At 68.8% G+C, this 57,671-nt stretch carries 51 protein-coding genes and 1 tRNA gene (2 of these 52 cut by a window edge); 33 read left to right on the top strand and 19 right to left on the bottom strand.

Features of this window, described 5'->3' with window-relative positions:
• Positions 1–687, top strand: partial view of a helix-turn-helix domain-containing protein gene (locus ABZ796_RS10625; protein ID WP_357336762.1) — the 3' portion only. It extends 126 nt beyond the left edge of the window; 687 of the gene's 813 nt are visible here — the last part of the coding sequence; its start codon lies beyond the left edge, outside the window; it ends in the stop codon at positions 685–687.
• A 14-nt stretch (positions 688–701) separates the two neighbouring features.
• On the opposite strand, the gene ABZ796_RS10630 is transcribed toward ABZ796_RS10625, so the two are convergent.
• On the bottom strand, positions 702–1,217 hold the full coding sequence (locus tag ABZ796_RS10630) for a hypothetical protein (protein ID WP_357336763.1): 516 nt from the start codon (positions 1,215–1,217) through the stop codon (positions 702–704).
• Here ABZ796_RS10630 and ABZ796_RS10635 point away from each other — a divergent pair.
• A complete protein-coding gene (locus ABZ796_RS10635) occupies positions 1,204–1,836 on the top strand; it encodes an SDR family NAD(P)-dependent oxidoreductase (RefSeq protein ID WP_357336765.1) in 633 nt (210 codons plus the stop codon). The genes ABZ796_RS10630 and ABZ796_RS10635 overlap by 14 nt on opposite strands.
• Here the strand turns inward: ABZ796_RS10635 and ABZ796_RS10640 are convergent.
• Positions 1,830–2,579: an HAD-IIA family hydrolase gene (locus tag ABZ796_RS10640; RefSeq protein ID WP_357336877.1), complete on the bottom strand. Its 750-nt coding sequence runs from the start codon at positions 2,577–2,579 to the stop codon at positions 1,830–1,832. The two genes, ABZ796_RS10635 and ABZ796_RS10640, sit on opposite strands and share 7 nt — an antisense overlap.
• 253 nt (positions 2,580–2,832) lie before the next feature.
• Here ABZ796_RS10640 and ABZ796_RS10645 point away from each other — a divergent pair, with 253 nt between their 5' ends.
• The 4 genes from ABZ796_RS10645 to ABZ796_RS10660 all read left to right on the top strand — a co-directional run bounded on the left by ABZ796_RS10645 (position 2,833) and on the right by ABZ796_RS10660 (position 11,195).
• Positions 2,833–4,341, top strand: a complete 1,509-nt coding sequence (locus ABZ796_RS10645; RefSeq protein WP_357336767.1) for an alpha/beta hydrolase — start codon at positions 2,833–2,835, stop codon at positions 4,339–4,341.
• Between the two features lie 48 nt (positions 4,342–4,389).
• Entirely contained in the window at positions 4,390–5,022 is a 633-nt protein-coding gene (locus ABZ796_RS10650; protein ID WP_357336768.1) for a hypothetical protein, read from the top strand.
• Positions 5,023–5,068: 46 nt separating this feature from the next.
• On the top strand, positions 5,069–5,527 hold the full coding sequence (locus ABZ796_RS10655) for an agglutinin cell wall attachment protein (protein WP_357336770.1): 459 nt from the start codon (positions 5,069–5,071) through the stop codon (positions 5,525–5,527).
• Positions 5,528–5,672: 145 nt separating this feature from the next.
• Positions 5,673–11,195, top strand: a complete 5,523-nt coding sequence (locus ABZ796_RS10660; RefSeq protein WP_357336771.1) for a carboxyl transferase domain-containing protein — start codon at positions 5,673–5,675, stop codon at positions 11,193–11,195.
• Between the two features lie 25 nt (positions 11,196–11,220).
• On the opposite strand, the gene ABZ796_RS10665 is transcribed toward ABZ796_RS10660, so the two are convergent.
• The 3 genes from ABZ796_RS10665 to ABZ796_RS10675 all read right to left on the bottom strand — a co-directional run bounded on the left by ABZ796_RS10665 (position 11,221) and on the right by ABZ796_RS10675 (position 13,528).
• The gene (locus tag ABZ796_RS10665) at positions 11,221–12,528 is read right to left on the bottom strand and encodes a hypothetical protein (RefSeq protein WP_357336773.1); all 1,308 of its coding nucleotides are present in this window, start codon (positions 12,526–12,528) and stop codon (positions 11,221–11,223) included.
• A gap of 37 nt (positions 12,529–12,565) precedes the next feature.
• Positions 12,566–12,904 (bottom strand): carboxymuconolactone decarboxylase family protein, encoded by a 339-nt coding sequence (locus ABZ796_RS10670; RefSeq protein WP_357336775.1) that lies wholly within the window; start codon positions 12,902–12,904, stop codon positions 12,566–12,568.
• A 186-nt stretch (positions 12,905–13,090) separates the two neighbouring features.
• Positions 13,091–13,528: a hypothetical protein gene (locus tag ABZ796_RS10675; RefSeq protein WP_357336776.1), complete on the bottom strand. Its 438-nt coding sequence runs from the start codon at positions 13,526–13,528 to the stop codon at positions 13,091–13,093.
• A 270-nt stretch (positions 13,529–13,798) separates the two neighbouring features.
• Here ABZ796_RS10675 and ABZ796_RS10680 point away from each other — a divergent pair, with 270 nt between their 5' ends.
• On the top strand, positions 13,799–16,036 hold the full coding sequence (locus ABZ796_RS10680) for a LuxR C-terminal-related transcriptional regulator (protein WP_357336778.1): 2,238 nt from the start codon (positions 13,799–13,801) through the stop codon (positions 16,034–16,036).
• Between the two features lie 45 nt (positions 16,037–16,081).
• Here the strand turns inward: ABZ796_RS10680 and ABZ796_RS10685 are convergent, their stop codons facing one another.
• A complete protein-coding gene (locus ABZ796_RS10685) occupies positions 16,082–16,897 on the bottom strand; it encodes an ABC transporter substrate-binding protein (RefSeq protein WP_357336780.1) in 816 nt (271 codons plus the stop codon).
• Between the two features lie 222 nt (positions 16,898–17,119).
• Here ABZ796_RS10685 and ABZ796_RS10690 point away from each other — a divergent pair, with 222 nt between their 5' ends.
• Together ABZ796_RS10690 and ABZ796_RS10695 are read left to right on the top strand one after the other, a co-directional pair.
• Entirely contained in the window at positions 17,120–19,171 is a 2,052-nt protein-coding gene (locus ABZ796_RS10690; RefSeq protein ID WP_357336782.1) for a thioredoxin domain-containing protein, read from the top strand.
• 98 nt (positions 19,172–19,269) lie between these two features.
• Positions 19,270–21,165: a GAF domain-containing protein gene (locus tag ABZ796_RS10695; protein ID WP_357336784.1), complete on the top strand. Its 1,896-nt coding sequence runs from the start codon at positions 19,270–19,272 to the stop codon at positions 21,163–21,165.
• Positions 21,166–21,306: 141 nt separating this feature from the next.
• Here the strand turns inward: ABZ796_RS10695 and ABZ796_RS10700 are convergent, their stop codons facing one another.
• The 4 genes from ABZ796_RS10700 to ABZ796_RS10715 form a co-directional block, all read right to left on the bottom strand.
• Complete coding sequence (locus ABZ796_RS10700; RefSeq protein ID WP_357336786.1) at positions 21,307–21,912, bottom strand: class F sortase; 606 nt, start codon at positions 21,910–21,912, stop codon at positions 21,307–21,309.
• Entirely contained in the window at positions 21,905–23,146 is a 1,242-nt protein-coding gene (locus tag ABZ796_RS10705; protein WP_357336787.1) for a hypothetical protein, read from the bottom strand. Before ABZ796_RS10705 ends, ABZ796_RS10700 begins: the two co-directional genes overlap by 8 nt.
• A gap of 100 nt (positions 23,147–23,246) precedes the next feature.
• Complete coding sequence (locus ABZ796_RS10710; RefSeq protein ID WP_357336789.1) at positions 23,247–24,110, bottom strand: DUF1524 domain-containing protein; 864 nt, start codon at positions 24,108–24,110, stop codon at positions 23,247–23,249.
• Positions 24,111–24,326: 216 nt separating this feature from the next.
• On the bottom strand, positions 24,327–25,640 hold the full coding sequence (locus ABZ796_RS10715) for a hypothetical protein (protein WP_357336791.1): 1,314 nt from the start codon (positions 25,638–25,640) through the stop codon (positions 24,327–24,329).
• 469 nt (positions 25,641–26,109) lie between these two features.
• Here ABZ796_RS10715 and ABZ796_RS10720 point away from each other — a divergent pair, with 469 nt between their 5' ends.
• On the top strand, positions 26,110–26,781 hold the full coding sequence (locus tag ABZ796_RS10720) for a biliverdin-producing heme oxygenase (protein ID WP_357336792.1): 672 nt from the start codon (positions 26,110–26,112) through the stop codon (positions 26,779–26,781).
• A gap of 177 nt (positions 26,782–26,958) precedes the next feature.
• Positions 26,959–27,522 carry a TetR/AcrR family transcriptional regulator gene (locus ABZ796_RS10725; protein ID WP_357336793.1) on the top strand — a complete coding sequence of 188 codons (564 nt, stop codon included), beginning with the start codon at positions 26,959–26,961 and terminating at the stop codon, positions 27,520–27,522.
• A gap of 1,018 nt (positions 27,523–28,540) precedes the next feature.
• Here ABZ796_RS10725 and ABZ796_RS10730 read toward each other — a convergent pair.
• A complete protein-coding gene (locus ABZ796_RS10730; RefSeq protein WP_357336794.1) occupies positions 28,541–29,551 on the bottom strand; it encodes a hypothetical protein in 1,011 nt (336 codons plus the stop codon).
• Positions 29,552–30,253: 702 nt separating this feature from the next.
• On the opposite strand from ABZ796_RS10730, the gene ABZ796_RS10735 reads away from it, so the two are divergent.
• From ABZ796_RS10735 to ABZ796_RS10750, 4 genes are all read left to right on the top strand, one after another.
• Positions 30,254–30,751 (top strand): DUF4365 domain-containing protein, encoded by a 498-nt coding sequence (locus tag ABZ796_RS10735; protein ID WP_357336795.1) that lies wholly within the window; start codon positions 30,254–30,256, stop codon positions 30,749–30,751.
• Positions 30,730–32,040, top strand: a complete 1,311-nt coding sequence (locus ABZ796_RS10740; RefSeq protein ID WP_357336796.1) for a hypothetical protein — start codon at positions 30,730–30,732, stop codon at positions 32,038–32,040. The genes ABZ796_RS10735 and ABZ796_RS10740 overlap by 22 nt, the downstream gene beginning before the upstream one ends.
• Before the next feature lie 76 nt (positions 32,041–32,116).
• Entirely contained in the window at positions 32,117–32,326 is a 210-nt protein-coding gene (locus ABZ796_RS10745; RefSeq protein WP_357336798.1) for a hypothetical protein, read from the top strand.
• A gap of 1,496 nt (positions 32,327–33,822) precedes the next feature.
• Positions 33,823–34,212 (top strand): hypothetical protein, encoded by a 390-nt coding sequence (locus ABZ796_RS10750; RefSeq protein WP_357336799.1) that lies wholly within the window; start codon positions 33,823–33,825, stop codon positions 34,210–34,212.
• Positions 34,213–34,288: 76 nt separating this feature from the next.
• On the opposite strand, the gene ABZ796_RS10755 is transcribed toward ABZ796_RS10750, so the two are convergent.
• Together ABZ796_RS10755 and ABZ796_RS10760 are read right to left on the bottom strand one after the other, a co-directional pair.
• On the bottom strand, positions 34,289–35,128 hold the full coding sequence (locus ABZ796_RS10755) for a protein phosphatase 2C domain-containing protein (protein WP_357336801.1): 840 nt from the start codon (positions 35,126–35,128) through the stop codon (positions 34,289–34,291).
• Entirely contained in the window at positions 35,125–35,892 is a 768-nt protein-coding gene (locus tag ABZ796_RS10760; RefSeq protein WP_357336803.1) for a GntR family transcriptional regulator, read from the bottom strand. The genes ABZ796_RS10755 and ABZ796_RS10760 overlap by 4 nt, the downstream gene beginning before the upstream one ends.
• Positions 35,893–35,988: 96 nt before the next feature.
• On the opposite strand from ABZ796_RS10760, the gene ABZ796_RS10765 reads away from it, so the two are divergent.
• From ABZ796_RS10765 to ABZ796_RS10820, 12 genes are all read left to right on the top strand, one after another.
• Entirely contained in the window at positions 35,989–36,285 is a 297-nt protein-coding gene (locus ABZ796_RS10765) for a DUF6284 family protein (RefSeq protein WP_357336804.1), read from the top strand.
• Between the two features lie 19 nt (positions 36,286–36,304).
• Entirely contained in the window at positions 36,305–36,517 is a 213-nt protein-coding gene (locus ABZ796_RS10770) for a hypothetical protein (protein ID WP_357336806.1), read from the top strand.
• The gene (locus tag ABZ796_RS10775; RefSeq protein ID WP_357336807.1) at positions 36,517–36,756 is read left to right on the top strand and encodes a hypothetical protein; all 240 of its coding nucleotides are present in this window, start codon (positions 36,517–36,519) and stop codon (positions 36,754–36,756) included. Before ABZ796_RS10770 ends, ABZ796_RS10775 begins: the two co-directional genes overlap by 1 nt.
• Positions 36,757–36,777: 21 nt before the next feature.
• Complete coding sequence (locus ABZ796_RS10780) at positions 36,778–36,981, top strand: hypothetical protein (RefSeq protein WP_357336809.1); 204 nt, start codon at positions 36,778–36,780, stop codon at positions 36,979–36,981.
• A gap of 26 nt (positions 36,982–37,007) precedes the next feature.
• Positions 37,008–39,212 carry a hypothetical protein gene (locus tag ABZ796_RS10785; RefSeq protein WP_357336810.1) on the top strand — a complete coding sequence of 735 codons (2,205 nt, stop codon included), beginning with the start codon at positions 37,008–37,010 and terminating at the stop codon, positions 39,210–39,212.
• A 148-nt stretch (positions 39,213–39,360) separates the two neighbouring features.
• Positions 39,361–39,669, top strand: coding sequence for a hypothetical protein (locus tag ABZ796_RS10790; protein WP_357336812.1), 309 nt, complete (start codon positions 39,361–39,363; stop codon positions 39,667–39,669).
• Positions 39,670–39,780: 111 nt separating this feature from the next.
• On the top strand, positions 39,781–40,800 hold the full coding sequence (locus ABZ796_RS10795; protein ID WP_357336814.1) for a helix-turn-helix domain-containing protein: 1,020 nt from the start codon (positions 39,781–39,783) through the stop codon (positions 40,798–40,800).
• Positions 40,800–41,087, top strand: a complete 288-nt coding sequence (locus ABZ796_RS10800) for a hypothetical protein (protein WP_357336815.1) — start codon at positions 40,800–40,802, stop codon at positions 41,085–41,087. The genes ABZ796_RS10795 and ABZ796_RS10800 overlap by 1 nt, the downstream gene beginning before the upstream one ends.
• The gene (locus ABZ796_RS10805; RefSeq protein ID WP_357336817.1) at positions 41,071–42,099 is read left to right on the top strand and encodes a bifunctional DNA primase/polymerase; all 1,029 of its coding nucleotides are present in this window, start codon (positions 41,071–41,073) and stop codon (positions 42,097–42,099) included. Before ABZ796_RS10800 ends, ABZ796_RS10805 begins: the two co-directional genes overlap by 17 nt.
• On the top strand, positions 42,096–43,364 hold the full coding sequence (locus ABZ796_RS10810; RefSeq protein ID WP_357336818.1) for a DUF3631 domain-containing protein: 1,269 nt from the start codon (positions 42,096–42,098) through the stop codon (positions 43,362–43,364). Before ABZ796_RS10805 ends, ABZ796_RS10810 begins: the two co-directional genes overlap by 4 nt.
• A gap of 337 nt (positions 43,365–43,701) precedes the next feature.
• On the top strand, positions 43,702–43,902 hold the full coding sequence (locus ABZ796_RS10815; protein ID WP_357336819.1) for a helix-turn-helix domain-containing protein: 201 nt from the start codon (positions 43,702–43,704) through the stop codon (positions 43,900–43,902).
• Entirely contained in the window at positions 43,899–45,095 is a 1,197-nt protein-coding gene (locus ABZ796_RS10820; RefSeq protein ID WP_357336821.1) for a site-specific integrase, read from the top strand. Before ABZ796_RS10815 ends, ABZ796_RS10820 begins: the two co-directional genes overlap by 4 nt.
• Positions 45,096–45,193: 98 nt before the next feature.
• Here the strand turns inward: ABZ796_RS10820 and ABZ796_RS10825 are convergent.
• The 4 genes from ABZ796_RS10825 to ABZ796_RS10840 form a co-directional block, all read right to left on the bottom strand.
• Positions 45,194–45,266 (bottom strand) — tRNA-Lys (locus tag ABZ796_RS10825).
• 97 nt (positions 45,267–45,363) lie between these two features.
• Entirely contained in the window at positions 45,364–46,941 is a 1,578-nt protein-coding gene (locus ABZ796_RS10830; protein ID WP_357336823.1) for an NAD(P)/FAD-dependent oxidoreductase, read from the bottom strand.
• 23 nt (positions 46,942–46,964) lie between these two features.
• On the bottom strand, positions 46,965–47,387 hold the full coding sequence (locus tag ABZ796_RS10835; RefSeq protein WP_357336824.1) for a hypothetical protein: 423 nt from the start codon (positions 47,385–47,387) through the stop codon (positions 46,965–46,967).
• Positions 47,384–47,848, bottom strand: a complete 465-nt coding sequence (locus tag ABZ796_RS10840; protein ID WP_357336826.1) for a MarR family transcriptional regulator — start codon at positions 47,846–47,848, stop codon at positions 47,384–47,386. Before ABZ796_RS10840 ends, ABZ796_RS10835 begins: the two co-directional genes overlap by 4 nt.
• A 75-nt stretch (positions 47,849–47,923) precedes the next feature.
• On the opposite strand from ABZ796_RS10840, the gene ABZ796_RS10845 reads away from it, so the two are divergent.
• The 3 genes from ABZ796_RS10845 (at position 47,924) to ABZ796_RS10855 (ending at position 52,022) form a co-directional block, all read left to right on the top strand.
• Positions 47,924–48,304, top strand: a complete 381-nt coding sequence (locus ABZ796_RS10845; protein WP_357336827.1) for an MmcQ/YjbR family DNA-binding protein — start codon at positions 47,924–47,926, stop codon at positions 48,302–48,304.
• Positions 48,305–48,565: 261 nt separating this feature from the next.
• Positions 48,566–49,150: a hypothetical protein gene (locus ABZ796_RS10850; protein ID WP_357336828.1), complete on the top strand. Its 585-nt coding sequence runs from the start codon at positions 48,566–48,568 to the stop codon at positions 49,148–49,150.
• Positions 49,151–49,283: 133 nt separating this feature from the next.
• The gene (locus ABZ796_RS10855; protein ID WP_357336829.1) at positions 49,284–52,022 is read left to right on the top strand and encodes a BTAD domain-containing putative transcriptional regulator; all 2,739 of its coding nucleotides are present in this window, start codon (positions 49,284–49,286) and stop codon (positions 52,020–52,022) included.
• A gap of 9 nt (positions 52,023–52,031) precedes the next feature.
• On the opposite strand, the gene ABZ796_RS10860 is transcribed toward ABZ796_RS10855, so the two are convergent.
• Positions 52,032–53,657, bottom strand: a complete 1,626-nt coding sequence (locus ABZ796_RS10860; RefSeq protein WP_357336831.1) for a long-chain fatty acid--CoA ligase — start codon at positions 53,655–53,657, stop codon at positions 52,032–52,034.
• 116 nt (positions 53,658–53,773) lie between these two features.
• On the opposite strand from ABZ796_RS10860, the gene ABZ796_RS10865 reads away from it, so the two are divergent.
• Positions 53,774–54,838: a DUF1152 domain-containing protein gene (locus tag ABZ796_RS10865; RefSeq protein WP_357336833.1), complete on the top strand. Its 1,065-nt coding sequence runs from the start codon at positions 53,774–53,776 to the stop codon at positions 54,836–54,838.
• 25 nt (positions 54,839–54,863) lie between these two features.
• Here the strand turns inward: ABZ796_RS10865 and ABZ796_RS10870 are convergent, their stop codons facing one another.
• Positions 54,864–56,294, bottom strand: a complete 1,431-nt coding sequence (locus tag ABZ796_RS10870; protein WP_357336834.1) for a PLP-dependent aminotransferase family protein — start codon at positions 56,292–56,294, stop codon at positions 54,864–54,866.
• Between the two features lie 63 nt (positions 56,295–56,357).
• Between ABZ796_RS10870 and ABZ796_RS10875 the strand changes: the two genes are divergently transcribed.
• Both ABZ796_RS10875 and ABZ796_RS10880 read left to right on the top strand, forming a co-directional pair.
• Positions 56,358–56,996, top strand: coding sequence for a hypothetical protein (locus ABZ796_RS10875; RefSeq protein ID WP_357336835.1), 639 nt, complete (start codon positions 56,358–56,360; stop codon positions 56,994–56,996).
• Between the two features lie 441 nt (positions 56,997–57,437).
• A protein-coding gene (locus ABZ796_RS10880) for a hypothetical protein (RefSeq protein ID WP_357336836.1) crosses the window boundary here: on the top strand, positions 57,438–57,671 show its 5' portion. 216 nt of this gene lie beyond the right edge of the window; 234 of the gene's 450 nt are visible here — the first part of the coding sequence; it begins with the start codon at positions 57,438–57,440; the stop codon falls past the right edge of the window.

The raw sequence follows: 57,671 nt of genomic DNA on the forward strand, positions 1-57,671 counted from the left end.
AGCGGCGCGTTCGTGCTGGCCGAGATCGGCGTGCTCGACGGCAGGCGCGCGACCACACACTGGAAGTTCGCCCCCGAGCTGGCGCGGCGATATCCGGACGTGCGGGTCGAGCCCGACGCGATCTTCGTACGTGACGGAGACATCTGGACCTCCGCCGGTGTAGCCGCCGGCATCGACGTCGCCCTCGCCCTGGTCGAGGACGACCACGGTGCCGACGTCTCGCGCCAGGTCGCCCAGCTGCTGCTCGTCTACCTCCAGCGCTCCGGCGGCCAGTCGCAGTACTCGGTCCCGTTGCGGGCGCGCGCGCAGGCCACCTCGATCGTCCGTCGGGCGACCGATCTCGTCGACGCCGATCCCACCCGTGCCTGGACCGTGACCGACCTCGCCGCTCTCGTCTCGGCCAGCCCGCGCCACCTGGCCCGGCGCTTCCGCGACGAGCTCGGCCAGTCGCCCTCCGAGTACATCACCGCGGTGCGCTTCGACCTCGCCCGGATACGCCTCGAAAGCGGCGCGAGCGTGACCGAGGCGGCGGCGCAGTCGCGGTACGGCAGCCCGGAGGCGCTGCGGCGTACGTTCGTCGCGCGGCTCGGCATCTCACCGTCGCATTACCAGCGCCGGTTCTGGTCGGCGCTCTCGATCGAACGCGGGCGGCACCAGGGACGGGCCGGGTTCGAGTTCGCGGACTGAGCCGCCCGCCGTCCTCAGCGCTCCTCGAGCGTCTGGTTGCCGACGACCGTCGCCAGCGCCAGACGCTCGGCGTCCTCGGTGCCGAGCTCGGCGGTGTAGACCATGATCCGCAGGTCCTCGACGGCGACGGTGAGCGTGTCGCAGTCGAGCGCGACGGGCCCGACAGCGGGATGATCGATGATCTTGTGGCGCTCCGGTTCATGGTGCTGGGAGGGGTCGGCGCTCTCCCACAGGTCCACGAAACGCGGGCTGGCGGCGCGCAGATCGTCGAGGAGCCGTCGCAGCCGCTGGTCGCCGGGATAGCGGGCGGCGGTGAGCCTCAGGTCGGCCACCAGCCCCGCCCGCAGCGCCTCGGTCTCCGCCGGAGTCGCGACCGCCCGGCTGCCCGGGCCGACGAAGTTGCGCCACACCGCGTTGCGCTCGCGGCCCTGCCAGGTCGTGGTCTGGCCCATCAGCGCGTCGTACGAGTCGTTGGCGATCAACAGGTTCCACGCGGCGTCGTAGACCACGACCGGGGTGTGCCTCGGCAAGGAGACCGCCCGCCGCCTTCTCGCCGCCGGGCACACCGTCTACATCGGCGCCCGGTTCGTGCGCATCGACGTCACCGACGACGCCTCCGTCGCAGCGGCGGCCGAGCAGATCGCCGCCGACGGCGGCCTCGACGTACTGGTCAACAACGTCGGCGTCGAGCCGCGGCTGGCCGACAACGCCATCCCCACCGCCGCGGACGAGAGCATCGAGGACGTACGCGCCACCTTCGAGACCAACCTGTTCGGCGGGCTCCGGGTGACCCGGGCCTTCGTCCCGCTGCTGCTGAAGTCGCCGGCGCCCGTCATCGTCAACGTCTCCAGCGGCCTGGCCTCGCTCGGCATGCTCAGCGACCCCGACGGCTTCACCTACTTCTACCGGGGCCTGAGCTACCCGGCCTCCAAGGCCGCCATCAACGCCGCCACCATCCAGCTCGCCAAGGCCTACCCGGCGATCCGGATCAACGCCGTCGAGCCCGGCTTCACCGACACCGACCTCAACGGCCACACCGGCACCCAGAGTGTCGAGGAAGGTGCCGAGATCATCGTCGAGATGGCACAGCTCGGCCCGGACGGGCTGACCGGGACGTACGTCTCGGGCCATGGCCCGCTTCCCTACTGAGTCTCGAGCAGGGGGAGCACGTCGGCGATGGAGGCGACCACGCGGGTCGGCCGGAACGGGAAGGTCTCGACCTGCTCGGGCCTGGTCGACCCGGTCTCGACGAGGATGGTGCGCATCCCGGCCTCGAGGCCGCTGATGATGTCGGTGTCCATCCGGTCGCCGATCATCACCGTCGTCTCGGAGTGGGCCTCGAGCTGGTTGAGGGCGCCGCGCATCATCAGCGGGTTCGGCTTGCCGATGAAGTAGGGCGCCCGGTTGGTCGCGGCGCTGATCAGCGCCGCGACGGAGCCGGTCGCCGGGAGGGTGCCCTTCGGGCTCGGCCCGCTCGGGTCGGGGTTGGTCGCGATGAACCGCGCGCCGCCCTCGATCAGCCGGATCGCCCGGGTGATCGCCTCGAACGAATAGGTGCGGGTCTCGCCGAGCACGACGTAGTCGGGCTCGGTCTCGGTCATCACGTAGCCGACCTCGTGCAGCGCGGTGGTCAGACCGGCCTCGCCGACGACGTACGCGGAGCCGTCGGGCCGCTGGTCGGCGAGGAACTGCGCGGTCGCGAGCGCCGAGGTCCAGATCGACTTCTCGGGCACGTCGAGCCCGGAACGGAGCAGCCGGACCCGGAGGTCCCGCGGGGTGTAGATCGAGTTGTTGGTCAGCACCATGAACGGCACCGACGCCTCGGTGAGCTTGGCCAGGAACTCGGCGGCGCCCGGGATCGGCTCCTCCTCCCGCACCAGGACACCGTCCATGTCGGTCAGCCATGTGTTGATGGGGCGCTCGTCGATCACAGGCCCATCCTCGCCGATCGCGGCCCAACCGCCAACCGTTGTCGCCGACTCACGCGGCACCGTCTTCAGCAGGGGTGGTGATCTGCGCCACTCCTACTTTCCCCGCCGGTCAATAGTGCTTTCGGCCACCTCGGGAATGGTCTTCGGCCGGATGTTCCAGCCCTCTGATCGGCGAAGACTGTCATCGTCCCCACATCATCCTCGGGAGGAAGACATGAAACGCATCTCGGTACCACTCGCCGCCGCCGTCGTCTCGCTGGCGGCCACACTGGCCCCAGGGGTCTCGCCGGCAGGTCCAGCCGCGGCCGAGGCCGCACCGCCGGACAGCATCACGTGGGATAAGTGCCCCGCCGAGATATCGCCGGTGCGGATCCCGAAAGGGATGCAGTGCGGGACCCTGAAGGTCCCCCTGGACTACGCCGACCCCGACGGCAAGACGATCGACATCGCGGTCTCGCGGCTGGCGAGCGCGAAGCCCGACAAGCGGCGCGGCGTCCTGGTGACCAATCCCGGCGGTCCCTCCGCGGGCGAGGGCTACCCGGCCATGCTCGTCGCGATGGGTCTGCCGCAGAGCGTCCGGGACAGCTACGACGTGATCGGCTTCGACCCGCGCGGGATCGGCCGCAGCACGCGGGCGACCTGCGACCTCACCGCGGATCAGCAGCTGACCGGGAACATCCCGCCGTACGCGCTCGACGCCGCCGATGTGACCGAGCAGGCAGCGGTGAGCAAGCAGATCGCCCAGCAGTGCCGGGCGTCCAAGACGTCCTGGATGCTTCCGCACATCAACCCCGCCAACACCGCACGTGACATGGACCGGATCCGGGCCGCGCTGGGTGAGTCGAAGCTGTCGTACGCCGGCGCCTCCTGGGGGACCCACCTGGGCGCGGTCTACACCACCCTGTTCCCGCAGCGCAGCGACCGGATCGTGCTCGACAGCACCCTGGCCCCGGGTGGCTGGGACTACGCGGGCAACCGGCTGTGGTCGCAGGGCGTCGAGGACACGTTCCCGGCCTTCGCGAATTTCGCTGCGGCGAACCACCGCGAGTACGGCCTGGGGAAGACACCGGCGCAGGTGCGAGCGAAGTACTTCGAGCTCGCCGAGCGGCTGGAGAAGAAGCCGATCCAGACGCCGGACGGCCCCTTTGACCGGGTCATGTTCCACCTGGCCAACTTCGGTCTGCTGTACGGCCCGACCCAGCTGCCGCTGCTGGCGGGCATCTGGCAGGCGGCCGACGCCAACCAGCCGCCGCCACCGCTGCCCGGCGGCGACGCCGTGACCGACGTGGACAACCTCATCTCCGGTCGCTACTACATGATCTGCAACGACGCCCGCTGGCCGTCGTCGGTGGCGACCTACCAGCGCAACGTCGCCGTCGACCGGATCAGGTACCCGCTGTTCGGCGCCGCCGGAGCCAACATCACACCGTGCGCGTACTGGCCGACCCCCACCGAACCGCCGGTCCGGATCACCGATCAGGGTCCGTCCAACGTACTGATGGTGCAGAACCTGCGCGACCCGGCGACACCGCTCGCCGGTGCGCGGGAGATGCGGGCGGCGCTGGGCAAGCGGGCGACCATGGTGACCGCCGACCAGAGTGGCCACGGCGTCTACCCGGCCGGCAAGAACCGCTGCGCGAACCACGCGGTGACGACCTATCTGGTCACCGGTGAGCGGCCGTCGCGCGACTACCACTGCTCGGCCGACGCCGCACCCCGCTGATCTGTGCCGGCTCCCTCGATGGTCTCCACCCGGCGCTAGATTGGCCGGGTGGGGGCCATCGACGGCGAGCCGGTGCTGGACCGGCCGACCGTGGCCGAGGTCGAGGCGTACTTCGAGACAGCCGCCCCCGAGACCCACGCCGTGTGGCTGCGCCTGACCCGCAAGGGCGTCGAGCCGGCCTCGCTGACCTCCGACGAGCTGGTCGACGTCGGCCTCTGCTTCGGCTGGATCTCGGCCGTACGCCGCCGGGGCGACGAGGAGACGTACCTGCAGCGCTACACCCGCCGGCGTCCGGGCTCGAAGTGGTCGCGGCTCAACATCTCCAAGGTCGAGCGCCTCACTGCCGAGGGCCGGATGCGGCCGTCGGTTGCGGCCGAGGTGTGGTGGAAGGTGTCCGGATTCGTGGGGTATCGGGCAGATACGGCGGGGCGGGACGGGCTGCCTGACGGCGAGGATCGAGGTGGTGTCGGGACCGCGACAGCTCCGGCGATGGGGGCGGCGGACCGACGCACGACCTCGCACCCGGGCACCCAGCCGCAGCACCGAGCGGTCCAGGGACTGTCGCGGGTTCCGAGTCACCTCCTCAACCTAGCCGTCGGCGGCGCTCCGCGTTCACCGCGTCACGAGGAACTCACGGACCCGTCGTGTGCCGGAAACAACTCCTCCGTTCCTGCTCCGTGAAACGGAGTTTCGAAATGGTGTCGACAGCGGTAGTAGGTTGATGGGCATGACCGTTCCTCCTGTGGTCAGACAGGAACAGCTCATCGATGAGATCGCCCTCCACCTCGCCGACGAGGTAGCGGGCGACTGGTCCACGTTGGTCTTCAACCACCGCAACCTCTCCATGTTCTTCACCGGCCGCATCGATGTGCACCGACCGGACGGCAGCCTCACCCACGCCCGACCGCCCGACACCATCCTCGCGCTGACCGATGAGCTCAGGCGGGTGATGTACGACCCCGATAAGGGAGCCTGGTTCTCGGCGCGCTGGACCATCGCGAGCAGTGAGGGCGAGGACGAGAGGAACTCGACGAAGGTCGTCTTCAACTACGACGATGAGCCGGTCTGGCGCTGGCCGGCCCACCCGGGCCTGTACGCGCTCGATCTCGAGACGTTCCCTCGCGCCGACGACCGGGTCCCTGCCTGGCTGCGCAAGAAGGTCAACGGCGCCCGCCGGACGTTGTAGGAAACAACCATCCCCCACCGACGACTCTCGCGTGATCCGGGGGTGTCAGTGGGTGGTGTCCACTAGGAACTCGACAAGGAATCCAGCTGAAGCCTGTCGAAGTCGAGCGGTCACAGGAGCGGCGCCAGATGAAAGTGTCTGCACCGTGCCACAGGTCTCCCGAATTGCCATCGTCAACCGCGGCGAAGCCGCCATGCGTCTGATCCATGCCGTCCGCGACCTCAACGCGCGGGACACATCCGTTGGAACGATCCGCACCATCGCGCTGCACACCGACGTCGACGCCGGGGCGGCGTTCGTCCGCGAGGCCGACGAGGCCCATCTCCTCGGTGCGGCCGCGGATCGCCCCTACCTCGATCTCGCCGTCCTCGAGCAGGCGCTGATCGCCTCCGGCGCCGACGCCGCCTGGGTCGGCTGGGGCTTCGTCGCCGAGGACCCCGCCTTCGCCGAGCTCTGCGACCGGCTGGGCGTCACCTTCATCGGTCCCAGCGCCGAGGCCATGCGGAAGCTGGGCGACAAGATCGGCTCGAAGCTGATCGCCGAGGAGGTCGGTGTCCCGGTCGCCCCCTGGAGCCGCGGCGGAGTGGACGACCTGGAGTCGGCACTGGCCAGCGCCGAGGAGATCGGCTACCCGCTCATGCTCAAGGCCACCGCCGGCGGTGGCGGACGCGGCATCCGGAAGGTCACCTCCGGCGCCGAGCTCGCCGAGGCCTACCAGCGCACCCGGGACGAGGCGGAGCGGGCGTTCGGCAGCGGTGTCGTGTTCCTCGAGAAGCTGGTCACCGACGCGCGCCACGTCGAGGTCCAGGTGATCGCCGACGGCCAGGGCACCGCCTGGGCGATCGGCGTACGTGACTGCTCGGTGCAGCGCCGGAACCAGAAGGTCATCGAGGAGTCGTCCTCCCCGCTGCTGACCGACGACCAGGCCGCCGAGCTCAAGTCGTCCGCCGAGCGCCTCGCCACGGCGGTGGGCTACGCCGGAGCCGGCACCGTCGAGTTCCTCTACCACCCGGGAGAGAAGACCTTCGCCTTCCTCGAGGTCAACACCCGCCTCCAGGTCGAGCACCCGATCACCGAGGTCGTGACCGGCACCGACCTGGTCGCGCTGCAGATCCAGGTCGCCTCCGGTGTGCCGCTGAGCGGGGACCGGCCGGCCGAGCGGGGCCACGCGGTCGAGGCCCGGCTCAACGCCGAGGACCCGGACCGCGACTTCGCACCCGCTCCGGGGCGGATCAGCCGCCTCGAGTTCCCCGCCGGCCCCGGCATCCGGGTCGACACCGGCGTGGCCGAGGGCGACACCATCCCGGCCGACTTCGACTCGATGATCGCCAAGGTGATCGCCTGGGGCGCCGACCGCGAGCAGGCCCTGGCCCGGCTGCGCCGGGCGATGGGCGAGACCACCGTCATCATCGACGGCGGCGCGACCAACAAGAGCTTCATCCTCGACCTCCTCGACCAGCCCGAGGTCACCACCGGCGACCCGGCCTGGGCCGACACGGGGTGGATCGACCGGGTGCGCGGCGAGGGCCGCCTGCAGGCCGCCCGGCACGCCGGCGTCGCGCTCGTCGCCGCCGCGATCGAGGGGTACGACGAGGCCGAGCGTGGCGAGATCGCCCGCATGCTCCAGACGGCCCAGGGCGGCCGCCCCCAGATCCAGCACGACCCGGCCCGCACGATCGAGCTCAAGCTGCGCGGGGCGACGTACGCCCTGACCGTGCGGCAGTCCGGACCCGCCCGCTACCAGGTCACCATCACGGCCGGCGGTGAGCGGCGCACCCTCACCGCCACCCTCGACCGGATCGACGAGGTGCACGGCCGGCTCACCGTCGACGGCCACCGCTACCGGCTGGTGACCGCCACCCACGGCCCCGTCCACCTGGTCGAGGTCGACGACGTGATGCACCGGGTCAGCCGCGACGAGGGTGGCATGTTGCGCTCGCCCGCGCCGGCGCTCGTCGTCGCCACCCCGCTCGCCGTCGGTGACGAGGTGGAAGCCGGTCACCCGGTGCTGGTGCTCGAGTCGATGAAGATGGAGACCGCGCTGACCGCGCCGTTCACCGGCCGGGTCAAGGAGCTCCTGGTCCGGGTCGGGAGCCAGGTCGAGACCGCGGCGCCGCTGCTGCGCCTGGAGCCGACCGGCGCTGCCGAGGGCGAGCAGGCGGGCAGTGCCAGCCTGGCCGACCTCGATCTGCCCGCACCCACCACCGAGCCCGGCCGCAGCAACGGCGCGATCGCCGACCTGAGCAGCCTGCTGCTCGGCTACGACGTCGAGGAGGATCAGCGTCCGGCGCTGCTCGCCGCCCACCTGGCTGCTCGCTCCAGCGGTGCGCCCGCGGACACCCTGCGCACCGAGATGGACCTGCTGGCGCTGTTCACCGACTTCGCCGAGCTCAGCCGCAACCGCCCGGCCGGTGACGAGCCGTCCACCGAGCTGCGCGTACACAGCTCGCGGGAGTACTTCCACACCTACCTGCGCAGCCTCGACCCCGACCGGGGTGCCCTCCCGGACCACTTCCGTGACAAGCTGCAGCGGGTCCTCGCGCACTACGGGGTCACCGACCTCGAACGTACGCCGGAGCTCGAGCGCGCGGTGTTCCGCATCTTCCTCGCCCAGCAGCATCCCTCCGACGTCGACGTCGCCATCGGGGTGCTGCAGCGCTGGCTCGGTGACCCGCCGCCGGCGTCCGAGGACGCCGCCGCGGTCCGCGCGCTGCTCGAGCGGATGGTGCGCGCCACGCAGCGCCGCTTCGCCGTGGTCGGCGACCTGGCCCGTTCGGTCCGGTTCGGCTGGTTCGACCAGCCGTTGGTCGATGACGAGCGTCGCGCGGTGCTGGAGGGCGTACCGGCCGAGGTCGCCGCCCTCACCGACCCGGACGCCCCCGACCGGGCTGCCCGCATCGACGCTCTGGCGGCTGTGCCCGAGCCACTGGTCGGCTTCCTCCGGGACCGGCTGGTCGACGGGCTTCCCGAGCGCGAGCCGCTGTTGGAGGTGCTGATCCGGCGGCACTACCGCGACCACCACCTGCACGATCTGACCGTCACCGGCAATGGTGAGGGCGACGGACGCCCGGTCGCGCACGCCGAGTACGCCACGGACGACAAGGGCGCGACCCGGGTGGTGTCCACCATCGGCGACGTGAGCGAGCTCGCCCACCCCGACGGCCAGCTCGGTGCCGCCATCACCTCGGCGCTGACCTCCGAGCACGACGACGTCGTCGAGATCTACCTGCGCTGGACCGACGCACCCACCGATCCGGACATCGCCTCGGCCGAGCTCGCCAAAATGCTCGCCGGCCACGAGTTCGCCCGCCGCGCCCGCCGCGTCTCGGTCGCGGTCTGCCATGCCGCGCCGCAGCCGATCGACTACTTCACCTACCGCCACCACGCAGACGGCGCCCCGCACACCCCGACCGCCGAGCTGGTCGAGGACACCCTGGTCCGGGGGATGCACCCGATGGTCGGTCGCAGGCTCAACCTGTGGCGCCTCAGCGAGTTCGACGTCACCAGGCTCGCCGCGCCCGACGACGTCCTGCTCTACGAGTGCGTCGCCCGGGCGAACCCGGCCGACCGCCGGCTCGTCGCGGCCGCTCAGGCCCGCCAGCTCGCCGTGGTCCGCGACGAGGAGGGCCGCGTGATCGCGCTGCCGCACGTCGAGCGTGCCGTGGAGAACTGCCTCGAGGCGATCCGCCGCGTACGCACCGCCCGCGGCCGCGAGGGCACCAAGCTCGACGTCAACCACGTCTGGGTGACGGTGTGGCCGGTCGTCGAGGCGGATCTCGACCAGATCACCGCGCTACAGAGCAAGATCACCCCGCTCAGCGAGGGCACGGGGATCGAGGAGGTGCTCGCCGAGGGTCGTGTGGCCTCGCCGGACGGCGGCGCCTCGAACCGGCTGGCGATCCGCTTCCACGCCAAGCCGGGTGCGGGCGTCGTGGCCGACGTCATCGAACCGCCCACCGAGCCGCTCGCCCCGCTGGACGAGTACGCCGCCAAGGTGCTGCGCGCCCGACGCCGCGGCCTCGTCTATCCCTATGAGCTCCAGCGCGCCCTGGCCGGGAGCGGCACGGTCGTCGAGCACGACCTCGACGCCGACGGTGTGCTCGCACCCGTCGACCGTGCTCCCGGGCTCAACAGCGCCGGCATCATCGTCGCCGTCGTGACCACCCCGAGCTCGCTCTACCCCGAGGGCATCACCCGGGTCGTGCTCTGCGGTGACCCGCTCAAGTCGCTCGGTGCGCTCTCGGAGCCCGAGTGTGCCCGGGTGATCGCGGCCATCGACCTCGCCGAGCGGATGGGGGTCCCGGTCGAGTGGTTCGCGGTGTCGGCCGGTGCCCGGATCTCGATGGCGAGCGGCACCGAGAACATGGACTGGGTGGCCGCCGCGCTGCGCCGGATCGTCCAGTTCACCCAGGCCGGCGGCGAGATCAACATCGTCGTCGCCGGGATCAACGTCGGCGCCCAGCCGTACTGGAACGCCGAAGCGACCATGCTGATGCACACCAAGGGCATCCTCGTGATGACCCCGGACAGCGCGATGGTGCTCACCGGGAAGCAGTCGCTCGACTTCTCCGGCGGGGTGTCGGCCGAGGACAACCACGGTATCGGCGGCTACGACCGGGTGATGGGCCCGAACGGGCAGGCGCAGTACTGGGTGCCCGACCTGGCCGGTGCCTTCCGGGTGCTCATGGCGCACTACGAGCACACCTACGTGGTCCCCGGCGAGACCGGGCCGCGCCGCGCGCCGACGGCCGACCCGATCGACCGCGACGTGTCGTCGTTCCCCCACGCGGGTGACTTCGCAAGCGTCGGCGAGATCTTCTCCGCCGAGCACAACCCCGACCGCAAGCGACCCTTCGACATCCGCACCGTGATGCGGGCGTTGGCCGACGCCGACCACGAGATGCTCGAGCGGTGGGCCGGCATGGCCGACGCCGACACCGCCGTGGTCGTCGACACCCGGATCGGCGGCTACCCGGTCAGCCTGGTCGGCATCGAGTCCAAGCCGGTGCCGCGCGCCGGCTTCCCTCCCACCGACGGTCCGGACACCTACACCGCGGGCACTCTGTTCCCGCGGTCGTCGAAGAAGGTCGCGCGCGCCATCAACGCGGCGTCGGGAAACCGGCCGCTGGTGGTGCTCGCCAACCTGTCCGGCTTCGACGGTTCCCCGGAGTCGATGCGCAACCTGCAGCTCGAGTACGGCGCCGAGATCGGCCGCGCGGTCGTCAACTTCGAGGGCCCGATCGTCTTCTGCGTCATCTCCCGCTACCACGGCGGTGCGTTCGTGGTGTTCTCCAAGCACCTGAACCCGTCGATGACGGTGCTCGCCATCGAAGGCTCGTACGCCTCGGTGCTCGGTGGCGCGCCCGCGGCGGCCGTGGTGTTCGCCGCGGAGGTCGCCAAGCGGGCGGCGGCCGACCCGCGGGTCGCGGAGCTCGAGGAGCGCATCGACCATGCCGAGGACGGCGAGCGCGGCGCGCTGGTCGTCGAGCTCGCCGAGCTCCGTGCTCAGCTGCGGGCGGACAAGATCGCCGAGGTCGCGGCCGAGTTCGACGGCGTACACGACATCCACCGCGCCGTGGAGGTCGGCTCGGTGGACGAGGTGATCGCGGCGAGCGACCTGCGGCCCAAGGTGGTCGACGTCATCGAACGGGCGTTGGGCGAGGGGTGACCGAGCGAGGTCACCACAGCTCGGGCTAGGGCGCCGTCGCCGAACCGGGGTCCAGGGAGGCGGTCGGCTCCCTGGACCGGCCGGCTCCGACCAGAACCTGGAGGACGACCAGCAGGCCGATCACCAGGGCCAAGGACCACCAGAACCGGCTCATCGTGACCTCGTTGCCCCAGAGCAGGACCACTCCGCCCAGCACCACCACGGCGACTCGCATCCAGGCCACGTTGGCGGCGACCCAGCGGCCCGCGCCGCCGACGGTGCCGTCCCCCACGCCGGCGGCCAGGCCGGCGCCGAGGTTCTCGAGACTCCGGCCGGTGGTCGTACGCGCGGCCGTGCCGTACCTGTTGGAGCTGGCGAACCATCCGGCGAGCACGATCACCAGACCGATCCACAGGACCACCTGCTGGCCGCGCTCGAGGTAGCTGAGCAGGGTGTCGAAGAAGATCCGGCTCGCGGGTCCGAAGTCGGTGCCGGCCAGTGCGTTGATGAACAGCTGTTCCCCGATGGACAGCACCAGCGCCAGCAGCAGGGCGTTGGCGGCCACGACCGCCCCGATCCACACCGCCATCCGCGGGCGGCGGCGGGCCAGCACCAAGGCGGCCAGGAACAGGACCCCGACGACGGGAAGGAGCCACTGGGCCACCGGGTTCGAGAACGCGTAGATCGTGCGTACCTGCCTGAGCTGGGGTGCCTCCATCAGCACGATCTGACGGTCGGTCTCGGGGATGGGTACGTTCTCGACGATGGTCAGGCCCCGGGCGACGAGTCGCTCCTTGACCCGTTCGATGACCTCGTCGACGTCGAGCACGACCTCGTCGCTCTGGAGCGACACGGCACCGGTGTCGTCGCCGTTCAGGAGCCGCTGAAGGGTCTGCTGGGCTCTGGTGTTGACCCGGACCCAGATGTCGGCGAACTCGTCGGAGGCGATGAACGCGCGGACCTCGCGCTCCACCAGACTGTTGATGGCCGCGGCGAGGGGCGCCACCAGCCGCTCCAGGCGCGGGGCGTCGTCGATCACGCCGGCGAAGACCGTGGTGAGGATCGCCTCGACGTCGACCTGTTGCTGGATCGCCGCGGTGACCCGGGTCGCGATCACGTCCTGCACCTCGGGGGACTCCACCAGGGGTCCGACGGTCTCGACGTACCGCTCGGCGTCGTTCAAGGTGCGCTGCCCCCAGTAGGCCACCGCGGCCGGCGTCATCAACACCCCCGCCAGCACCAGGCAGATCACCGCCGCGATGGAGCGGCCTCGTGAGGGTCGGTCCGCGGTGGTCACGGGGTCGTCCTCGGTGGGCTCTCGGAACTCGCGTGTGGCGGCCGCGTCGTTCGACATGGTGGTGGTCCTCTCGCCAGGTACCGTCGATCGCCCGTCAGTCGAGCTCGTCGTCGGCCAGTGCCGCGGATGCCTGCTCGATACCGACTCCGATCGCCACCACGATGCGGCTGGTCGCCGCTGCGACCCGCGACGTCCCGACGATGGGTGCGATCGCGGTGAGCACCCCGCGGACGTCGTCGACGTCGAGGCCGACCTCACCGGCGATCGCGAGGTTCAACGCGTAGGAGACGGCCGGAGCGTCGCTCGCCACGAGCGCAGCGAGTCGGACGAGGGCGATGGTCTGTACGTCGAGGCTCGACGCCTCCACGGAGTCGGTCGTCATGGTGGCGAGCAGGTCGAGGACAGGGGTGTCGGAAGCGGTCGTGTCTGACATGACACTCCTTCGGTGGTCGCGGAAGTGGCTTCGAACGAGGCCAGGTCCCAGGCTTTCCGGCGGGTGCGCCCCGGACATCACCCGGAACGGACGAACTGTGGGTGCGACGATGAGCCCGCTGCGGCGCCCGTGTCCGGTGGGCGCCGCGTACGTCGTGCTGCCCGAGCCGGTCGTTCGGTCGCCAGGTCAGCGGGTGATGTCGCGTCCGTGGGCCGTCAGCGCCCAGATGACGAAGACGTCGACCGCGATGATCAGCACCGACCAGAACGGGTAGTACGGGAGGAACGCGAAGTTGGCGAAGGCGCTCAGCCCGGCCAGGGCGACGCCGACGACGCGACCCCAGACCATGCCGTTGAGCACGGCGAAGCCCGCGAACGCCACGAGCAGTCCGAGCAGCAGGTGGATCCAGCCCCAGCTGGTGGCGTCGAGCTGGAGCAGGTACTCGGGGGTCTTGACGTAGAACTCGTTCTCGAAGAGCCCGACCAGGCCGGCAAAGGCCTGGAAGCTGCCGACCATGATCATCATCACGCCGGCGAACACGATGAAGCCGGTCGCCAAACCACTGGGCGGCGGTTCCTGCGCCTGCCAGGTGGTCCCATCCTCTTGTGGGGTCTGTTCGGTCATGACGGATCGCTCCTTGGATTGCCGCCGACCACGAGGGGTCGATATCGGGTCGGGAAGTGAACGGACGATCTCAATCTGGTCGCCGGGAGCCGTTGGCGAATCATCCTCATTGTGTGAAACCGGAGGGCCCCAGGGCTGCCACGGTGGTCGAGACTCCGTCGGTTCGAGACCCTGAGGGCGACGTCCGGGCGCGGGGTCGAGGCGGTTGTGCCTACAAGTCATCCATCAGGGGTGAGACGTCCGGCCGTTCGGATCCCTAGCGTGCACAAGGTGGACGGTGGCGAAGCGGCGCGTACGGCTGCTGGGCTCGACGACGTTCTGCTCGACGTCAAGCTCTCGGCTCCCGAACCGCCGCTGAGACTGGTGAGCAGGGCCCCTCTGATCGAGGCGGCCCGGGACCGCGGCGCACTGTCGGTCGGAATCACCGCGCCCGCCGGCTACGGCAAGACGACCCTGCTGGCGCAGTGGGCGCGGGCCGAGGACCGCCCGGTCGGCTGGGTGTCGCTGGACCGCCTCGACGACGACCCCGGCGCCCTCCTGGTGTTGCTCGCCTCGGCGTACGTGCGGGCGATACCGAGTCAGCAGAGCGTCGTCGCCGACGTGAGCGGTCTGGGCGTCTCGCCGCTGGGGCGGGCCGCACCGCGCCTGGCCGCCGCCCTGAGCCGAAGTCCGGAGCCCTTCGTGCTGATGGTGGACGACCTGCACGAGCTGCACTCGTCGGCCTGCCACGATGTGCTGAGCGTGGTCGTCTCGGGTGTCCCCGTCGGCTCGCAGCTGGTGTCGGCGAGCAGGATCGAGCAGCCGCACCTGGCTCGGCTGCGCGCCTGCGACGAGGTCCTGGACGTGCTGAGGTCCGACCTCGCGCTGGACGTGACGGGTGCCGAGCAGATCTTCGCCGCGGCGCAGGTGCCGCTCACCCGTGATCAGGCGATGGTGGTGACCGAGCGGACGGAGGGGTGGGCGGCCGGACTGCACCTGGTGGCGAAGATCGCTCGCGACACGAGGCAGGACGTGTCGACCATCTCCGGCGACGACCGGTACGTGGCCGACTACCTGTACCGAGAGTCGCTGCGTCAGCAGGACGAGGCGACGCAGCGGTTCCTGCGGCGTACCGCTGTGCTCGACCGGCTCAGCGGCCCGCTGTGCGACGCGCTCTCGGGGGACGCCGACGGTCAGGATCAGCTCCTCGCGCTCGAGGGCTCCAACTCGTTCGTGCTGCCGCTCGACCGACGGCGGGAGTGGTACCGCTATCACCCGTTGTACCGCGAGTTCCTGCTCGGGGAGCTGCGTCGGGTCGAGCCCGAGGTCGTCGCGAAGCTGCACCTGCGGGCCGCCGACTGGTTCGAGGCCAACGAGTCCGCGGCGATGGCCCTCGAGCACCTGCTGAACACGCCCGAGCGGGACCGGTGCGTCCAGATCGCGACGCAGCTGGTGCTGCCCACCTACAGCGCCGGACAGATGTCGACCGTGGAGCGTTGGCTGTCCGCGCTCGGTGACTCGGCCATCGAGCAACACCCGCCCCTGGCCGTTCTGGCCGCCTGGATGGGTGTCTTGGGCGGCGACCCGCTGGGGGCCCAACGTTGGGCCGCGGTGGCCGAGACCGCGGAGTACGACTGGGTGCCGATGGACGGCACCGCCTCGTTCGAGTCCGCGCGCGCCATGCTGCGGGCCGCCATGTGCCCGGCTGGACCCGCGGCGATGATGCGCGACGCCGACTTCGCGATGGCCCAGGAACCGCCGTGGAGCCCCTGGCGCGACACGGCCCTGGCCGGTGCCGCCGAGGCGCGGCTGCTGATGGGGGACGTCGACCGGGCCGCCGCCCTGTTCGCGGAGAGCTCCACCGTCGGAGCCGAGCTCGGCAAGACCGACACCGTCGTCAACGCCCAGGCCGAGCTCGCGGTGCTGGCGATGGAACGCGGAAGCTGGGACGAGGCGGCGGAGCGGGTGGCGCACGCCCTCGCCGTCGTCGAGGAGCACCGGATGCACGACTATGCGGTGAGCGTCCTCGCGTTCGCCGCCGCTGCCCGTCTCGGGTTGCACGACGGGAATCTCGCTGAGACGGACCGGCAGCTGACTCGGGCCATGCGTGGGCGTCTCTCCTGCACGTACGTCCTGCCGTTCCTGGCCGTGCGCAGCCGCCTCCAGCTGGCCCGGGTGTTCTGGGCACGCGGCGACCAGATGTCCGCCCGGCCCCTGTTGCGCGAGATCGACGACGTGCTGCAGCGCCGGCCGGACCTCGGAGTGCTGGTCGACCAGGTCGCGGGGCTGCGCGCCAGGATCGACTCGACAGCACGCGTCACCGCGGGAAGCTCGCCCCTGAGCCCCGCCGAGCTGCGCCTGCTGCCCTACCTCCAGACCCACCTCACGATCGGCGAGATCGGCGAGCGGCTGTTCGTCTCCCGCAACACCGTCAGCACCCAGGTCGCCTCGATCTACCGGAAGCTGGGCGTCTCCTCGCGCAGCGATGCGATCCGCCAGGTGATCTCGATCGGGCTCCTCGGCCCCTAGGGGTGCGCCCCTGGAGTCCTGCAACGTGTGCCCGGCGGGCAGGGGTCAGAAGCCCTTGTCACGGAATACGTCGGAGAGCGGGTCGGCCTCGAAGTAGGCGGTCTTGATCTTCAGCCACTCGCCGCTGAGAACCATTTCCTTCAGCACTTCGTCGATCTGTTCCTTGCGCTGGTCGCCAGAGCGGATCACGAACCCGATCGGGGCGTCGTCGACCTGGTAGACGATCGGCTCTTCCAGGGCTATGGGTGCGCTCTTGATGATCGACTGAGCGTACGGTGCGCCATGAAACATCGCGTCTGCTTCGCCTCGCTCGATCAGCTCGACGGCAGCGCCCACGGTCGGGGCCCTGACGATCTCCACGTCGTGGTACTTCTCTTCGAGGTAGGCCGCTTGGATGGCGCCGTCGACGACCGCGATCCTCTTCCCGTCGACGTCACGGCGGGTCCGGATGGTCGATCCCTCGGGCGTGAGGAAGGCAACGTACGTCGAGAAGTACGGCGCGCTGAAGTCGAACTCCCGCTCGAGCTCTGACGTCTGCGTGACCTCGGCCCCGATCATGTCGATCTTGCCCGCGCGCAGGGCTGGGAAGAGCTCGTTGAAGTCCATCGGCACGAACTCAGCCTTGACGCCCATGCCGTCGGCGACGCTGCGCGCCATCTCGTAGTCGAAGCCCCTGGTCGCGCCGTCGCTCTGGTAGTAGACGGGTTCGGTGCTCTCGACGCCGACCCGAAGGGTGCTGCTGCCGACCGCGGCGCTCGCCTTGTCGGTGGCGGATGGTGCGGGGTGCGAGAAGTGTCCGCTGAAGGCGATTGCTCCCAGGAGGACCACTGCGCCGGCGACGACCAACTTGATCTGATTCATGTGGGGTCCTGTTGCTGGGGGCGGTGGCACCTGGCTTGGCTGGCATACGGGCCCGAGCGGTGAGGCATGAGTCAGCAAACAGGACTCGACCGTCATGTGGAGCATGGCTGGACGAACACGGTGCCAACGAGTGATGAACCCCCGCTGCCGCAGCGGCCGGCTCTGTGTATTCGCCTCACGTGCTCGTGTGCGTGCAAGGCTGGGGGAGTGGCCAACCGACTCGTGTCTGCAACCTCGCCGTACCTGCTCCAGCACGCTCAGAACCCGGTCGACTGGTGGGAGTGGGCGAGCGACGCGTTCGAGGAGGCGCGGCGGCGGGACGTACCTGTCCTGCTCTCGGTCGGCTATGCCGCGTGCCACTGGTGCCACGTGATGGCGCACGAGTCGTTCGAGGACACGGCGACCGCGGCGTACATGAACGAGCACTTCGTCAACATCAAGGTCGACCGGGAGGAGCGGCCGGATGTGGATGCGGTCTACATGGCGGCGACGACGGCGATGACGGGGTCGGGCGGGTGGCCGATGACGGTGGTGCTCGACCACGACGGCAACCCGTTCTTCGCCGGCACCTACTTCCCGGACATGCCGCGCCACGGGCAGCCGGCGTTCACGCAGGTGCTGCAGGCGCTCTCGGAGGCGTGGACGCAGCGGCGCTCGGAGATCGGGGCGGTCGCTGAGAACGTACGTCAGCACCTGGCCAGCATCTCCGGGGCAGCCGGGGCAGCCGGGGCCGCGGGCAACTGGCAGGTGGACGTCGATGCCGCGGTCGAGACGCTGGCGGGGGAGTTCGACCCGATGGCGGGCGGGTTCGGGGGTGCCCCGAAGTTCCCGCCGTCGATGGTGCTGGAGTTCCTGCGACGGGCGGCCGGGGCGCTCGGGGCGGACTCCCGGGTCTCACACATGCTCTCGCGGACCGTGGCCTCGATGGCCGGCGGTGGCATCTACGACCAGATCGGCGGCGGGTTCGCGCGCTACGCCGTCGACCGCGGCTGGGTCGTCCCGCACTTCGAGAAGATGCTCTACGACAACGCGCAGCTGATCGGCCTCTACGCCCGCCTCGGCACCGAGCTCGGCGACCGGATCGCGCGGGAGAGCGCCGACTGGATGATCCGCGAGCTCGGCACCGCCGAGGGCGGGTTCGCCTCGGCGCTCGACGCCGACAGCGAGGGCGTCGAGGGGAAGTTCTACGTCTGGACCCCGGCGGAGCTCGTCGACGTCCTCGGCGCCGAGGACGGGGCCTGGGCCGCGGAGGTCTTCGAGGTGACCGAGGCCGGCACCTTCGAGGAAGGTGCCTCGACCCTGCAGCTGCGGCACCGGCCCGAGGACACCGAACGGCTGGAGTCGGTCAAGGCGCGGCTCCTGGCGGCGCGTGCGGACCGGGTGCGCCCGGCGCGCGACGACAAGGTCGTCGCGGCATGGAACGGGCTGGCGATCAGCGGGCTGGTCGATGCCGGGCTGCTGCTGGGCGAGCCGGGGTACGTCGACGCGGCGGTCGCGGCGGCCGCGCTGCTGTGGCGGGCGCATGTCTGTTCGTCAAGGTATGCAGCCGAAGGAACACATCCCGTGCGGAGTTCCACGAGGGAAGCGACGGTTGGTCTGCATACCTTGACGAACATCCACCCCGCCCGCCTCCTCCGCGTCAGCCGCGACGGCGTCGCGGGAGCCCACGCAGGCGTCCTGGAGGACTACGGCTGCGTCGCATCGGCGTTCCTGAGCCTGACCCAGGCGACCGGCGATGCCACCTGGCTCGACCGCGCGACGAGCCTGCTCGACACCGCGCTGACCCACTTCCGCGCCGAGGACGGCGGCTTCTACGACACCGCCGACGACGCGGAGGCGCTGGTCACCCGGCCCAGGGACCCGTCCGACAACGCCAGCCCGAGCGGCACCAGCGCGATGGTGCACGCGCTCGTCACCGCCCACGCGCTCACCGGGGAGGGTCGCTACCGCACGGCCGCCGAGGAGGCGCTCGCGGCCACGAGCAACCTGATGACCAAGGCGCCGCGGTTCGCCGGCTGGTCGCTGGCGGCCGCGGTGACGATGGCCGACGGGCCGCTCGAGATCGCGATCGTCGGACCCGCGGGGCCTGACCGCGACGCCCTCGAGGCCGCGGCTCGGCGCAAGCCGGGGGCGGTGGTGGTCGTCGCCGACGAGGCCCGCGACGACATCCCGCTGCTGAGCGGCCGCACTCCCGTGGACGGGAAGGCGGCGGCGTACGTCTGTCGGGGGTTCGTCTGCGAGCGCCCGGTCACCACGGCGGAGGCGATGCCCTGAGCTTGTCGAAGGACCTGGCGAAGACCCATACCTGATCAGGGGGAACTATGTGGTGATCCCCTATGTCGGCGCGCGCGCAGAAGTGTAACTTCGGTCACATGACGGTCGAGGTGTTTGCGTTCCTGGAGATGCTGGCCGGGGATGCCGCCGAGGCCGACTTCGAGAGACCGGCGCAGGCCGCGCGAGCGGCGGGGATGAGCGCCGAGGAACAGGAGCGGATCGACCACGCCAAGAGGCTCGCGCTCCAGGTCAGGGCGACCCTGGAGGCCCGCCGTCGGCGCGAGGGTGAGCTGGGGGCGCTGTTCGAGTCGGCCAACGACCTGGCGATGCTGACCAACCTGGAAGCTGTGCTGCAGGCGATCGTGACCCGGGCGAGGCAGCTGCTCAACAGCGACGTCGCCTACCTGACCCTCAACGACGAGCGCCGCGGTGAGTACATGCGGGTGACCGAGGGCATCCTGACCGCGGCCTTCCGTTCGACCCGGATCCCCTACGGCATCGGCCTCGGCGGCCTCGTCGCCCAGACGATGAAGCCCTACTCGACCGCCGACTACATCCCCGACGAGCGGTTCCGGCACGCCCCCGACATCGACGGCGCCGTCAGCGGCGAGGGTATCCGCGCGATCATCGGCGTGCCGCTCCTGCTCGGCACCCAGGTGATCGGCGTCCTCTTCGCCGCCAATCGCACCGTACGTCCCTTCGGTGACGAGGCGAGCGCGCTGCTCGTCTCCCTGGCGGCCCACGCCGCGATCGCCGTCGACAAGGCCCGGCTGCTGGAGGAGACCCGGGCCGCGGTCGCCGAGCTCGAGGTCACCACCCGCAAGCTGCAGGCGCGCAACGAGGCGGTCGAGCGTGCCGCCGACGCCCACGACCGGCTCACCCGGATCGTCGTCGAGGGTGGCGGGGTCGACGACGTCGTACGCAGCGTCGCCGAGGTCCTCGGCGCCCGGGTCGTCGTGCTGGACCTCGACGGCGAGACCATCGCCAGCAGCGCCCCTGACCAGACCGTCTCCGACTACGAGGCGGCCGTGACCAGGCGCAGCCTCGACCTGAGCCGCACCGCCGGCAGCGGTGACATCTACGCCACCCCGGTCCTCGCCGGGGCCGAGCAGCTGGGCTCGATGCTCCTCGGCCCGCGCGAGGTCGACCGCGAGGACGGGGACCTGGACGACGGCGACCAGCGGATCCTGGAGCGCGCGGCGCTGGTGACGGCGCTGCTGCTGCTCTTCCGCCGCAGCGTCGCCGAGGCCGAGGGTCGCGTGCGCGGCGAGCTCCTCGACGAGCTCCTCTCCGGCACTACCCCGGACCCGGAGACGCTGCGCGAGCGTGGTCGGCTGCTCCAGGCCGACCTGTCCAGGGACTATGCCGTCGTGGTGGCCGACGTCCCCGGCGACCGGGCCCGGGTCGGTCAGGCGGCGACGTTCGTCGCGGCGACCCACGACGGGTTCGCGGCCGTGCGGCAGGGGCAGGTCGTGCTGATCTTCCCCGACTGCGACGCCCGCGCCGCCGGCGAGCTGGTCGTCGACGGGCTGCGGCTGTCGGCGGCAGCACCGGTGACGGTCGGCGCGGCCGGCCCGGTGCCGGGGCCGCTGAGCAGCCCGGGTGCCGTGGTGCGTGGCTACGACGAGGCCCGTCGCTGCCTGGCCGCCGCGATGACCCTGGGGCGCGAGGGCCAGGTGGTCACCGCTGAGGACCTCGGCTTCGTGGGGCTGCTGCTCGGCTCCGACGGTCACCCGGCGGCGTACGTCACCTCGCGGCTGGGCCCGGTGATCGACTACGACACCGCGAAGGGGTCGAAGCTGGTGGAGACCCTGCGGGCCTACTTCGCCGCCGACCGCAACCTCACCCGCACCGCCGCGGCGCTGCACGTGCACGTCAACACCGTCACCCAGCGCCTGGAGCGGGTGACCCGGCTGCTCGGCAAGGGCTGGCAGGACCCGGAGCGCCAGCTCGAGGTGCAGCTGGCGCTCCGGCTCCACCAGCTGGTCGCCTAGACCGGACCCCCGCGCCGAGTCGGCTCATCTTGACCGAGACGTTCGCCGAGTCGGCTCATCTTGACCGAGACGTTCGCCGAGTCGGCTCGTCATGACGAGCCGACTCGGCAGGCCGTTTGGTCAGGATGAGCCGACTCGGCACTACTCCTTGTTCTTGGGCAAGCTATTGAACCGATGCGCGAGCACGACGATGTTGCTGTCGTAGCTCGACCCGTTCCAGTCGGTGCAGGTGATGATCACCAGCCGGCCGTCGCCGTGGTCCTGCCCGAAGATCCGCTGGGCCTGATCGGCCAGCTCGGTGCGGCTGAGCACCTCGACGGAGTCGACCTGGTGCTGGAAGGTCCCGTCCTTGGTGACGATGTCGACCTCCTGCCCCTTCTCGATGTGATCGAGCTTGTTGAGGCTGCCGCCACCGGTGTGCACGGTGTGCCCGGTGACCACGGTCTGACCCTGCGCCGAGCCCGGCTTGGCGCTGCCGACCCACCAGCCGATCTCGCGCGGGTTGCGCGGCGGGTCGAGCACCTCACCCTTGAGGCGGATCGGGACGACCCTCGCCTTCGTGTTCAGCCCGGGCAGCTCGAGGCGCTGCGGGGCGCCGGGCGGCACCTCCACCGCGGCGCTGCCGCTGGGCCACAACAGCCCCGCCGCCACCATTGCGACGGCGAGCACGACCAGCGCGGTCCACAGGCCGCTCGCCGCCGCGGCGAGCCGCGGCGGCGAGTCAGCTGTCGAGGTCCGGTCAGCCACGCCGCAGCATGCGGACGTACGTCGCCACACCGGCGCCGGCGGCCGCGAGGAGCAGCAGGGTGACGAGGGCGATGCGTCCGGCGCTGCCGTCGTCGTAGCTCTCCATACCGGCGGTCACGACGGTCGGAACCGAAGCCGGCGGGTTGTCCGCCTTGGGCGGGTTGTTGACGACCGTCTTCGGGGCCGGGCTGTTCGGACCACAGCTGCTCGTGCCGATGGTCACGTGGGCCAGGCTGCCCCCGACGAACGCCTCGGCCGCCGGGAGGACCTTCGCGTCGAGCGCGGTCACCGTGATCGCGCCGGGCGAGGTGTTCTGGGCATTGAGGGTGATGTCGAGGACGTTCTCCTCCAGCGGCGCGAGCTGCTCCTGGAGCGAGGTGAGCAGCGTGTTGAGCACCTGCTTCTGCAGCTGGTCGACAACGGGGTCGATCGGGCTGAGCGCACCGTCGAGTCCGTTGGTCAGCTGCGTGCGGAGGCCCTTGAGAATGGCATCGGTCACGCCGGAGAGGTCGGTGACGACCTTCTGGTTCACGGCGGGCTCGACCGGCAGGTCGACCAGGGTGACCCGGTCACCACCGGGCACGACCACGTAGACGGAGGAGTTGGCGATCGTGCTGTCGCCGCTCGCGGTGTCGTCGTCGGCGGTGCAGCTGCTCTGCACGGCGCCGAGGTCGACGTAGAGGCCGGCGCCGTCCAGCCCCTCGATCGCGGGGGCCAGGAGCTGGGTGAGGCCGGCGGTGATCTGGTCCTGGAACGGCTTCAGCGCGTCCTGGACCTGGGTGTCCATGCCCTGGAACAGATCGGACTGGATCACCCGCAGGTCGCTGAAGTCGAGGCTGGCGGCGTCGAGCGAGACGTTGCCACCGCCGCTGAGGCAGTCGCCGGACCCGGCCGCGACCAGGGTCGCGCCGTCGCCGGCGACACCCGAGCAGGCTGCCGAGGTGGCGTTGCGGTTGGCGACCGCGTCCTGGGCCAGCGTCCCGACATGGATCGCGTCCTGGCCGCCGAGCGCGGTGATCAGCGGCTCGTTGCTGCCTTCGGCGGACTCGGTGGAGCCGTCGTTGGTGACGGCATAGGTGCCGGTGTCCCTCGCTCCGGTGCCGGCGAGCTCGAGGCTCAGCGCGGTCGCGGATGCCTGCGACACCGTGGCGGCGCTCGCAGGTGCGGCTGACAAGGCAACCATGGCGGCTGCGGCCGCCACCGCTGCTCCCCGCGCGATGAGTGTTGTGCGCACGTAACTTCCTCCCTTTGACCTTCGTCACATTCAACGGGGGAGGACCCCGCACGTTACGGGCTGGGGTATCGCTTCTGAGGTGCGGAATCCTGGCGTTGCGTCAGCTGTCGCAGACCGTGCCGTCCTTGTCGCCGTCGCGGTACCACGCGTACTCGGCATCGCGGCCCTTCCGGTAGGGCCCGTAGCCCTTCGCGATCGCCTTGGCGCAGGTGTCGAAGCGGGGGTCGTCACCCGAGCCGCCCGCGGGAGCGACGCTCTGGTCCGGGTCGCTCTCGGCCGGCGCGGACTGGGCCAGCCGCACCGTGATCTCGGGGTCGTCGCAGCCTGCGGCGACGTCCTCGATCGCGGCCTTCTCCGCACGGTCGACGAAGAGACTCCAGCGGATCTTCACGGCGACCCAGTCGGCGACGTACGTGCAGTGGTAGCTCGTGGCGTCGGGCATCCAGTCGGCCGGGTCCTGGTCGCCCTTGCTGCGGTTGGTCGCGGCCGTGACGGCGATGAGGGCACGCGGGTCGCCGAGGTCGTTGGCGTACGCCTCCCGCTGCTCGTCGGTCCACGCGTCGGCGCCGGACTCCCAGCTCTCCTTGAGCGGGACCATGTGGTCGATGTCGAGGCCGCCGGGGCGCTTGAGGGTGTGACCGTCGTACGCGGAGAGCCATACGCCCTTGGTGGCCTCGCACCTGCCGCGCGCCTTCTTCGTGGACTCCTCGAGGAGCACCTCGGTGCGGGCGTCCTGGCAGTCGCCGTCGGCGTCGACCCAGTGGTTGAACTTCTCCCGCTCGTAGCCGGAGGCGACCTCCTTGGCGACGGGAAGCTTCGCGATGGCCTCGCTCAGCGGCAGGTTGACCTCCTCGCCGCTGCCGGCTCCGTATCCGGCTTGGACGGCGGTGTCGGGCGCGGAGACCTCGGCGCAGCCGGCGCAGAGGAGGACGACGGCGAGCAGGGTCGTCAGAGGGCGCAGCATGGAGTGACTCCAGAGAGAAGGGGGAAGAGCTCTGGGGAGCATCGGGGGCGGCCCAACTCTGGCGGATCCCGCGACAGGCGGCACGCAGGCGCGCCGCCCGGAACACGCCTCTTCCCGGTAAATGACCGCATCCCGGGCCGAGGCGGGGAGCCTTGGCCCGGGATGCGGGTGCTGCAGGTTCTACAAAGGTCCTACCAGGGTGTCCTGATCAGCGGATCAGGCGTGCGCGCGGCGCAGCAGGAACCACCGGGTGGCGGCAGCGGCGGCGACGAGCAGCACGAGCGCGCCGGCGGCGAACCCGCCCTTGGCGGCCGGGGACGAGAGCAGGTTGAGCTCGGCGTTGGCCGGGGCGTTGTCCGGCTTGGCCTGAACGCTGGTGTCCGGGTCGGACTTGTCGCCGGAGACGACGACGTCGACGTTCTTCTTGTCGCCGCTGGCCGCAGCCTCCTCCTCGGAGGCGGTGAGGCCGTTGGTGCCGCAGGTGCTGGTGCCGATCGCGACGTCGGCGGCGGTCGGGGCGCCGACCTTCTTCACGGCGTCGAGGACCTTGATGTCCAGGGCGGACACCTCGAGCGACTTGGCCGTCTTGTCCTGCTTGTTCAGGGTGAGCTTGACCAGGTCGGTCTCGATGCCCTTGAGCAGCACGGCGAGCTGCTCCTTGATGTGCTCGATCAGGTCGATGCGGATCGAGACGTCGAGGACGCCCGGCGCGACCTTGCTCTTCAGGCCGGACTGGAGCAGCGTGTCGACGCGGCCGAGGACAGCGTCGGTCACCGGCGAGAGGTCGGGGACGACCGTGGTGTTCTTCTTCGGGTTCGTCGGCAGGTCCGCGACCTTGATGTCACCCTTGCCGGGAACGTTGACGGTGACGGCGGCGTTCTTGAGCCTGGTCTTGCCCGTGAAGTCGCTGCCCTGCGCGAGGCAGGTGCTCTCCGCGGCGTCGAGGTTGACGCCGACCGAGAGGCCGCCGACCTTGGTGAGTACGCCGGAGACGACGGTCTGGACCAGGTCGTTGACCGGGCCGAGCTTCACGTGGACGGACTTGCTCTCGTCGTTGAGCACGTAGTCGGTGGTGGCGCCCAGCTTCTGCAAGTCGAGCTCGGCGAGGTTGACCTTGACGGCCTCGCCCGGCTTGACGCAGCTGGAGCCGTCGCCGATCGCGACCAGGGTCGCACCCTCGCCGGCCAGGGCCGAGCAGGCGCCGGAGTAGGCGGTGCCGTTCTTGAGGGCAGCGGCCGCGTCCTGGGCGAAGACGCCGACGGCGAGCAGCTGCTGCTTGCCCTTGAGGAGCGGGAGGGCCGGCTTGTTGGTGCCGGAGTTGACGGTCTTCTTGCCGTTGTAGGTGGCGGTGTAGCGGCCGGTGTCCACCTTGACCTTGTCGGACACGTTGGCGGTCAGAGCAACCGACGATGCCTTGGCCTGGGGCTTCTCCGCCGACGCAGCAGTCGCAGGGGCCGCGGTCACGGAAAGACCGATCATCGCGGTCGCCGCAACGAGGGCGGCTCCGCGGACCGAGAGTGGGGAGCGCAAGTGACTTCTCCAATGGTGTTGATAACTGTCGATGACAGGGCACGACGAGTAGAAGTCAGCCTCTGCAGCCCCCCGGTTGCTGTGACTCGCCGTGACGAAGCGGGGAGTTTAGCCACCTCGGATCGCGGGTGCATAGGTGTACGCGGCGCCCAGATGACCTGCGGATTCAGCCGTAACTTCCACGGCAACACCTCGTCCCGAGCGCCTGCTGGGAGCCGTTGTGGATCTTCGTCGTGATCGACACCCGAACGTCTGAGAGGCCTGGGCAAGTTGTGGTCCTCACGTAGTGCTCTCGGGCTCGTGAACAATGTGTTGTAGGTATCTCCACAAGTCGATCCGTTGCGGGATTGCTCACGGCTTCGGGCGGTTTTGTTAGGGTAACCTAACTAAACCTTGCCGACTTTCTGACGCTGTGTCAGTATCTTTGCCGGAACGCCGATCGCTGCCGCCCGACCTGACTGGAGCACACATGTCCGCCCTCCTTGTCGACGAGACACCCGACGCTCCGCTCTCCGCGCTGATGCGCGAGGGGTCCCGGATCCAGCACACCGCTGCCGAGAGCTCGTCCTTCATGGAGGAGCTGTTGGCCGGCCGGGTCAACGAGCAGGGGTACGCCGACTACCTGCTGCGCCTGCGCAAGGTCTACGTCGCGCTCGAGTCGGTGGGCCGGGACCTGGCCGCCACTGATCCCGTCGCCCGGGCCGTCCACGACGTCGCCCTGGAGCGTCTGGCCGCGATCGATGCCGACCTGGCCGTGTGGGCGCCCGATGTCGACGGCGATGCCGTGGAGTCGGATGCGGCCGATGCGTACGTCGCCCGGATCGAGGCCACCCGTGCCTGGGGCGGCCTCTACGCCGCCCATCACTACACGCGCTACCTCGGTGACCTCTCCGGTGGCCAGGCGATCGGCCGGCTGCTCGACCGGTTCTTCGAGCTCGACGGCGAGGGCGTGGCGTTCTACGAGTTCGCCGAGATCCCCAAGCCGAAGCCCTACAAGGACGGCTACCGCGCCCGCCTCGACGCGCTGGACCTCGACCCGGCGGAGAAGATCCGCATCGTCGAGGAGGTCCAGGTCGCCTTCGGCCTCAACCAGACCCTCTTCGAGGAGCTCGGCGCCCGCCTCGACACCTATCGAAGGTGAATTAGTGTCCCGCACCTCAACTCCGCACCGTAAGTCGCACGCTGCGCACGCACCTCGCTGCGTTGGCATCGCTCGGAAGACGCCCGGTATGCCGTCGCGATGCCGCCTTGCGATGCACGCACGCATCGCACGACTTACGGCGCGGCCTTTCGGATTGGGACACTAAGGTTCGTCCTCGTGCCCCGTATCGCCGCCGAGAACGTTCCCGAGCACCGTCGACTGGTGCGCGCACGGATCTTCACGGCGTTCGCGGAGCTGATGGCCGAGGGCAGCTACGACGCCGTCAGCATGTCGAAGCTGGCTCAGCGCGCCGACATCGGGCGCACCGCGATCTACCACCACTTCAAGGACCGGGACGCGGTGATGGTGGCGTTCGCGACGCACGAGACCTCGGAGTACGTCACGTCCCTGCAGGCCCAGCTCGCCGCGAGCGAGGATCCGGCGGAACGGCTGCGGATCTACGTACGCAATCACCTCACTCTCGGCGAGAAGTTCCACATGGGCTTCGGCCCGCAGGTCTACGGCGGGCTCCCGGAGGAGGCCCGCCAGGAGATCCGCGAGCACATCGTCGCCGTCGAGCAGGTCCTCGCCGAGATCCTCGGGCAGGGCGCCGAGCAGGGGATCTTCGTCGTCACCGACGTCGATGCCACCCTCGCCCTCGTCCATGCCGTCCTCGGCACCCGCCACCTCCCGGCCGAGCGGATCGAGGAGTTCGTCCTGCGCGCCGTCGGCGTGCAGTGATCGGGCGGTTGGGCACTTTGGTGAAAGAAGGGCTTCTTTTCAGCGATCGGGATCTCTGCTGACGCGATGCCCGCGTGCTCTAGGGCTCTGGGCCGGTAGCGACCGGTCGGGTTCCTGGTTCGGTGTCCCCCAGAATGTCGTGGGTTGTCTCGATCGGGATGTATCTGCCTGGGTAGAACGGGTTACCGTGTTGGTGCCGACGGGGCTGTCAGGGTGACTTCTGCCGTATGGCTTTCCCGGGTCGTGACGAACGGTGAAGGTTGTGGAGAGTGACACCACGATGGGTGCCATCGGTGCCGTGGCCTCGGTCTGGAACCGGGGTCGCGGTCTAACTTGCGAGCGGGAGGGCCTTGGTCGTCGGGACTCATGACACGTGGGGAAGTGCCGAATCGCTCCTGTTCGATGACGGTCGACGGCCCGGCGGCGGCTCTCCAGGGGCGTAGCGCTCGGTCGAGAGCTGATCGGCGGAGACCCATTCCGTCGACCAGTCCGTCGGCGTCGTCATCCGTACGATCTGAGCCCACCACACGTACTTGCCGAACTGATCGGCCGGCGAATGTGCCCAGGCCAGAAGGAACACCGGATCACCTTCGCTGCCCGGCGAGGGTGAGACGTGCCGCCAGCAATGCCGTGCCTCTGGACGAGCCACGATGATCGGTGGCTCGAGGCGGGGCGGCTTCGAGGGTCCTGGAGCACGGGTCATGAATCGATCATATGTTCGATTCTGTCCGAGGCGCCGTTCGGGCAGGTGCTCCGACCTACACCCGCATCTGGTCCTGGCTTTGTGTGCCCCGTGGTGAGCCCGGGTCAGAGAACAAAGAACCGGCCCTCACCTGCAAGTCCAGGTGAGGGCCGGTTTCGATGTACGCCATGTAGGACTTGAACCTACAACCCGCTGATTGATCAGGGCTACACGGCTGTCATTCGGCCGTGCGCTCGACTGCCGGTCTTGAGGGTCTGGTTGTTCATGGTTGTTCGTAGGGGATCGTGGAGCATTCATCCCCGCATTCATCCTCTGTCAGAAGGGTGGGATGTCCGTGTTCGCCGATGGCAGGGCCCAAGACGGCGGGGCGGGCAGCGCCCCCTGTGGGAGCGGCAGGTTGGTAACCGTGTACAGGTTGAGGAGGTCTTCCCTGTCCATGAACATGATCTGACTACGCCGGTTTGCATCGAGCTTGTTCCCAAGCCAGTTGCGCGCTTGCTTCGTGATCTCTCCGCCCGCGACGATGAATGCGTGATCGACGAGCACGCGCTTGTTGATCTCAGGGTCGAAGATCTCGTGCGCAAGCATCATCTGAGCTTGGGTGTAGATCTCCGCGACGTTCACATTTCCTGCCCTGGTCTGCCCCGCCGCATCGAGCTTTCCTCGCTTGGCCTGGATCCCGAAGTAAAGCACGTGCTGAGTCGGGAGCGGGTAGCGCATCCACACGTCCTTGCCATACTCGAGGGCCTTGTCCTTATGGCCCGCAGGGGTGATGCGATGGAAGCCCAGCTGACGCAAGAGAGGTAGGAGGATCTCCTCGATGAGTTGATCCTCGCTGCACTCGTTCAGGTATTCAACGAGTTGCTCTCGCCGCTTCATCTCGGCTGTCGTGAAAGGACGGTGCGGGTTCGGTGCTGGCATCGCGGTGGCGCCGGTCGCAAGATGTCGTAGGTAGCAGTGGCGATCGTCCGCGTAGAAGGCCTCGAAGCCTTCCCGTTTCAGGATCGTGTTGAGGTCCCGGATTGCGCCATCGCGCTCTGGATCGTTTTCGGTTGCATCTACTGGTGACATCAGGTGGTCGATCACCCTGCAGAACGTCTCTGACGGCTGAGCCGGGCCCGCCTGCGGGTCCTCCTCGAGGATCTTCTCCAGCATGTCAGCGACCCATCGGTGCCGGGTTGACCCGTCGTGTTCGAAGTCCAGGTCCAAATCTTGGAAGAACTCGGTGAGGAACATGCTGGAGCGATAGGGAAAGTTCACGCTCGCGTCCCTGTTTCCGCAGATCAGCTCGCCGATCTTCTCTAGACTGCGTCGTCTGAACTTCACGCGTCGAGGGTTTCAGTCGGGGTTCCATGTGACGCAACGACTGCGGCGTCTCATACCGGTTATTGGGGAACACGTCTGCCGCGCGGCCCGGCGATCCAACCTCGCGAGCGGCCGAGGGACCTAGCGCCGGACGGTCAGTCGCCGCCGCTGCTCGACGTGTTCCGGGTTGCGGTGCCGGCGGCTGGACCATGCGGGCTACGAGAGTGGTGGGCTGATGTCGGCCTTGCGTATGTGGGCCGCATCGACCCATGACTGAGTCACGTACGACGTCAGTCCGCTACCGGTCGAGTACGTCACCGCGTACATGACCCAGGCTTCCCACTTGTTCTCGCTGTCCTTCTGCCACATCAGCAAGACGCCGGGCGATGCGGAGTCCCCCCATTTGCCCGTCACGTCCACCCAGACGTGCGTCGGTATCCCCATGCGCATTCTCCAACAATAGAACGCCTGTTCGAACCATGCTACCGTGGGCTCGCTTGGTGTGGACTAGAGCGTCGGATGTACCGCGCTGACCTGGACCAACGTCAAGAAGTTGCGCGCCAGGGGCACAGATGGGGCAAGGTCGCGCAGCCGTAGTTGAATTCTTGCCCACGGGCGGTGTCGACCATGGTTCGATGTGCAGGTGCAAGATTCGACGGGCGGGCAAAGATGACACAACAGGGCTCCCATCTCTTACCTCACGGCTCTTTGCCGGTGTCTGCGATGAAGGAGGAGCTCAGCAAGGCCTACATCGGAATGATTGCCGGAGCTGCCGGTCTCACGCTGGGTAGCTGGAGCCAGGACTACGACTGTATGGACGTCACGCTGTCCTCAATCGTCGACTACTCGCCTCATCGATGCGCTCCGAAGATTGATGTCCAGTTGAAGTGCACCGGTCAGACCTCGGTGGTGCAGGACGACCACATCGCATGGTCGTTGGCTGTGCGGACGGTCGAGAAGATGTCGAAGCTCAACCGGTCGAACCCCATGTTGCTGTGCGTGCTGGTCACGGCGGCCGACTACTGGGACTGGCTGCACCATGACCAAGAAGGCTTGTTGGCCAAGAGCCACATGTACTGGCTGTGGGGGCACCAGATGCCTCCTGCGATGATGGGACAGGAGACGCAGACCGTGCACCTGCCTGACACCAACCGCGTTACGCCGGAGTCGATCCTGACGTTGATGAAGGAGGCAAGCGAGTGGCAGCCGCAGATTCTATGAGTGAGCGGTTGGCCGAGTACGCCGAGGTCCTAACCGACTCGAACGTCGCACAGTTTCTCGCGACCGAAAACTGGACGATTCAACAGGATCTCGGTTGGGAGCAGGTGTGGGCCAACGCGGAGGTTCATCACCGCGGCTCGCCCATGTATCTCCACGTTCCTCGAAACAACAGACTCGATGACTACGAGCTCAGGTTGGCCCAAGCCGTCGAAGCGATCGGTCAGGCCTACGGCTGGACCCTGCCCACAATTGCTGAGCGGGTCTCCGCGATCCGTGCGGACCTGTTCTTCGTTCGTGTCGATCAGAGTTCCAAAGACGGGACGATTCCACTACGCCAAGCCAGTGAAATCCTTGAAAGCATCGACTCGATGGTGCGTTCGGCAGCGTTGACGGCTCACAACCCCAGGGCAACGGGCAAAGGACGGCTGCCCGAGTACGTACGAGATTTCCTCGCCGAGGACGTACGGATGGGCCACACCAAGCGAGGCAGTTTCATCATCACAGTGGCGGCACGACTCGACACAGACGCGTTATCAGTGGTCTCGAGTTCGCCGAATGATGGAACCACGACAGTCGTCGAGCGACCTTTCGATGAGGCACCTGGCGATGAGTCACCTGTCGAAGATCTGACGGAGAACTACACCCGGCGAGTGATGACTACCCTGTCGCGAAGCTTAGAAGTCACGCAGCGATATGTTGCCGCAGACGGCTCACCTGATGACCTCGACGCCGCGGTCGCGCTTGGGATGCGACTGCCACTGATCAAGGCGCTGCGCACGGCCGGGGCAGGCGAGGGGGTTCGGGCCCTAGATCTGTCCTTCGAGTGGTCAACGCTTGAGCCGATGCGAGCCGATGTCCCCAACAGGGTCCGCATCGATCGTGAAGCCATCACCTCCCTGGAACAAGTCGAGCGCCAACTGGCCACGCGTGATGAAGATCCGAGGCAAGAAACGATCGTGGGCGCTGTCGTGGAACTCAAGCGCGCAGTCGATCCCAGTACCAGCGCCGTTGACTATGAGGGCGAGGTCGTGATCCAGGGCGAGGTCGACGGCAAGCTGCGAAGAGTCACGGTCCCACTGCAGGGCGAAGACTACGACTGGGCGATCCAGGCCCACCGTCGCCATATCCCATTCACAGTCACTGGTCGACTCGAAAAGGTCCGCCGGAGCTGGCGACTCGGCGGCCATGTTCAAGCCGATACTTCGTTCCTTGAGTACGCGGCCAGATCGGCCCCAGTAGCGCCAGCGCCACTCGACATGGGTCGCGAACTGCAGCAGCCCGACGAGTAGACGCGGACGAACCACCAGGCTCGGTCAGGCGCGGACCTTCGTGTCGATCATGCTCGCCAGGCTAGGAGGCCGTGGAATGAACGAGGATCTTCAGATCCGGCTAGAGAGCATCGTCCAGAGCGCCCGCGAGTGGTCGGAGGCTAAGGCTGTCCTAGAGACACTCGCCGCCAATGAGTGGGAGGCCGGCGACCTGCCTGACGCCGAGAACCGGCTTCACGAGCAGCTAGTGCACGATGTGCTCAGGTTTGCTGACGACTTCCGGGCGGGAGAGTCGCTTGAAGGCTGAGGAGGCCCTGCGTGGGTGACTTGGCGATGTCGTGGGGAGGCGTATCTGCAATCGCATCCGTGTCCGCGATCCTGGTGACTCTCGCGACTACGTTCCTGCTGCGCTACCTGGATCGATCTGATGCGGACTGGGTGGCGACAGACGTCACTGGATGGTGGAACCATCCTTCGCCGCCGGCGGCCCGCACACAGTTTGTGAACGTCGGAGACGCCACCGCGTACCAGTTGAGGGTCGTGGGGACCGGATGCATTGCGACTGTCATCGAGGGAGCCCCAGACCTAAAGGGTCGAAACATGATCCCGACAGTGCGGCCCGGCGGCCAGTTCAGGATAGAGGCGGAATGTGATCCCGAACTCTGGGATCAGGCACTCATCACGATCACGTGGATTGCCTCGCCCACCCGGCGGCGCGTGGCCTCTCGACGAGCTCGCACGATGCGCCTTCGAGACCTGTCCGAACGGCCCGGCTATAGGGGGTTCCTCGAACGATCAGCAGAATCCGGGAGCATCCAACGGATACAAGTGCCACCGAACGACTGGCGCATGCCGAAAGGTTGGGAGCCGCAGCGACGGCTCTCGTTGCGTGGTCCGCAGTGGTGGGTTCGCTGGAGTGTGACGTGGGCTCTTCGGCGCGGGGCCCGGTGAAACGTCACCAGCGGCACTGCGTTATATCAGCCATCCGAACGTGCATCGGTTGCTCCGTCGCAAGCGCGCACCCACGTGGACGTAGTCGTCAGGTGGGTGCGCTTGTGGATCGGGCCCATAGGCTCGCATACGCTGCCTTGTCCGGCGAGAGGTCCTCACAGCGACAAGTGAGCTGCGACGTGCACATCGATTTCCCGGTGCGGAACGAAAAGCTCACGTAGAATCACGCGACATGGACCCTAGTCGCGATTCGGATGCTGAACGCCTGCAATCAGCTTCCCTCGCGACCGTCGCGGCCTTGATGGAGGCTCAGCAGCGGATCATTCGCCGAGACATGATCCGCCTGTGGGTGGCTAGCTCCGTCGCCGTCATTGCAATACTGATCGGACTTGCGTTGGTTTTCGAATTACACCTTTCAGTAGATAGCGGTAGCGCAGTGAGCATGGCAGGTGCGGTCTCCGCTCTTGCTGGAGTTTCTTTGGGTGCTATTACTGGGGGCAGTGCCGCATTGCTTTCTCGGCGTCAGAGGAGAGAAGCCCAAGCGGCGACAGAGCAGGTTCTGAGACTTCTTGAGCAGAGGACTGACCAGCGGCCGGGGCGGGATACCGATGAGGCGGCCACCGACGCTGACGAGTGGGATGCTCGACGGCTGGCAGTACTCGCAGCGTTGGCGGCGCTTAGTTCCGCCGCCAAGAGTTCAGCTGATGACAGCCTAAGTGAGCGTGCACGGTGACTGAGGAAAGTTCCAGGCGGATGCTACCTCGCGCTGCTGCACCAAAGGCCAGAGTCGTAGGCACTTACCGGCCGGGGTCGAACAAGTCAGATGATGGCCACAAAGGGGAGAAGGCGCCGGTGACCGACCATCCACTCCCCGGTTCTGGAGCGGTGCCGCCGCATTTCACACAGCAAGCTGGCGCCCTCTTCGAAGAGAAGGCCGCGGCCTACGTTCTGAACCTTTCCGAGTTGAGCCAAAAGGCGGCAAAGCGGACCCATGATGAAATGGTGACTAAGCGACACGTTGAGGACGCCGCCCGATTTCTCGGTACCACCCCGACCCAAAACCTCAAGGATATTCTGGTTAAGGTCTTCGGCGTCGTAGGTGCAACACTATTCGGTAGTGGAATATCTCAGCTACTGAGCATGGCAAGTGCTAACGAATACACAAAAGACGGCGTTTGGGGCTCGATGGCGCTTATTGTGATCGGGGTCCTCACCGCGGCTTATCACATCTTGAACAACTGATATGATCGACGAGCCTAAGTGAGCGACTCTGTTGCCGGACGGTCATCTGCGGCGTTTAGTTCCGTTGACGATGCAATCAGATGTTTGGCCGGTTGGCCCCGGTGGCGCTGTGAGCGTTAGTCGGGAACGTGCAGAGAACGGCTGTTGCGTCGTCGTGACGCTTACCGCGAAACTTCCTGGTGCTTATCTTGTCGGCAGAGCGAACATGTCCGATCAGGACACGGGGCCCTTCCTCTAGGAGGCGCATCGTCTCGGACCATTCGCCCCCGTGACGCTCCACGAGGGTGGCTGCACCATCGCTGAGGAGAGCTGCGGCGCGGATCTCCTGGGTCGGCCCGCCGCCGTTCAAGTCGAGCGTGCCTGTGACGGCCATGCCCCCCGCCTCAGGTCGCGTGCTGGCGACCCAGAAGCCGTCAGGGGAGTTCCTCAGCTTGCTGATTCCCGCGATGGAGTAGTCGGGAAGGTGGTCAATCCTGTCGTCGGTGATCGCGGTAATCGTGCCGTCGTGGCGCTGGACCACGATTGGGGAGTCTGCGAGGACCAGGTAGTCGATCTCCTGTCGACGCCTGCGAAGTATCGCGACGGTGCTTGATGGGCTGTTCGGGTTGGACAGGTCACACGTGCCCGCGTGGGAGCCATTCACGCCCTCGATAGCGTCGCTGAGGACGTTGGCGAGGGAGTCGCCGGACGTCGTAAGCCGTGAGAGCAGTTGTCCAGCGAGGGTGCGGACCAGCCATGGCACGTCGTGGATGCATCCGGTGTCGAGACCCTTCACGGGGGACGCGCCGTCGAGGACGACTGCGAAGTTCTGGCCAACGAGGACGAAGTCTTCGTTGACCGCGTGGTCTGGCGACGCCTCGGAGTAGGACCGTGCGTCAAGGCCGAACGCATCTGGGCTGGTGTCGGCGTTGGTCACTTTGGGGCCTCGAATTCGTAAGCGAAGGTGTGACGGTCGCCCGCCAGGACGGAACGGAAGACCTCGACCGGCCCGGACTCGGTGAAGGCAATGCGGTGCAGTTCTACAACGGTGGTGCCCCTCGACAGGCGAAGTGCGCTCACCTCCTCCGGCGTCGGCTGCCTTGAGGCGAGTTCTTCGCGGAACTTCGTGAGCTTGTAGCCGCGCTCCTCTAGGCGCGCGTACGACCCCCCGGGCCCGGTGTCCTCCTGCATGATTGCGGTGCCCTCTACCACCTCCGGTTGGTAGTAGCTGTCGCCAAGCTGAGTAGGTACCCCCTCAAGCAGCGTGCGGCGCCGACGCGCGAAAACTGGTGCGCCGGCCGGGATGCCGAACCACTCGGCGACCCACTCGGGCGCGGGCACAGTTTCGAGTGCCAGTACCTCCTGTCCCCAGGTCAGGCCCGCAGTTTCTGCCTCCGCTTGGAACGCCGCCTGTCCGCCATCCCGGACTGCGCGGGAGTAGCGCTCGGAGCCGAGACGAATCATCGGCGGAGGCTGCCGGACGAACGCCCCAGCCCCTTTGCGGGTCTCTACGAGGCCCTCGCCTTTCAGGGCGTCGATCGCGTTCCTCGCGGTCTGGTAGGCGACGCCATACGTCTCCATGAGTTGCGACGTCGACGGCACACGGTCGCCCGGAGCGAGGTCGCCGGAACGGATCACCGCGCGCAGTTGGTCCGCGATCTGCTGCGCGGGTGACTTCGGGTCTGACTGATCAATGGCCACTCTGAAACTTTCTCACACATATCTAGTCAGGTGGGCAACGAGCGTGCTACGGTCCACCTATCCACCTAACTAGATAGGTGCTATTGAGGAGATCACATGAGCCACAGCAACGATCCACACGCGACGCAATTTGCCGCCGAGGAGCCGACTCCCGCCGCCCTGGCCGAGATCGAGGCCGAGTGGCCGCAGATCGCCGCTGAGGTCGACCTGGTCGACGCCGAGTGCCGTCTGCTCGCAGAGCCGGCCGATGTGCTCGCTAAGCGGGCTCATCGTCGGGCCGTGAGCGCGCTCTTGCTCTTGATGGTTCAGCAGGTCAACCACGACGTGGGCAAGTCCGCGCCTGTCTACATGCTCACCAACTTTGGCCCGGCCGACCTGGCCGAGGCCGCCTGATTCTCGGAGGAATCTCGACATGGTTACCGCACCTCTCGTCCTCATCTTGGGCGTCATCTCGTTCTTCATGACCAAGGGCTCTGCCTCGACCATCGCGGGCACGATCGTGAACGTCTTGTTCGGGATCGCGTTGGCTTCCACGCTGATCGGGCCGCCGATGATCGAGGGCCTTGAGGCTGGTTCGAACGCGGTCGTTCAGGGCATCTCGGACGCCGTCAAGGCGGGTCTCTGATGCCGGAGCTGCTGACGCTGTGGCGGCTGCGTACGAGCAAGCCGGGCCTGGTCCACATCGAGGACGAGGCCACCGCTACCGGGGTCATCACGCTGTGTGGCTTCCAGATCCCCGCCGCTGCCGACGCCATGAGCAGCCGTCAGCCCGCTGACCGGGCCCGGAGCCCGCACGCGCCGATGTGTGCCGCCTGCCTGGCTGCGCTGGACCAGATCCGCGAGACCAAGCCGAACCAGAGCTGATCGAGAGAGACATGAAGCGCCATGACCGACGGGCCGTGCCAGACCTGCCAGCACCTACGCCAAGAGCTGCAGGCCCAGCAGGAACACACCGGGCTACTGGTCCGGGGCCTGGCCGCCGTCTTGGCGCTGCTCGACAGAGAGCAGATCGAACCGTCCATGGCTAAGCGCCGCCTGCTCGCGATCGTGCATCACCGCCTCACCCACCTCATGACCCAGACCCGATGACTCAGACCAACGGAAGGACCAAGACGATGACGGACTACTACCCCACGAACGGGACCGCGCCGGACAGCCCCGCCGCCCTGTTCGAGAACCGGATCGGCCTTGCTGAGCCCGACCAGGTCGACTACGAGGACGCTGAGCGGGTCGACGTGTTCGAGGGTGAGGTTCTGGCCGTGGTCGACCACGTCGACGCCGCGACTCCCTTCACCCAGAGCGACCAGGACGACGCCGAGCCCGAGTCCCCTGAGTCGACCGAGCCGGGCGAGCCGGGCGAGCCCGAGGATGTGACCTCGACCCTCACCTGGGCCGCGCCTGACCGTGCGGCCGGTGACCGTGCCCCGGTGATCCCGCCGTGGCTGCGTTCGGCCGAGGCCCGCAAGGCTGCCGCGCGTCACGCTGTCTCGACGGCGGGTTACTACGCCGCGTTCCACTGTGTCCGGACGCCGGTCTACGCGGCCAAGACGCTCGGTTTCTCGTTCGTGGGTGCTGGCCGGATCACGGGCAAGGTCACGCGGTGGGTGCGTGCCGAGGAGGGCAACTACGAGCTGCGGCAGAAGGCCGCTGAGACCAACGACGCCTACACCTGGCAGGCGCTGAACAAGATCCGCGAGAAAGAGTCCCGAGGCCGCATGTGGGGCCTGTCCCTCTCGACCCTCGCCACCCTCATCGTGGTGACCATCCTCGCCGTGACCGGGCTGCTGGTCGCGCCGATCCTGTGGGCCGGTCTGGCCGCACTGATCGTAGTGACCGCCCGTGCTGGCCGCCCGGCCGACAAGCCGATCCTCGGCCGCGTCGCGACCGGTCGCCGGTTCACCCGCCTGACCGGTGACCTGGTCCGCAACGCCCTGGTCTCCCTGGCCGTGCGTGGCATCCAGACGCCGGAGCAGATCGAGTTCTGTCACCCCGGCATCCACCGCGACGGCCCCGGCTGGCTGGCCCGGGTCAACCTCCCCGAGGGAGTCACCGCAGTGAAGGTGCTTGAGCGCCGCGATGGGCTGGCCGCTGCGCTGCGTCTCCCGGTCGACCAGGTCTGGCCGGCCGCCGGTCCCGACCACCCCGGACAGCTCGACCTGTGGGTCGGCTACCACCCCGCCTCGAAGACTGGACAGCCCACCTGGTCCCTGGCTGCTGAGAACGCGCGTACGTCGTTCTTCGAGCCTGCCGAGTTCGGCACCGACGAGCGTGGCCGCCCGGTCGAGACCACCATGTTCCAGCGCTCCTACCTCCTCGGCGGACAGCCCGGCTCCGGCAAGTCGTACGCCGCCCGTGCGCTGGTCGGGGTCGCGCTGCTGGACCCGACCTGTGAGCTGAAGATTGCCGAGTTCAAGGGCACCGGTGACTTCCTCGACCTCGAACACCTGTGCTCGACCTACGTGTGCGGTGTCGATGATGAGGCGCTGGACCAGGGTGTTGCGCTGGGCCGCTGGCTGGTCGCTGAGGCTGAGAAGCGCGGACGGCTCATCCTGAATGCCCGCAAGCGCGGGGAGGCCCCTCAGGGCAAGGTCACCCCCGAGCTGGCTGCCAAGCCCGGTTCGGGTCTGCACCCGGTGTGCGTCGTCATTGATGAGGCGCACGAGCTGTTCCTGTACTCCCCGGACGCTGCCTCCGATGTGGAGCGTGCGATCAAGCGGCTGCGTGCCCTCGCCGTCACGGTCATCCTGGCCACCCAGATCCCTGACAAGGCCTCCCTGCCTCCGGGCATCACCCGCTGTGTCACCAACCGCTGGTGCCTCTCGGTCGCCGGTCAGGTCGAGAACGACATGATCCTCGGCACCGGCGCCTACAAGCGCGGCCTGACCGGCACCGTCTACCGCCCCGTGTACGACGCCGGATGGGGCTGCATGACCGGTGGAGCCGCCCCGGCCGCTGTCCGCTCCCAGTTCCCCGCCGATGAGGTCTGGGCCGACATGGTCGCCCGTGCCACCTCGCTGCGCGGTGGGGTCGCGGTGGGTGCGCCGATCGAGACCGCACCGGCCCGTGACCTGCTGGCCGATCTGACCGAGGTCGCCGCCCCCAACGGCCAGCACTGGTCCAGCGCCGCCGAGGCCCTGACCGAGAACTGGCCCGACGCCTACACCCACCTCTCCGCCGACGCGCTCTCGGACATGGCTCGCACCGCTGGCCTGTCCTCGGTCGACGTGAAGATCTCCGGGACCGTCCGCAAGGGCTACCGCCGCGCCGACCTCAACAAGCTCCGCGCCGACCGCGACGCCGAGTCCCAGAAGGAGGGGTAGCGGCCGAGGTAGCGCACCACCACCCGGTAGCGACCTCGCTACCCACCCCGCTACCCCCAATTCCCAGCCTGACCAGCACAGACGTTCGAAGGTAGCGGGTAGCGACCCGCACACCGACCACGCGAAACCAGCCCAGGAGGCAGATTCCATGACACCGCTCGCCGTCGCTACCCTCGCGGCCCTCGCGCTCATCACCCTCGCTGCTGGGATCTACGCCACCCTGTGCCGCGAACTGCCGTTCAAGCCGTGCCGCCGCTGCCAGGGCACCGGCTCACGCACCACCGGGACCGTGTTCCGCAAGCTCCGGGCCTGCCGCTCCTGCCGAGGCACCGGGACCCGCCTGAGGACCGGGCGCGCGCTCTACAACCACGCCCGCCGCATCCACGCCGAGGCCACCACCACGACCATGCCGCCTCAGCGCGACCCGAAGCAGCCGCCACAGCGCCCCGGCTGGTAACCGCCTCCCACCCCTCGCACGGGCCCCAAGAGCCCAGGTCCCTACCCGCCCCATGCCCAAAACACTCATCTGACCAGGCAACACACCTTCCAAAGCAGAAAGAGATTGGCCATGAACACCGCTTCCCTTCCCAAGTCCAACCGCCCCTCTGGCCTCGCTGCTGTCGGCTACGGCATGACCTTCGTCGGATTCCTGCAGGTCGCCGTGACCATCGCTCCGCAGGTCGCCGCGATGATCCCCGCCGCTGGCGGTGCCGCTCCCGCCGTTGGTGTCGCCGTCGCGCTCGCTGCCGATGTCGTATGGGCTGCCCTGGGCCACACCACCATCCACGCCTACAAGTCCGGCCAGCGCGCCGCCGCGTATGGGTTCGGCGCAGCAACGGCGGTGGCTGTGGCCGTCTCTACGGTCCTGCTGGCCGCGGTTGGGCACATGGGCCCGTGGAGCGCTATCCCGGCACTCGCAGCGCTGCTACTGGTCGCTGACGGGATTCGTGACCAGGTGACCGTCTCGCCGCAGACGGCCGAGTTCATCCGGGCCCGGACCGCCGAGATCCGCGACCAGCGGGCACTAGCCGTCATCGAGGCCCGTCACGCGGCCCACATGGAGACCATCACCGGCTACGGAGAATCGGCCCGGCTCGCCGCCAGGACGCACGCCCTGGCCGAGATCAAGGTCACCGTCGAGCGCGCCGAGAACCGCGCCGCGACCCGGCTCACCAAGTCCGCCGAGAAGCACGCAGCCGGGGCTGTGGCCTACCGCGAGCTGATCGGTCACCAGTCGGCCGCCACCCCCGACACCACCCCTGACAACGGGGCTGACATCGAGGGTGACACCGACCCCGACGACCAGCCCCAGTCGATCGCCGCTGCGTCTGCCTCTGTCACCCCCTTGCCTGCGCTGACTGTCATCCCCGACATGCCGGACGACGAGGACGACACCAAAGACCGCATCGGCCTGTGCGCCGTCTGCGATGAGGCTCTAGGAGAGGACGACGGCGACCAGGTCCACGACGCCTGCGCCGCGATCGAACTGCGCGCCTACGGGATGCCCGTGCGTGAGGTCGCCGGGCTGCTGAAGGTCTCCGACCGGACCGTGCAGCGCTGGACCAATGGCAGGGCCGAGGGTGCCTGATGAGCCGTCCCCGTCGTGTCCGTCGCCGCTATGTGCAGCGCCGTCGCCACTGGTGGCGCGACCTGATCACGAGCGACTTCTACCTAGCTCTCCACGCCTGGGAACTCGACGCCGAGGCCGAATCCCTGGGCTACGCGACCGAACTCGAGGAGTACGCCGCCGGGCACCCGAGACCCACCTTGCAGGGCTTCATGCTCGCCCACGCTCGACCCGACCGCCACCAGCCCGACCAGCACCACGACCAGTACGAAACCGAGGAAGGACACACCGATGACGCAGCAGCCTGACACCCTGACCGACACCCTCACGACCGCTCTGGACTACGCCGCCCATGGCTGGCGAGTCTTCCCCCTCCTGCCCGGCTCCAAGCGGCCCGCGACCCCGAACCACCGCGCCGCCGACTGCGACGGCACCGACGCCTGGTGTCGCACCGGTCACGCCGGATGGGAGCAGCGCGCCACCAACCGGCCCGACTGGATCACCCGAGCCTGGTCCAGCAACCCCGCCTACGGTGTCGGGATCGCCTGCGGACCCTCGCGGCTGGTCGTGGTCGACCTCGACACCCACAAGCCCGGCTCCGAGATCCCCGAGCCCTGGCACCGGTTCGGCATCACCACGGGAGAGGACGTGCTTGACCACCTCGCCGGAGCCCACGGAGGCACCATCACCCCGACCTACACCGTGCAGACCGTCTCCGGCGGAACCCACCTCTACTACACCGCCCCCGACACCACCCGCCGGTTCGCCAACACCGCCGGAAAGATCGGCTGGCTCATCGATACCCGCGCCCACGGCGGCTACGTCGCCGCACCCCCAACCACCATCGGAACCAGCGCCTACACCGTGGTTGACGACCGCCCGCCGGCACCGCTGCCGCTGTTCCTGCTCGACCTGCTCACCCGCGACCACCAGTCCGCCGCCCGTGCCTCTCAGGACCGCTCTCAGGACGGTTCTGTGCACCCGGCCCGACCGATGCGTCCGGGTGGGTCTGGCGAGCCCGTCAGGGACCAGAGCGCGTACGTCGAGCGGGTCTTCGAGATCGCGATCAACGGCGACGCACCACGCGGTGTCGCTGGCCTTCTGGACGCGGACGAGGGCGGCCGAAACGCCGCGCTCTACGTCGCCGCTGCCACCGTCGGCAAGTTGGTCGCACGCGGCCTGATCGCCGAACACGTCGCCCTCGACCGGCTCATGGACGCCGCCGCTGGCCACATCGCCACAGGCGCGTACACGCCCTACGAGGCCGAAAGCACGATCCTGTCCGGCTTCCGCCGCGCCGCCACCCGGAGCGCCGCATGAGCACCGACCAGACCGGCCAACCCGACCAGCCCACACCCGACCCCGAGGAGACCAACATGGACACCGAGACCAGCACCGACCAGGGGCAGAACGCCGCGCTGACTCCGGCCGACTTCGACGCCGACGCCGGAGAGCTGCTGCTCAACGAGGTCCGCGAAGCCCTCGCCCGCTACGTGATCCTCCCCGACGAGCACTCCGCTACCGGGGTCGTGCTCTGGATCGCCGCCACCCACGCCGTACCCGCCTGGGCCCACGCCGCCCGCCTGGTCATCCGAGCCCCGGAGAAGCGGTGCGGGAAGTCGCGGCTGCTCGACGTGACTGAAGCCATGTGCCATGACCCGCTGCTCACCGTCAACGCCTCGCCCTCGGCGGTGTACCGCTCCATCGCGATGAAGCAGAAGAACCCGCCCACGATCCTGCTCGATGAGGCCGACACCGTCTTCGGACCCAAGGCCGGGGAGAACGAGGACCTGCGCGGGCTGCTCAACGCCGGACACCAGCGCAACCGGCCCGCGCATCGCTACAACGCCCAAGGCGGCTACGTAGAGAAGCTGGATACCTTCGCCATGGCTGCCCTCGCGGGCATCGGGGCGATGCCCGACACCATCGAGGACCGCGCTGTCGTGATCCGGATGCGCCGCCGCGCACCCGGCGAGAGCGTCGCGCCCTACCGCGTTCGCCGTGATGGTCCAGCCCTGGACAGCCTCCGCCAGCGGCTGAACCAGTGGGTAGGCGCCCACCTCGACCACCTCGGCACGGCCATGCCCGACATGCCGGTCGAGGACCGCGCCGCCGACACCTGGGAGCCTCTGATTGCCATCGCCGACCTCGCCGGGGGGCCGTGGCCCGACCTCGCCCGTGAAGCGTGCGTGACGCTGACCGAGACCCGCGATGCCAACGCTCAGACCACCCTGCAAACCCGTCTGCTGACCGACTGTCGCGCCGCGTTCGGTGAATCCGAAGCGCTGCCCACGGCCGTGCTCTTGGAGCGTCTGAAGGCCGATATCGAGGCCCCCTGGGCGACGTACCAGAACAACGGTCTGACTGCGATGAAGCTCGGGTTCCTGCTGCGTGATTTCGACATCCGCTCCGACACGATCCGTTTCGACACCGGACAGGCCAAGGGCTACCAGCGAGCCGCGTTCGCCGATGCCTGGGCCCGCTACTGCGCCACTCCCGCCACCTGCGTTGTCTGCCGCCAGCCGATGGCCCATGACGACGGCACCCACACCCACCCGATGTGCGCTCCGGAGGTCAACCGATGACTAGCGCGACCACCGGTCCGGGGTCCCAAGCCGTACCAGCCGTACCAGCCGTACCAAGACGATGTTTCTCCAGGTCAGACCCTGATTTCAGGTGGTACGGCTTGAAAAATCGGCCCGTACCAAAGCCGTACCAAAATCCCCAAGCCGTACCAGCCGTACCAAAGCCGTACCACCCCAAAACCGCATCTGACCAGCCAAAACACGCCGTTGGTACGGCTGGTACGGCTGGTACGGCTGGTACGGCTCACCCCACCCCAACCCTCTTGACCAACCGGAAGGACTCGCTGCGATGACGAAGCCGAAGGACAGCCGACAGAGCGCAACGAAAGGTGGGGCTGTGGCCACAATCTCTGAGGTCGAGCCGCTGTGGTCAGTGCAGGACGTGAGCACCTATCTGGGCATCCCCGTGCACACGATCTACGCCTGGCGCGGTGCTGGCACCGGCCCGCCAGGACGACGGATCGGCAAGCGACTCCGCTACCGCCCGGAGGACGTCCGGGCCTGGGTGGCCGCGCTTCCTACGGAGGTGGTCGCGTGAACCCGCTCGGCCTGGGGGAGCACGGCGTACCGACGACCCTTGTCGAAGGCGGCCGGTACGTGACCTACATCAACTATCGGGACTGGTCCGGCAAGGCCGACCGGCGGCGGCGAAGCGGCAAGACGGCGGCCGAGTCCGTACGCCGTGCGCTCGATGCGGTGCGCGAAATCCTGGAGGAGGGCGCTGGGCTCGACATCACGAAGGCGACGCGCTTCCGGGAGGCGTACGCGGGGTGGCTCGCTACGTTCGTCGACCAGGTCGAGGCAGGGGAGCGGTCGCAATCGTCCCTCGATCTCTACACGGGCGAAGCAGAGCGCGTGATCCTGCCCGCGATCGGGGATCTTCGACTCGGGGAGCTGCGTACGCCGCTGCTCGACCGGTTCGTTCAGGGCGTACTCAAGGACAAGGGCCCGTCCACCGCGAAGGTCTGCAAGACCGTGGTGTCGAACACCTGCGGCTGGGCCGTTCGGCAGGGAGGCATGACGTACAACCCGATGCGTGAGCTGACGCCGATCACCGCGAAGACGAAGAAGGCGCGGGCGCTCGACGTGGAGGAGCTGCGCAAGTGGATCGATGCTCTCGATGCCAGTGAATACGCCTGCCGCCAGGACCTGCCGCAGTTGGCGCGCTTCATGCTCGCTACCGGGCTGCGGGTTGGTGAGGCGGTCGGGGTTACCTGGGCTGACGTCGACCTGATCAAGGGCCTGGTCCGCGTCGAGCGGACGATCATCCGCGTCAAGGGGAAAGGGCTGGTTGCCAAGAAGGTGAAGTCGGAGACGTCGGAGCGGCCGTTGTTTCTGCCGAAGTGGTGCATCGCGATGCTCAAGGAGCGGCGCGAGCGCCGTCGCGCCGACGACAGCCCGGTCTTCCCGAGTGGCGCGGGCACCTGGCGCGACCGGAACGCCGTACAGCGTTCCATTCGGCAGGTGCGGGAGGGCACCGACTTCGAGTGGCTGACGACGCACACTTACCGGAAGACGGTGGCGACGATGCTTGACGAAGGCGGCCGGAGCGCCCGCGCGATCGCCGACCAGTTGGGGCACTCGCGGGTGTCGATGACGCAGGACGTCTACCTCGGCCGGAAGGCCAAGAACGCGGGAAACCTCGACGCGCTCGAAGCGCTCAACCCGGACGGTCCGAATTACAAGAACGAGGAGGGGGAGGAAACCGCCGAGGAGGAGGGCGCGGCGTAGGTATTCATCCTCGAATTCCTCCTAAACGGCTACTTTCGAAGGCTAAAACGACTTTCGGGCCCTGACCTGTTTCCCCAGGTCAGGGCCCGAATTCGATGTACGCCATGTAGGACTTGAACCTACAACCCGCTGATTAAGAGTCAGCTGCTCTACCAATTGAGCTAATGGCGCATGTCCTTCGAGCCGCTTGCGCGCTCGGCGACGAGAAGAACAGTAGCAGCGGGCTCGGATACGACCCAAATCGAGGCTGTGCTGATCGACGACGCGGTCAGCGGAGCTCCAGGACGGCTTGGGCGGCGTTGTGGCCGCCCAAGCCGGAGACGGCGCCGCCGCGGCGGGCGCCGGAGCCGCACAACAGGATGCTGCCGACGTCGGTGGCGACGCCCCAGCGGGCGGCGGGGGTGGTCAGGTCGGCGTCGTCGGGGGCCCAGGGCCAGGCGAGGTCGCCGTGGAAGATGTGGCCGCCGGGCATGGCCAGGTCGGCCTCGATCTCCTGGGGGATCTTGGCCTCGATGCACGGCTCGCCATCGGCAGTCCGCGCGACGACGGACGAGATCGGATCGAGCAGGTGGCGGTCGAGGGAGGCGATGGCGCGTTCGACCGCCTGGGCCTTGCGCTCCTCGCGCGTCGTGGGGTCCTCGAAGAGGGTCGCGGGGGCGTGCAGACCGAAGTAGGTGAGGGTCTGGGTGCCGGGCGGCACGTCGCCGAGGATGGAGGGGTCGGTCAGCGAGTGGCAGTAGACCTCGCCCGGCATCTCGGTCGGCACCGAGCCGGCGGCCGCCTCGGCGTACGCCTTCTCGAGCTCCGAGTAGGACTCGCCGAGGTGGAGGGTGCCGGCGAAGGCGACCTTCGGGTCCTCGCCGGAGCGCAGCCGGGGGAGGCGCTCGAGGAGCATGTTGATCTTGAGCTGGGCGCCCACCGGCTTGGTCGCCGGGGACGGGGCGCGACCGAGGAGGCCGTCGAGGACGTACGGAGCCAGGCCGGAGAGGACGAAGTCGGTCGACACCGTGTGGGATCCAGAGGCGTCGGTCCAGGTGACCTCGGCGCCCTCACCGACGCCGCCGCCCCGGATCGAGGTGACGGTCGCGCTGGTGAGGACCTGCGCCCCACCTGCGTACGCCGCCTTGGTGATCGCCCCGGTGACCGCGCCCATACCGCCGATCGGGACCCGCCACTCGCCGGTCCCGTTGCCGATCAGGTGGTAGAGGAAGCAGCGGTTCTGGATCAGGCTCGCCTCGCCGAGGCCGGCGAAGGTGCCGATCAGGGCGTCGGTGGCGACCACGCCGCGGACCAGGTCGTTGGCGAAGCGGCGCTCGATCGCCTCCCCGAGCGGCCGCTCGACGACGTCACGCCAGATCGGTGCGCCCACCTCCGACCGGATCGCGGCACCGGTGGGAAGCGGGGAGGTGAGGGTGGGGGAGATGACCCGGGCGAGGTCGGAGACCTCGTCGTAGAACGACTGCCATGCGGCGTACTCCTCGTCCGACCCCGTCACCGCGCGGAAGCTCGCCGCGGTGGCCTCGCCCTCGGGCGTCTCCACGAGGAGGCCGGTGGCCCGCGAGCCGTCGAGGAAGGGGGAGTACGACGCGGTCTGCCGCGACGCGAGCTCGATGTCGAGACCGAGGTCGGTGCGGATCTGCTCGGGGAGCAGCGAGACCAGGTAGGAGTAGCGCGAGAGCCGGGTCGGGAAGCCCGCGAACGCCTGCGCCGAGATCGCCGCGCCGCCGACATGGTCGAGCCGCTCGAGCACCAGGACCGAGAGGCCCGCCCGGCTCAGATAGGCCGCGGCGGTGAGGCCGTTGTGACCGCCGCCGGCCACCACTACGTCGTACTTCTGCTGTGCCATGGCCCGATCTTAGGAGGTGGCGCTCAGGAGGCGGCCAGAGCGGCGTTGGCCCGTTCGGTGAGGGTGGCCAGGACGCGTGCGGTCACGGCCAGGTCCTCGGCCGGGATGTCGGAGAAGAACGCCCTGGTCAGCGGCTGGGTGCGTTCGGTGATCTGCTGCTGGAGGGCCTCGCCCGCCGCGGTCAGGGTGAGGCCGTCGGCGATCAGGCCGCGACCGATCGCGGCGTCGAGGTGGGACTCGACCTCCGCCGCGGAGACCTTGATGTTGTCGGCCGTCGCGGCGACCAGGTCGGCACGTGCGGCATCGCCCTGGCGCAGGTAGTTGAGCAGGAGCGACTGCTCGAAGGTCAGGTCGTAGTCGTCGAGCACGTCGAGGAGGTTCTTGCGCACGGCGAAGTAGGCGAGGCCCAGGTTGGCGCCGGTGAGCGGAGGGGTGGCTGTGGTCATGATCGATCTCCAGGTGTGGGGTCGGTGTCGATGGGGGCGGCGAGCATCGCCTCGAGCGCTGCCTGTGCCTCGGCCGCGCGACGGCTGTCGCGGCCGCCGAGCGGTGCGGTGAGCTGGTCGAGCAGCCGGCCGGTCACCGCGATCGCCTCGCGGGTCACCTCGGTGCCCTCGGGCGTGATGACGAGGCGTACGGCTCGGGTGTCCTTCTCGTCTCGGACGCGCTCGATCCAGCCCTTCGTCTCGAGCTGGCGGGCGAGCTTGGAGACGTACATCGGCTCCAGCCCGGTGAGGTCGGCCAGTTGCTTCTGGGTGGGTGCCTCCGAGGCGCGGAGGCCGTAGAGGGAGGCGATGAGCGAGTACTGCGCGTGGGTGAGCCCCAGGGGCGCGAGCGCTCTGTCCATCGACACCCGCAGACGCATGGCCAGGCGCCACACGACGTGTCCGATCGTCTGCTTCTTCATGGAAGAAACCATACATGTTGATCATAAACATGTATATCAATTAGGAATGTCCGTGGTCCCTGGCAGGATCGGGACATGGCTGAGCGTCCTGAGGTTCCCGAGGCGATGGTGGCGCGGCTGAGGGAGATCCTCGCCGCGTTTCCGAAGTGCCTCGAGGACGATGCCTGGGTGGGAGTGCGCTGGCGGGTCGGCCAGGCGACGATCGCGCACGTCTTCGGCGGCGACGACCAGCTCTTCCGGATCGTGTTCCGGGGGGAGCCCGACGAGGTGGTGGCCTTCGAGCACCTCGGTCACCCCTACTTCAAGGCCGGCTGGGGCGGCAACGTGGTCGGGATGATCCTCGACGACGACACCGACTGGGACGAGGTCGCCGAGCTCCTGACCGACTCCTACTGCATCCAGGCCCCGGCGAAGCTGGCCGGTCTCGTCGAGCGTCCGGCGGTGAGTGCGGAGTAAGGTCCGCCCGTGCGTATCGGTGGCCGCGGGGCCGGCGTACACCTGATCCACAAGCTTCCGCTGGTCACGCCCTGGTTTCTCGTGTCGCCCGTGAATCCGGTACTCGTCAACTACCTCGTGCCGTGGAAATAACTGCGAAGAGTTGCAGTCCTGATTGGGACTTTAGACCCTAGGCCGACCGCTTGGAGTCGGGCATGTTGCCATGGTAAATCAGGGGGAACAATTTCCTTTCCGAAGCAACAAATTTCATAAGGAGTGCGTGTGCGTCGTGTGGCCATGCTGATCCTCGGGGGAGCCGTCGCGGCGGCCGGGGTTGGTTGCGGTTCGGACAGTTCCATCGACAACGGGTTCTACAGCAACAACCATGGCGAGAACCCCGCGATGGAGAAGAAGGTGATCACCGTCGACAGCACCGAGAGGATCGAGCAGAACCAGCAGCTCGGGTTGACGGCTGAGGGCACCATCAAGGGCGAGGCACCCGGAATCCTGTTGAGGGTGATCGTGCAGGACGTCTTCGAGACGTCCTTCACGGACGGCACCGAACCCCCGCCGGGGTCGCGGGTGATGGCCGTCGAGATCCAGGTCGTCAACGCCGGGTCGAGGGTCTTCAACGACACCCCGGCTACCGGCACGACGGTCATCGATGCCGCGGGCAAGAAGTACAAGAGCCTGCCCAGCACGGTGACGGTCGACGGCGGAGAGGTGTTCCCGAACCCGTTCGGACTGCAGCCGCGGGACCAGCGGACGGCCCTGGTGCCGTTCGTCGTCCCGGTCGGAGTGAACATCAAGCAGGTCGGGTTCCAGATCGACAAGGGCGGCGAGAGCGGCCTGTGGCGGGTCCCGTAGACCAGAAACGCTAAATCTGGATTCAGTACCAACCTCCAGGCAACCTTCTGGCGGCATTACGCGTCACCATCTCTGTGGTGATGAGACGATGGATCGTCTCGGACGTAATGCTGCGTGATCAACAGGAGGTGTGGTGCGGGTCCGGGTCCTGGGTGCCGTCGAGCTGATCTGCGACGACGGCACGGTGCAGAGACTGTCGCGTACGCGGCGGGCTCTGCTCGCCCTGCTCGCGGCCGCGCGTGGAGCGCCGGTCACCTCCGACCTCCTGGTCGATGAGCTGTGGAGAGGTTCACCCCCGGCAACGGGGGTGAACCTGCTTCACCAGCGTGTTCGTGACCTGCGCCGAGCGCTCGGTGAGGACCGCCGTCACCTGCAGAGCCGGGCGAACGGCTACGCGCTGGTCGGCGCGGACGTCGACCAGGCCCGCTTCGAGGACCTGGTCGAGCAGGGCCGGTCCTCGGCTGGGGCCGGGGACCACGAGCGAGCGAGCATGCTCTTCGACGCTGCGCTGGGGCTGTGGACCGGAGGTGCCTACGGCGCGGTCGGTGAGTCGCCGATGATCGCAACAGAGGCCGCCCGGCTCGACGAGCTGCGCCTGGTCGCCGTCGAGTCCCGCGCCGCCGCCGACCTGGCGCTCGGCAGGCAGGCCGCGGTCGTGGCCGATCTCGGGCCGGTCGTCCGGGCCAACCCGCTCCGGGAGGGCCTGTGGCTGCTGCTGATGACGGCGCTGTGGCACTCCGGCCGCACGGCCGAGGCCCTGGACGCCTACCAGCGCCTCTTCCGTGTCCTGCGGGACGAGCTCGGGGTCGAGCCGTCCAAGGATGTACGCGACCTGCAGCTGCGGATCATCGAGGGAGACGATCCCGAGCCCGCGCCGGCACGGACGTACGAGGAGATCGTGCCGCGCCAGCTGCCGCCGGTCGTCGCGGCCTTCGCCGGCCGCGAGGACCATCTGACGATGCTCGACGAGCTGGTGGCGAAACGGACGGTCGATGAGGGTGCCCGGGCGGTCGTGATCTCGGCGATCGCGGGCACGGCGGGGATCGGCAAGACGACGCTGGCGCTCTACTGGGCGCACCGGACCGCGTCCAGCTTCCCCGACGGCCAGGTGTTCGTGAACCTGCGCGGCTTCGACCCGTGCGACGCGCTCGACCCGTTGGACGCGCTCGGGGTGGTGCTCGAGGCGTTCGGGGTGGAGCGCTCCCGTCAGCCCCAGGACATCGACGGCCGGGCGGGGCTGCTGCGCAGCAAGCTCGCCGGCAAGCGGGTGCTCCTCGTGCTCGACAACGCCCGCGACAGCGAGCAGGTCCGCAGCCTGATCCCCGGCAGCCCGGGATGCGTGACCCTGGTGACCAGCCGAAACAGGCTCTCCGGCCTGGTCGCGGAGGCCGGCGCGAGACCGATGGAGCTGGGACTGCTCGATGATGCCGAAGCCTATGAGCTGCTGGCCGGGCGGCTCGGCGAGGACCGTCTCCTGGCCGAGCTGGTGGCCGTCGAGCGGATCATCGAGCTGTGCGCGTCGTTGCCGCTGACGCTGTCGGTCGTGGCCGCCCGGGCGGCGATCCGGCCGGCCCACTCCCTCGCCGACCTGGCCGACGAGCTCGGCGAGTCCCGCCTGGACGGGTTCGGTGGCGGCCGGGGTGACCTGCGGGCGACCTTCTCGTGGTCGGTCCGGCACCTGTCCGATTCCGCGGCCCTGCTGTTCCGGCAGATCGGCCTGCACCCCGGACCGACCTTCACCGTCCTGGCTGCGGCCAGCCTGGCCGGGATCTCCCGGGTGCGGGCTCGTCGCCTGCTCGACGAGCTCACCGAGGCCAACCTGCTGACCGAGTGCGCGCCCGGCCGGTTCACCCTGCACGACCTGCTCCGCGAGTACGCCGCCGACCTCGCCACCGGCGAGCCCGAGGAGGCCCGCGAGGCGGCCGAGCTGCGGATGATCGACCACTACGTCTTCAGCGCCCGGGCGGTGCACAGCGCCTACGACCCGCACCAGCGCCACCTCGAGGCACTGGACCCGATGCGCGACGGGGTCACCCCCGAGGTCGTCGGCGACAGCGTCGAGGCGCTGGCCTGGATCGGCACCCAGCTGCCGGTGATCTCCCGGGTGATCGACGTCGCCGTCGCCCGCGGACTTGCCCCCGATCGGATCGTGCTGCTCGTCGGTGCGCTCGAGCGCCTGCTCGACCTTCAGGGACGCTGGATCGAGCTCGCCGCGCTGGCCGAGGCCGCGCTCCCGGGCGTGCGCCGCAGCGTCTCCCGAGGCGGCGACCCCGCCGGGCTCGGCGTCATGCACCGCGCCGCCGGAGCTGCCTGCGGGCGGCTGGGGCGGGTCGAGGACGCCCTCGACCACCTCGGCCGGGCCCTGGACCTGGCGATGGACTCCGCCGACCTGGTGGGGGAGGGAAAGACCCTGCACCGGCTGGCCACCGTGGCCACCGCCTCCGGCGACCACGCCGGGGCGGCTGCGTACGCGGCTCGGGCGGCGGAGGTCTTCGCGCGCGCGGGCGACCCGATCCGGGCGGCTTGGACGACCGGGCGGCTGGGTCTCTACGAGGCCCTCGACGGGGCGTACGAGGCTGGGCTGCGGCACTGCGAGGCGGCGCTCGCCGAGCTGCGCCGGGTGGCACCCGGCTACCGCAGCGAGGGCAACGTCATCGCCACCATCGGCTGGATCCACCAGCAGCTCGGCTCCGTCGACGAGGCGGCCGGTCACTTCGAGGAGGCCGTGACCAAGCTCCGTGCCGCCGGTGACCTGCCCGGCCTCGCCGACGCGCTCGGCCACCTGGCCGATGCCCGCGCCGCCCTCGGCAAGGACGAGGACGCCCGCTGCGCGAGGGTCGAGTCCGCCTCGATCCTCGCGCAGCTGGGCTGACCGCTCCGCCTATGCGGTGGGCAGCTTGTAGTCGGCGTACTCCTCGCGCAGGGTCTTCTTGGAGAACTTCCCGACCGAGGTCTTGGGCACCTCGTCGATGAAGACCACGTCGTCGGGTACCTGCCATTTGCCCAGGTTGTCGGCGAGGTAGCCGAGCAGCTCCTCCTTGGTCACCGACTCACCGTCCTTCACCACCGCGAACGCCAGCGGCCGTTCGCCCCACTTTGGGTGCGGCACCGCGACGACGGCCGCCTCGGCGATGCTCGGGTGGCCCATGATGAGGTTCTCGATCGCGACGGTCGAGATCCACTCGCCACCGGACTTCACCAGGTCCTTGGTGCGGTCGACGATGCGTACGTAGCCCAGCGGTTCGATCGCGGCGACGTCACCGGTGCGCAGCCAGCCGTCGGGGGAGAAGGAGGTCGGTGCGTCGACCTTGTAGTAGCCCGACGCGATCCACGGACCGCGGCACTCGAGCTCGCCGGTCGTCTCGCCGTCCCAGGGGAGCTCGTCGGTGGTGCCGGGCTCCACGATGCGGAGCTCGACGCCGACGGCCGGGATGCCCGGCGACGTACGGAAGTCGGCCTTCTCCTCCTCGGAGAGGTCGGCGATCTCGGCGCGCTCGTTGAACACGCTGCCGAGCGGCGACATCTCGGTCATGCCCCACGCCTGGGTGATCGGCAGGCCGATCGCCTCGCGCCAGGCCTCCGAAAGCGACTTCGGCACTGCCGAGCCCCCGCAGATGACCACCCGCAGCGAGGAGAGGTCGGCGTCCTTCAGCAGCGGGACCATGCCCATCCAGATCGTGGGTACGCCGGCCGCGATCGTCACCTTCTCGGCCTCGAGGAGCTTGATGATGCCGGCGGGCGAGAGGTCGGGGCCGGGCAGGATCAGGTTGGCGCCGGCCAGCAGCGAGGAGTGGGCGAAACCCCAGCCGTTGGCGTGGAAGAAGGGCACCACCGGAAGCACGCGGTCACGGTCGTTGGTGCCGAAGAGGGTGCCGGACAGGGAGGCCAGCGCGTGCAGGTACTGCGAGCGATGGGTGTAGACGACGCCCTTCGGGTTGCCGGTGGTGCCGGAGGTGTAGCAGATCCCGGCAGCGGTGCGCTCGTCGGTGACCCGGCCCTCGATCACCGCCTCCTCGGCATCTGCCATCAGCTCCTCGTAGGAGACGACCCGCGGGTCGTCGGGGAGCGGTGTCGGTGCCCCGTCGTCCATCACGACGACGTGCTTGAGCGTGGTCAGCTGAGGAAGGAGCGGCGCCAGCAGGCCGAGCAGCGACCGGTCGATGAAGACGGCCTCGTCCTCGGCGTGGTTGAACGTGTAGACGAGCTGCTCGGGGAAGTAGCGGATGTTGCCCGTGTGCAGCACCCGGCCGGTGCAGGGGACGGAGTAGTAGAGCGCGAGGTGGCGCAGGGTGTTCCACGCGAAGCTCGCCACCCGGCCGTCCCCGGAGATGCCGAGCCGGTCGAGGACACCGGCCTGCTTGCGGACCTCCACGGCCAGGTCCTTGAACGTGTTGTGCTCCAGACCGGTTGCGGTCTTGGTGACGATCTCCCGCGTCGGGAAGACGCGCTCGGCGCGCCGGATGATCGTGTCGATGGTCAGCGGTGCGTCCTGGATCAGTCCTTGCATGCAGCACATCGTGACCCAATGTGGCGCACGTCACAACGAGTTCCCGTGAACTTTCTTGGCAGGCGATGCCGCCGACCAGGTGGCGCCGCAGGTGCCCAGCGGTCAGAATCGACTGCGTGAGCACTCTCTTCGTCGCGGCCGGTGGTGGGGGTGATGCGCTCGGCGTGCTCCTGGCACGTCGGACCCTGGAGCCCGAGATGGACCATGGCGACGTGCTCGTGTCGACCTGCGCCTGGGAGCGGCTCCGCATCGACCCGGTGCCCGGGCCGCGCTCGCGGGGCGACTTGGTCGGGCTCCGCCTGGTCGACGGCGTCCGCGCGGAGATATCGACCACGACGGACACCCTTCCTCCGGGCCGGTCCGTTCTGCCGCGGCTCGCCGGAGATGTCGACGCGCGCCTGTTCCTGCACGACCTCTCCGACGGTGCGGTCGGCCTCGCCCGGCAGCTCCAGCACCTTGCCAGGGCTCTCGGCGCCGACTCGCTCACGGTCGTCGACGTCGGCGGCGACGTGGTCGCTCGGGGAGGTGAGCCCGGGCTGCTGAGCCCGTTGGCCGACTCGCTCACCCTCGCCGCGGCGTTGCGCAGCGACCTCCCGGTGCGGCTCGCCGTCGTCGGTCCCGGCGTGGACGGGGAGCTCCCCGCTGAGCAGGTGATCGCCATCCTCGGTGGGCTCGGCGGGGCCCGTGCGGGAACGCTGGGAGCCGCGGACGTGGAGGAGGTCGGCGACTCGCTCGGCTGGCATCCCACCGAGGCGACGACGCTGGCCGCGGCGGCCGCGCGTGGCCTTCGAGGCGCCGTGGAGATGAGACGAGGTCAGACTCCGGTTCCGGTGAGCGAGGTGAGTGCGTCCGTGTGGCGCCTCGATGTCGTCGAGACGCACGACTTCCCGCTCGCCGAGGCGCTGATCGACACCCGTTCGCTGGGGAGCGCCGAGACGATCATCCGCGGCATCACGGTCGACGAGCTCGACTACGAACGGCGACGCGCGCGGGAACGTCGCGAGATCCCCTCGCGGACGGTGACCGCTGCGGACATCGCGAACGCGAGCCTCGCCCGAGGTGCCTCGCACATCACCACCCGCCGCCTTCTGGAGGCGACGAGCGGGGACGTACCCAGCTACGAGGCGGCACGCTTCGACGGGCTCGGACTGTGGGCCCTGGAGGCGCTCGCCCGGGGTTGAGCCGGGCGGTGTGGGGTGAAGCGGGTCAGACGACGGCTTCGGACGTGGTGAGGGCCAGGGCTGGCGTGGAGGCGGCGCGGGGCCAGACCTCGGCGAGGATCTCGACTCCGCGGCGGACGAGCTCGGGGCGCGGCGTGATCGCCAGCCGCAGATGACGCTCGTAGGCGCCGTCGACGCCGAACCGCGGCCCGGCGGTGACGAGCAGCCCGTGCGGCCGGGCGGCGAGGGTGAGCTGAGAGCTGACCGGCGCGGGCAGGCCGACCCAGGCGGAGAGGCCGCCATCGATGCGCGGGGGCAGCTCCCAGTCGGGAAGGTGCTCGCGCATCGCGTGGTAGAGCGCGGCGCGGCCGGCGGCGAGCTGGGCGGCGCGCTCCTCGAGGATCTCGGGAAGATGCCGGAACAGGATCGTGGTGACCAGCTGCTCCCAGATCGGGGTGCCGAGGTCGGTGGCCGAGCGTCCGCTGGCGATCTGGGTCAGCAGCACCGGGTCGGCGCGGATCCAGCCGATCCTCAGCCCGCCCCACAGCATCTTGCTCGCCGAGCCGATGTGGACGACGCGGGCCTGGTGCTCGCGGGCCATCGCGGCCAGCGGCGGGAACGTGTGGTGGCGGTCGATGTCCAGCTCGGCGGTGGTGTCGTCGGCCACCAGGAGCGTGTCGACCTTCGCCGCGGCGTACAGCAGCCGGAGCCGGTCCTCGGTCGACATCGAGCGAGACGTCGGGTTGTGGAAGTCGGGCATGACGTACGCCATCACGGGGGTGGTCCGGGCGATGGCCGCCTCCATGGCGGGCATGTCCCAGCCGGCGTCGGTGGTCACCGGGCTGGTGATGATCCGTGCTCCGGCCAGGCTCAGGGCGTCGTACGCGTTGGGGTAGGACGGGCTCTCGGCGTAGGCCCGGTCGCCGCGGCTGATCACGGTCCGGGCGAGCAGCGCGATCGCGCTCTGGCCGCCGGTGGTCACCATGATCTGGTCCGGATCGGTCGGCAGGCCACGCGCGGTGTAGCGCGCCGCGATCTCCGCGCGGAGCTCCTCGATGCCCCACAGCGTGTAACCGGGGCCGGTCATGTGGTCGGCCAGTCGCCGGGTCGCCTCGACGGCCGCCTCCGGTAGCCGCCGGGTGGCCGGCAGGGTGGCCCTGACCAGATCGATCTCGCCGTCCTCGGTGAACGAGTCGGGTGCGGTGGGCGGGAGCTTGGTCGTCGTACCCGACCCCTGGACGCTGAGCGCGTAGCCGTGCTCCCGCAGGCGCCGGTAGGCGGCCGTGATCGTGGTGCGGCTCAGCGTCAGCCGCTCGGAGAGCTCGCGCTCGGAGGGGAGGCGTACGTCGGCGGAGAGCCGTCCGTCGATCAGCAGCAGCTGGATCCGTTCGGCCAGGTTCTCGTACGCGGGGCCTTCTCCTTGCCACTGGCCGAGGAGGCCGGCGAGCGCGGTGGCACCAACTCTTCCGCGAGGCATGAGGCCACCTTACCGCGATTGGCTTCTTTACCTTCGATTGGACCCATGATTGGCTTTGCCATCGTGAAGGATCTCTCTGTGAAGTCGCTCTCCTGGTTGATAACTGGACTCTTCCTCTACGGCATCGCTGTCGCCATGCTCGTGCAGGGCTCGCTGGGCCTGGCGCCCTGGAACACGCTGGCATCGGGGCTCGTCGAGATCACCGGGATCTCCTTCGGGATGATGACCAACCTGATCGGGCTCGGCGTCCTGCTGCTCTGGATCCCGCTGCGACAGCGACCCGGCGTCGGTACCGTGCTGAACGTGCTGCTCGTCGGCACCTCGGCGGAGATCGGCCTCTGGCTGCTTCCGCAACCGTCGGATCTGATGGCCCAGATCGCGCTCTTCACCGGCGGCCTGTTCCTGCTGGCTGCGGCGACGGGCATCTACATCGCGCCCGGCCTCGGCCCGGGCCCACGCGACGGCCTGATGACCGGCCTGCACGAGCGAACCGGCGCCCCGGTCTGGATCTGCCGTGCGGGCGTCGAGATCACCGTGCTGGCGGTCGGCTGGCTCCTGGGCGGAATGGTCGGTATCGGCACCGTCGCCGAGGCGCTGTTGATCGGCCCGATGGTGCACCGCACCCTGCCGTTCTTCCGGACGCTGTACGCCGGGCGATCGGCCGCTGCGGTGGTCGCTGCGGAAACACGCGCGGGAGCATGATTTAACCCACACAAAATTCCGGTGGCGCCCCCGACAGGATTCGAACCTGTGACCGTCGGATTAGAAGGCCGAAAACACCAGGTCAGAGGGTGGTTCCGTGAGAACTTTTCCGCCTGGATTCAGGCTCTCTTGTTGTCATTGTTTGCCGATGTCCGGCGGGGGAGTGTGCCCGTATTGCGCCCTGGGGAGCCCTTCGAGGTAGCCCAGTTGAGTGCCACCGTGCCGATAGCCAGCCAAGATTGCTCGGCGTTGCCTGGTGTCAAGAGTGACCGTAGGTCATCGCGTAGCGACGCGGTAGCGCTCTTGATGCCGGGTGGCGTCGTGCAAACCCTGGGGATCGGGGCGGGGGCCGGAGGTGCGATGGGAGACCTGTCCCCCATACGCGGTATGTGCTGCGGAAGGCTGAACGGTGGACGGGTACCGTCGCCGTACGTTGCTGCGGTGAAGAAGTCGTTGCCTTTCGTGCTGGTGGCAGTCGTCGGAGCTCTGGCGCTCAGCTCATGCGGTGAAGGTGCCAAGGCTGAGCCGAAGACTCCTCTTGCTGCGGCTAGCCAGAAGTGCGCGCCGATCATCGAGAAGGCGATGAAGGAGGCCTTCAACGATGACGCCCCGTCGGTCGACGAGATGTTCGTTCTCGACAAGGACGGTCGGGCACTCGTTCTTCAGACGCCCGAC

It is taken from the genome of Nocardioides sp. NPDC047086 (assembly GCF_040643685.1).
Lineage (GTDB): Bacteria > Actinomycetota > Actinomycetes > Propionibacteriales > Nocardioidaceae > Nocardioides.

Bases quoted from the DNA above. Each gene is read 5' to 3' on its own strand.
- ABZ796_RS10640 (WP_357336877.1), bottom strand. From the start codon at position 2,579: ATGGACGGTGTCCTGGTGCGGGAGGAGGAGCCGATCCCGGGCGCCGCC.
- ABZ796_RS10645 (WP_357336767.1), top strand. From the start codon at position 2,833: ATGAAACGCATCTCGGTACCACTCGCCGCCGCCGTCGTCTCGCTGGCG.
- ABZ796_RS10655 (WP_357336770.1), top strand. From the start codon at position 5,069: ATGACCGTTCCTCCTGTGGTCAGACAGGAACAGCTCATCGATGAGATC.
- ABZ796_RS10665 (WP_357336773.1), bottom strand. From the start codon at position 12,528: ATGTCGAACGACGCGGCCGCCACACGCGAGTTCCGAGAGCCCACCGAG.
- ABZ796_RS10670 (WP_357336775.1), bottom strand. From the start codon at position 12,904: ATGTCAGACACGACCGCTTCCGACACCCCTGTCCTCGACCTGCTCGCC.
- ABZ796_RS10675 (WP_357336776.1), bottom strand. From the start codon at position 13,528: ATGACCGAACAGACCCCACAAGAGGATGGGACCACCTGGCAGGCGCAG.
- ABZ796_RS10685 (WP_357336780.1), bottom strand. From the start codon at position 16,897: ATGAATCAGATCAAGTTGGTCGTCGCCGGCGCAGTGGTCCTCCTGGGA.
- ABZ796_RS10695 (WP_357336784.1), top strand. From the start codon at position 19,270: ATGACGGTCGAGGTGTTTGCGTTCCTGGAGATGCTGGCCGGGGATGCC.
- ABZ796_RS10710 (WP_357336789.1), bottom strand. From the start codon at position 24,110: ATGCTGCGCCCTCTGACGACCCTGCTCGCCGTCGTCCTCCTCTGCGCC.
- ABZ796_RS10720 (WP_357336792.1), top strand. From the start codon at position 26,110: ATGTCCGCCCTCCTTGTCGACGAGACACCCGACGCTCCGCTCTCCGCG.
- ABZ796_RS10735 (WP_357336795.1), top strand. From the start codon at position 30,254: ATGAAGGAGGAGCTCAGCAAGGCCTACATCGGAATGATTGCCGGAGCT.
- ABZ796_RS10745 (WP_357336798.1), top strand. From the start codon at position 32,117: ATGAACGAGGATCTTCAGATCCGGCTAGAGAGCATCGTCCAGAGCGCC.
- ABZ796_RS10765 (WP_357336804.1), top strand. From the start codon at position 35,989: ATGAGCCACAGCAACGATCCACACGCGACGCAATTTGCCGCCGAGGAG.
- ABZ796_RS10770 (WP_357336806.1), top strand. From the start codon at position 36,305: ATGGTTACCGCACCTCTCGTCCTCATCTTGGGCGTCATCTCGTTCTTC.
- ABZ796_RS10775 (WP_357336807.1), top strand. From the start codon at position 36,517: ATGCCGGAGCTGCTGACGCTGTGGCGGCTGCGTACGAGCAAGCCGGGC.
- ABZ796_RS10780 (WP_357336809.1), top strand. From the start codon at position 36,778: ATGACCGACGGGCCGTGCCAGACCTGCCAGCACCTACGCCAAGAGCTG.
- ABZ796_RS10785 (WP_357336810.1), top strand. From the start codon at position 37,008: ATGACGGACTACTACCCCACGAACGGGACCGCGCCGGACAGCCCCGCC.
- ABZ796_RS10790 (WP_357336812.1), top strand. From the start codon at position 39,361: ATGACACCGCTCGCCGTCGCTACCCTCGCGGCCCTCGCGCTCATCACC.
- ABZ796_RS10795 (WP_357336814.1), top strand. From the start codon at position 39,781: ATGAACACCGCTTCCCTTCCCAAGTCCAACCGCCCCTCTGGCCTCGCT.
- ABZ796_RS10800 (WP_357336815.1), top strand. From the start codon at position 40,800: ATGAGCCGTCCCCGTCGTGTCCGTCGCCGCTATGTGCAGCGCCGTCGC.
- ABZ796_RS10805 (WP_357336817.1), top strand. From the start codon at position 41,071: ATGACGCAGCAGCCTGACACCCTGACCGACACCCTCACGACCGCTCTG.
- ABZ796_RS10810 (WP_357336818.1), top strand. From the start codon at position 42,096: ATGAGCACCGACCAGACCGGCCAACCCGACCAGCCCACACCCGACCCC.
- ABZ796_RS10830 (WP_357336823.1), bottom strand. From the start codon at position 46,941: ATGGCACAGCAGAAGTACGACGTAGTGGTGGCCGGCGGCGGTCACAAC.
- ABZ796_RS10835 (WP_357336824.1), bottom strand. From the start codon at position 47,387: ATGACCACAGCCACCCCTCCGCTCACCGGCGCCAACCTGGGCCTCGCC.
- ABZ796_RS10840 (WP_357336826.1), bottom strand. From the start codon at position 47,848: ATGAAGAAGCAGACGATCGGACACGTCGTGTGGCGCCTGGCCATGCGT.
- ABZ796_RS10845 (WP_357336827.1), top strand. From the start codon at position 47,924: ATGGCTGAGCGTCCTGAGGTTCCCGAGGCGATGGTGGCGCGGCTGAGG.
- ABZ796_RS10860 (WP_357336831.1), bottom strand. From the start codon at position 53,657: ATGCAAGGACTGATCCAGGACGCACCGCTGACCATCGACACGATCATC.
- ABZ796_RS10870 (WP_357336834.1), bottom strand. From the start codon at position 56,294: ATGCCTCGCGGAAGAGTTGGTGCCACCGCGCTCGCCGGCCTCCTCGGC.